This is a genomic window from Rathayibacter sp. VKM Ac-2762, assembly GCF_009866585.1.
Taxonomy (GTDB): domain Bacteria; phylum Actinomycetota; class Actinomycetes; order Actinomycetales; family Microbacteriaceae; genus Rathayibacter.
This window is the reverse complement of record NZ_CP047419.1, coordinates 391,769-447,861: the sequence shown is the minus strand read 5'-3', so window position 1 is coordinate 447,861 and position 56,093 is coordinate 391,769. Positions and strand designations below refer to the sequence as shown.

The window sequence follows — 56,093 nt, the reverse complement described above, 5'->3', positions numbered from 1 at the left end:
CGTGCACGTCGTCGCAGGACCCGCGGAGCGGATCCCCATCCCTGTCCGAAGCCTAGTCCAGGGCCCTCCACGGGCGGAGGGACCGCGGAGGGGCGCCTCGCTAGACTCGTCCGCGACGCGGGCCTCGCCCGACCCCCCTTCGTTCATCCGTCAAAGGAGATGCCATGCCCGTCGCTACCCCGGACCAGTACGCAGAGATGCTCGACAAGGCGAAGGCGGGCGGCTTCGCCTACCCGGCGTTCAACGTCTCGTCGTCGCAGACGATCAACGCGGTCCTCCAGGGCCTCACCGAGGCGGGCTCGGACGGCATCATCCAGGTCACCACCGGAGGCGCGGACTACTTCGCCGGCCACACCGTGAAGAACCGCGCGGCAGGCGCGATCGCCTTCGCGAGGTTCGCGACCGAGGTCGCCAAGAACTACCCGGTCACGGTCGCGCTCCACACCGACCACTGCCCGCAGAACGCGCTCGAGGGCTTCGTCTACCCGCTGATCGCCGCCTCCGAGGAGGAGGTCAAGGCCGGTCGCGAGCCGCTCTTCCAGTCGCACATGTGGGACGGCTCCGCGATCCCGCTCGACGAGAACCTCGCCATCGCGAAGGAGATCCTCCCGCGCGTCAAGAACATCAACGCCATCCTCGAGGTCGAGATCGGCGTCGTCGGCGGCGAGGAGGACGGCGTCTCGCACGACATCAACGAGCACCTCTACACCACGCTCGACGACGCGATCGCGACCGTCGAGGCCCTCGGCTTCGGCGAGCAGGGCCGCTACATGGCCGCCCTCACCTTCGGCAACGTCCACGGCGTCTACAAGCCGGGCAACGTCCGACTGCGCCCGGAGCTGCTCCGCGAGATCCAGGACGGCCTGCAGGCGAAGTACGGCATCGGCGCGCTCCCCCTCGATCTCGTCTTCCACGGCGGCTCGGGCTCGACCGACGAGGAGATCGCCGAGGCGGTCCGCAACGGCGTCGTCAAGATGAACATCGACACCGACACGCAGTACGCGTTCAGCCGCTCCGTCGCGGACACCGTGCTGAAGAACTACGACGGCTTCCTCAAGGTCGACGGCGAGGTCGGCAACAAGAAGGTCTACGACCCGCGCTCGTGGGGCAAGATCGCCGAGACCGCGATGGCCGCGCGCGTCGCCGAGGCGACCCGTCAGCTCGGCTCGGCCGGGAACTCCGGGAAGTAGGGCACCGCTCCGTGACGAACGCACACGATCAGCCGGGCGACAGGCGTCCGGAGCCGCAGTACGGCGAGTACGCGCCGCCCGGCTGGTCGTGGCAGCCGCCGGAGGACGCCGTGGTCGTCCCCGACCCGCGGGGGTCGGAGACCGATCCGAGGTCCGCGACCGCTCCGGCCGCGAAGCCGGTCGCGCATCCCGTCGACCGCCTGCTCACGATCGTGCTGCTCGCGCTCGGCGTGTTCTTCGCCGTGCCGACGCTGCTCGACCCCTCGAGCTTCGCGACGACCCTCCAGGAGCTCTACCGCTCCCAGGGCATCGGCACCTACGCGTCGCCGGAGCTCGCGCGGATCCTCGGCGTCGTGGTGGCGCTCGCGCAGTCGCTGATCGTCGCCTTCGCGGTGTGGATCTCGATCCGGCGGCTCCGCGCCGGCAAGCGCGCCGTGCTCGTCCCGATCCTCGGGATCGCGGCGACCGTGCTGCTCTCCCTGATCGTCGCGGCGATCGCCATCCTGGGCGACCCGACGTTCGCGGAGTACGTCACGCGCATGTCGGGCTCGCAGGGCGGCGCCGGCACCGACGTCTAGCGTCGATCCCCGTTCCACCGCACACGGAAGAGGCCGCCGCTCCCGAGGGAGGGCGGCCTCTTCCGTGTCCGGGCCGGAACGCTCTAGGCGCCCGCTCCCGCGCTGATGCGTCCACCGACGCCGCGGGCGTCGCGCTTGCCGGCGACGTCCTTGCGCAGCTCCTTGGGGAGCGAGAACATCAGGTCCTCCTCCGCGGTCTTGACCTCCTCGACATCGCCGTACCCGGCGGCGGCGAGGTCGTCGAGGACCTCCTGGACGAGCACCTCGGGCACCGAGGCGCCGCTGGTGACGCCGACGGTGCGGATGCCCTCGAGCCACTCCTGCTTGATCTCACTCGCGTAGTCGACCCGGTAGGCGGCCTTCGCGCCGTACTCGAGGGCGACCTCGACGAGGCGCACGGAGTTGGAGGAGTTCGCGGAGCCGACGACGATGACCAGCTCGGCGCCCGCGGCGACCTTCTTGATCGCGACCTGGCGGTTCTGCGTGGCGTAGCAGATGTCGTCGCTCGGCGGGTCCTGCAGGTTGGGGAAGCGCTCGCGGAGACGGCGCACCGTCTCCATCGTCTCGTCGACCGAGAGCGTCGTCTGCGAGAGCCAGACGACCTTGTCCGGGTCCTTCACGACGATGTTCGGCACGTCGTCGGGGCTGCCGACGAGGGTGACGTGATCGGGGGCCTCGCCCGCGGTGCCCTCGACCTCCTCGTGGCCCTCGTGGCCGATGAGGAGGATCTCGAAGTCGTCGCGCGCGAAGCGGACGGCCTCGCGGTGCACCTTCGTCACCAGGGGGCAGGTCGCGTCGATCGCCTGGAGACCGCGGTCGGCCGCGCCCTGGACGACGGCCGGTGAGACGCCGTGCGCGCTGAAGACGATGTGCGATCCCTCGGGCACCTCGTCGACCTCGTCGACGAAGATGGCGCCCTGGCTCTCGAGCGTGGAGACGACGTGCACGTTGTGCACGATCTGCTTGCGCACGTAGACCGGGGCACCGTAGTGCTCGATGGCCTTCTCGACGGCGACGACCGCGCGGTCGACTCCGGCGCAGTAGCCGCGGGGCGCGGCGAGGAGAACGCGCTTGCGGCCCTCGACGGGGACGTCGCGCAGACGCCCTGTGGCGCGGGGCATGCGCGGCATGGGCAGGCTGATCGGGACTTGGCTCACCCCCTGATTCTACGTGGTGCATCCTGTGCCCGGGCCGTCCCGGTGTCGGACCCGTCCCGTACCGTTGTCGTCGCGGGAGGGCACTCCCGCTCCCCCGTCCCTCCGAGCAGAGGCAGCGATGACCGACGCCCCACCCACCGCCGACGCACCCTGGCCGGTCGGCCTGCTCGCCAGCAAGATCAAGGGCTGGATCGAGCGCCTCGGCACCGCGTGGGTCGAGGGCGAGATCACCCAGTGGGGCGCGTCCGGCGGCAACGTCTACGGGAAGCTGAAGGACCTGTCCGGAGACGCGACGGTCGGCTTCACCGTCTGGTCGTCGGTGCGGAGCCGCCTCCCGGCCGACCTCAAGCAGGGCGATCGGGTCATCGCGCTGGTGAAGCCCAACTACTGGGTCAAGGGCGGCACGCTCTCGATGCAGGTCTTCGAGATGCGCCACGTCGGCCTGGGCGATCTGCTCGAGAAGCTCGAGCGGCTCCGCCGGCAGCTCGCGTCGGAGGGGCTGTTCGACGCCTCCCGCAAGAAGCCGCTGCCGTTCCTCCCGCACGGCGTGGGCCTCATCACCGGCAAGGACTCGGACGCCGAGAAGGACGTGCTGCGGAACGCGCAGCTGCGCTGGCCGGCCGTGCGCTTCCGGGTGGTCCACTCGGCCGTGCAGGGCGACCGAACGGTCCCGGAGGTGCTCTCGGCCCTGCGGACCCTCGAGGCCGACGACAGCATCGACGTGATCGTGATCGCCCGCGGAGGCGGCGACTTCCAGAACCTGCTCGGCTTCAGCGACGAGGCGCTCGTGCGCGCCGTCGCCGCCTGCTCCACTCCGGTCGTCAGCGCGATCGGCCACGAGGCCGACCGCCCGCTGCTCGACGACGTCGCCGACCTGCGCGCCTCCACTCCCACCGACGCCGCGAAGAGGGTCGTGCCCGACGTCTCCGACGAGCTGCTGCGCGTGCAGCAGGCCCGGCTGCGGATGACCGGCCGCGTGAGCGGGCTCGTCTCGCACGAGATCGACCGGCTCTCGCAGCTGCGCTCGCGGCCGGTGCTCGCCCAGCCGCACGTGCTGGTCGACCGGCACTCCGAAGAGCTGACCCGCTGGGTCGCGCGCGGCGCCGAGCTGGTGGACCGCCGCCTCGAGCGCGCGCACCTCGAGGTCGAGCGCCTGCACGGCCACCTGCGCGCCCTCTCCCCCCAGCACACCCTCGACCGCGGCTACGCGATCGTCCAGAACGCGGCCGGGCACGTCGTCCGGGCACCCGGCGACGCGCCGGCCGGCGGCGCACTCGTCCTCACGCTCGCGGAGGGGGCCGTCGGCGCCCGCTCCGAGGGGCCCACCGGCGATCCCGCCGGCCGGTCCTGAGCCCGCCGCGCCACCCGTCCCCCCTCAGCCCCGATCGATAGGATCAGACCCATGCCCGACTCCCCCGACGCCCCGGCGACCGACTCCGACGTCTCGGGATTCTCCTACGAGCAGGCGCGCGACGAGCTCGTCCGCGTCGTGTCCGAGCTCGAGCAGGGCAGCTCCACCCTCGAGCGCTCGCTCGCCCTGTGGGAGCGCGGCGAGGCCCTCGCCGCCCGCTGCGAGGAGTGGCTGATCGGAGCACGCGCCCGGCTGGACGCGGCCCGCTCCGGAGGGGCGGCCGCCGGATGAGCCGCGCGAAGCCCGCGCGGGTCGTCGCCGAGCTCGGGCGCCCGGAGACGGCCGCCGAGACGGCCGCACGCAAGGCCGAGAACTCTCGGCTCTACCGTCAGCGCAAGACGGTCAACAATCTCGTCTTCTCGCTGCTCGCGACCGTCGGCGCGGTAGCGCTCATCGTCCTGCTCGTCCCCCGCGGCGACACCGTGGAGCTCTCCTCGGTCGACGTCCCCCGCGTCGCCGCGCAGGTCCAGCTGGGCGAGGAGCAGACGCTCGCCGTGCCCTCCCTGCCCGAGGGCTGGAAGGCCAACGCGGCCGAGCTCCGCCGCGAGAACGGCACCGACTACTGGTACGTCGGCCTGATCACGCCGAAGGCGGGCTACATCGGCCTGAGCCAGGGGCTCGACGCGGACGCGGCCTGGGTCGCGACGCAGCTCGACCGCCGGGCGGCGACCGGCGTCGAGACGATCGACGGCCGCGACTGGACCGTCTACGACCACCGCGACTCCGGCGACGACACCGGCAACACGCCCTACGCACTCGAGACGACGGAGGGCTCCAGCACCTACCTCGTCTACGGCACGGCCCCGACGGACGAGATCCGCCTGGTCGTCGACGCCATCACCCCGCAGATCGGCCAGGAGGAGTCCCGATGAGCCTCGGAACCAGCAGCACCGTCCCCCGCGAGTCCCGCCCGCCGGCGTGGGTCTGGAAGGAGATGCTCCGCGGCAACCAGCGCTTCGTCGCCGGCGAGCCCCGCCACCCCCGCCAGGACGTCGAGCGCCGCGCCGAGCTCGCCGCCGCGCAGGCCCCGCTCGCCGCGCTCTTCGGCTGCAGCGACTCCCGCCTCGCGGCCGAGATCATCTTCGACCTGGGGCTCGGCGACCTCTTCGTCGTCCGCAACGCCGGCCAGGTGATCGCGGACTCCATCATCGGCTCGCTGGAGTACGGTGTCGCCGTCCTCGGCGTGAAGGTGCTGCTCGTGCTCGGCCACGACGAGTGCGGAGCGGTCCGGGCGGCGATCCAGTCGCAGGCGCCCGGCGCCGAGCGGCTCCCCCCGCACATCGAGCACCTGATCGAGCCGATCATCCCCGCGGTGCGCCGCCTCGTGGGCGCTCAGCCGGACGGCCGCGTGCTCGTCGACCCGTCGGCGACCGACGCGCTGGCCGTCGGCCGCGAGCACCTGCGCGACACGGTCGCCGAGCTGCTCCAGCGCTCCCCGCTGATCGCCGACGCTGTCGCGACCGGGCGGCTCGCCCTCGTGGGCGCCAACTACCGGCTCTCGGACGGCACCGTGATGTCCGATGTCGTGCTCGGCATCGATCCGCCCGAGCTCAGCCCCTACGTCTCCGAGCTGGAGCGCGACTCCGGCTCGGCCTCCTCCGCCGCCGCTCCGAGCGCGGTGGGATCGGATCCCGCGTGAGCGGCTCCGGACAGCACAGCACCAACCGATCAGACAAGGACGAACACAGCGTGGTGGATCACTCCCCGACCGACGACTCCGGCGACTTCCGCATCGAGCACGACACGATGGGCGAGGTGCGGGTCCCCCGCGACGCCCTCTACGCCGCGCAGACCCAGCGGGCGGTCGAGAACTTCCCGATCTCCGGTGCGGGCCTCGAGCCTGCCCAGATCGCGGCCCTCGCCCGCATCAAGAAGGCGGCGGCGCTGGCCAACGCCGAGCTGGGCGTGCTCGACGCCGACATCGCCACGGCGATCGCCGACGCGGCCGACCTCGTCGTCGGGGGCGGCTACGACGCGCACTTCCCGATCGACGTGTACCAGACCGGCTCGGGCACGTCCTCGAACATGAACATGAACGAGGTGCTGGGCTCGCTGGCGACCACGGCCCTCGGACGCACCGTGCACCCGAACGACCACGTCAACGCCTCGCAGTCCTCCAACGACGTGTTCCCCACCTCGGTCCACGTCGCCGTCACCGGCGCGCTCATCGAGTCGCTGATCCCCTCGCTCGAGCAGCTCGCCGAGTCGCTCGAGGTCAAGGCGGAGCAGTGGGCCGAGGTCGTCAAGGCCGGCCGCACCCACCTGATGGACGCCACCCCGGTCACGCTCGGCCAGGAGTTCGGCGGCTACGCCGCGCAGATCCGCCTCGGCATCGAGCGCGTGCAGTCGGCGCTCCCCCGCGTCGCCGAGGTCCCGCTCGGCGGCACCGCGGTCGGCACCGGGATCAACACCCCCGCCGGCTTCCCGCAGAAGGTCATCGCGCGCCTCGCGGAGGAGACGGGCCTTCCCGTCACCGAGGCCCGCAACCACTTCGAGGCCCAGGGCGCGCGGGACTCGCTGGTCGAGGCCTCCGGAGCGCTGCGCGTGCTCGCGGTGAGCCTGACCAAGATCAACAACGACCTCCGCTGGATGGGCTCCGGCCCCAACACCGGCCTCGGAGAGCTGCGGATCCCCGACCTCCAGCCCGGATCCTCGATCATGCCCGGCAAGGTGAACCCGGTGATCCCGGAGGCCGTCCTCATGGTCTGCGCGCGCGTGATCGGCAACGACGCCACCATCGCCTGGGCCGGCGCCTCGGGTGCCTTCGAGCTCAACGTCGCGATCCCCGTCATGGGGACGGCGCTGCTGGAGTCGATCCGCCTGCTCGCGAACTCCGCCGTGCTGCTCGCCGACAAGACCGTCGACGGCCTCGAGGCCGACGTCGAGCACGCCCGCGCCCTCGCCGAGTCCTCCCCCTCGATCGTCACCCCGCTCAACAAGGTGATCGGCTACGAGGCCGCCGCCAAGGTCGCGAAGAACTCGGTCGCCAAGGGGATCACCATCCGCGAGTCGGTCGTGGACCTCGGCTTCGTCGAGCGCGGCGAGGTGACGGAGGAGCAGCTCGACAGCGCCCTCGACGTCATGTCGATGACCCACCCCGGCTGAGCCCGGCCCTCCGACGGCCCGTCCCTGCGCTCGGCGCGGAGGCGGGCCGTCAGAGCACCAGCCAGAACCCCGTGAGCAGGAACGGTCCGAACGCGACCCGTCCGCGGGCGCGCAGCACGAGCACCCACAGCCCTGCCACCGCGAAGCCGACAGCGGGCGCGGCGACGACCTGCTCGGGTCCGAGAGCCGCGAGCGGCGGTGCGAGGGCCGCCTGGAGCTTCACGTCGCCGAGACCCAGCCCGCCCGCCGCATGCAGCACGCCCAGGCACAGCACCGTCGCGAGGACGGCGAGAAGCGTCCCCGCCGTGGGCGCGAGGACGGCTCCGACCACCAGCAGCGGGAGCGTGACCGCGTTCGGGAGCCGGTGCCCGCGCACGTCCGCCAGCACCAGCGGCACGCTCACGAGCGCCACCGGGACGAGGCCGGGCGCCCGACCGAGGTGCGGGCCCCCGATCAGGAGGAGCGCCAGGGCGCCCAGGAGCAGGGCGGCCCGGTCGAGTAGAGATCCGCGGAGCATCCGCCGAGACTAGGGGGCACCGCCCTCGGGGCGTCGGAGTTCTCCACAGGGCGGCCCGCCGGCGTGCTCGGGCGGCGGCGGGTCCCAGCCCGGCCTCAGTCGCGCGGTGGCAGCGGTCCCAGCAGGAGCGACGCCCAGGCGCCGTGCGCCGACGCGTCGTCGGAGGGGTGGAACTGCCCGGCGAGCACGTCGCGGTAGAGGCGGCCGAGCTCCGACCTGCGCTGGTACGCCGACCCGCCCGCGATCCGGACGGCGCTCTCGACCACGCGGAGTGCTCCCTCCGTGGTGCGGATCTTCACCCCCACCAGCGACGGGAACCAGCGCGCGCCCCGGTCGACGAGCGCGTCCACGTCGGCCGCCGCCGAGCGCAGGGGCGCCTCGAGCCCGTCGAGCAGCATCCCGGTCTCAGCCACCCGGTGCCGCACCTCGGGGTCCTCCGCCAGTGGCCGCCCTCCCGCCCGGAGGGAGGTCCGTCGGCGGACGGAGGCGACGGCGAGCTCGAGCGCGCGCTGCGCGACACCGAGGTAGACCGAGGAGATCAGCAGCTCGAAGGCCGCGAAGACGGCGAAGACGAAGGGGTCGGCGGTCGGTCCGACGGGCAGCGAGCGGATCATCCGCTCGGCCGGGACGACGACGCCGTCGAGCACCGTCGTGCGGCTCTGGGTCGCCCGCATGCCGAGCGTGTCCCAGTCGTCGCGGACCTCGAGCCCGGCGACCGGCGAGTCCGGCCTCCCGCGGTCGACGAAGCCGTGCACGAGCCGCGGCTCCGACCCGCTGTCGTCGCGGCCGAACACGCCGAGCCGCGTCCAGGCGGGCGCGAGGGAGGTGAAGACCTTCGTGCCGGTGAAGCGGTAGCCGCCGTCCCCGAGCGGCTCCGCCCGCGTCAGCGAGTCCGAGAGCACCAGGTCGTTGCCCGCCTCGCTGTTGCCGAAGGCGAAGACGTGACCCGCCGCGGCGTCGACGAGGACCGAGCGGAGGGAGTCGTCGCCCCGCTCGAGCAGGAGTCGCGCGATCCCGGTCCAGACCAGGTGCATGTTGACGGCGAGCGCGGTCGCGGGCGCGGCCGTCGCGAGGCGCGTCTGCTCGGCGGCCGCCTGCTCCAGGCCGAGGCCGGCACCGCCGAGCTCCTCGGGGACGAGCAGCGCCAGGTACCCGATCGAGCGCAGCTCCTCCAGGTCGTCCGCGCAGAACGCGTTGCGCTCGTCGTAGTCGGCCGCGCGGGTGCGGAAGCGCTCGAGGAGCGCGTCGTCGAGGATGCTCACCCGTCCACGCTACGCCCCGGTGCCCTGCAGGGACGCGCCCGGCCCGGGGATCCTCGGATCCCACGGACCGGACGCACAGCGATCCCGTCAGGCGAGCTCGTTCGATTCCAGCATCTCGGTGACCAGAGCGGCGATCGCCGAGCGCTCGGAGCGGGTCAGCGTGACGTGCGCGAACAGCGGGTGGCCCTTCAGCGTCTCGATCACGGAGGCGACCCCGTCGTGCCGGCCGACCCGGAGGTTGTCGCGCTGCGCCACGTCGTGGGTCAGCACCACCCGGGAGTTCTGCCCGACCCGCGAGAGCACCGTGAGCAGGACGTTCCGCTCCAGCGACTGCGCCTCGTCGACGATCACGAACGCGTCGTGCAGCGAGCGCCCGCGGATGTGCGTGAGCGGCAGCACCTCGAGCATCCCGCGCTCGATCACCTCGTCGAGCACGTTCTGCGACACCAGCGCCCCGAGCGTGTCGAAGACCGCCTGCGCCCAGGGGTTCATCTTCTCGGCCGCGTCGCCGGGCAGGAAGCCGAGGTCCTGGCCGCCCACCGCGTAGAGCGGCCGGAAGACCATGATCTTCTTGTGCTGGCGCTTCTCCAGCACCGCCTCCAGGCCCGCGCAGAGCGCCAGCGCCGACTTGCCGGTGCCGGCCCGGCCGCCGAGCGAGACGATGCCGACCTCCGGGTCGAGCAGCAGGTCGATCGCGAGCCGCTGCTCCGCCGACCGCCCGTGCAGGCCGAACACGTCCTTGTCGCCGCGGACCAGCGTGATCTGCCGCTTGCCGGCGACCCTCGCGAGAGCGGAGCCGCGGTCGGAGTGGACGACGAGCCCGGTGTTGACCGGGATGTCGGCCACGACGTCCGTGAAGAGCCGCTCGCGGTCGTAGAGCTCGCTCATCGCGTCGCCGCCGAGCGTCACGTCGTCCATGCCGGTCCAACCGGACTCGGGGGCCTGCTCGGCCAGGTACTCCTCCGCAGCGAGGCCGATGGAGGCGGCCTTCACGCGCATCGGCATGTCCTTGGACACGACGGTGACCACGGCGCCCTCGCTCTGCAGGTTGAGCGCGACGGCGAGGATCCTCGCGTCGTTGTCGCCCATCTGGAGCCCGCTCGGCAGCACCGACATGTTCGAGTGGTTGAGCTCGACGCGGAGCGTGCCGCCGCGGCCGACGGCGATGGGGAAGTCGAGGCGCTCGTGCTGCACGCGCAGCTCGTCGAGGCGGCGCAGGGCCTGCCGGGCGAAGTAGCCGATCTCGGGATCGTTGCGCTTGCCCTCGAGCTCGCTGATGACGACGATCGGCAGCACGACGGCGTGCTCCGCGAACCGGAACATCGAGGACGGATCCGACAGCAGCACCGAGGTGTCCAGGACGTAGGTGCGGAGGAGCTGATCAGCCGGATCCGAGGAGCCGTGCTGGACACGGCGGTGGACGCCGCCCTGCGTCCCGGTCTGCGGATCCATGCCCTGGGGAACTGTCACGACGACTCTCCACACTCCGGGGGCCGGAGCCCCCGGCTCATGTCCTCGAGCCGGTCTCATCGGTGCGTGTCGTGCACCGCGCAGTGTCCCTTCGGCGTCTGCGCGATGTCGAGCCGTACTTCTGTGGCCGTCTCGACCAGGCGCTGTACCTGATGACTCGAACCTAACGCGGCGAATGACATCCGTGTGCTTCTCACCGCTACGAATGTGTAACCAGTGTGTGAACGCGCGGAATCCGGCCTAGTAGTCGATGCTCGTGGCCGACGAGATCAAGGCGGCGCGGAGCAGCGCGAGGGTCGCGTCGGTGGTGCCGGCGTGCGCGCTGAAGCGGACGGTGCTCGGACGCAGGCGCGCGGTGACGCCGTGCGCGGCGAGGGAGGCCGCCAGCGGGGCCAGCTCCTCCGGCTCCGGCTCGACGACCACGATGCCGGCGCGCTCGTGCTCGCCGCGGGAGCCCACGACCGCCAGTCCGAACTCGTCCGCGAGGTCGACGATCGCGCTGACCCGCTCCGCCACGAGCGCGGCGATCGTCGACTGCCCGACCGCGGCGACCTCCTCCAGCGCCGACGCGAGCCGGGCCTGGGCGATCGGGTCCGGGTTGCTGATGCTGAAGGCGCGGGCGTCGCCGCGCGGCGGAGCCACCTCGTCCCACGGCTCCGCCTGCTCCGATCCCGTCCAGCCGGAGAGCACCGGGGTCAGCCGCGACAGCGCCCGCTCGCTGAGCGCGAGGAAGCCCGTCCCCCAGCCGGCGCGGAGCCACTTCTGGCCGCCGGTGACGACCACGTCCGCCAGCTCGTAGGGCGCGTCGACGACGCCGAAGCCCTGGATCGCGTCGAGGACGAGCATCCGGTCGCCGATCACGTCCCGGATCGCCGCGACGTCCGCGAGGTAGCCCGTGCGGGAGTCGACCAGGCTCACCGCGACGGTCGTCACGTCGCCCGTGAGCTGCTCGCGGACCGCCTCCGGCGTCACCCGTCCCTGCTCGGTCCGCAGCCAGCGGGGCTCCACCGAGCCGAGAGCCTGCGCCGAGCGCACCGCCGCGAACGGCAGGCTCGGGAACTCCGCGGCCGACAGCAGCACCGCGCCCGAGGCGCCGAACAGCGCGTGCAGGAGGCCGGTCGAGGTGTTGGGCTGGAAGACGACGCGGTCGGCGGGGACGCGCACGAGCGCCGCCGCCGCCTCCCGGACGCGCTCGTCCTGCCGGAACAGCTCGTCGAGGGTGCCGCTGCGCGCGCGCACCAGCAGCTCGACGGCCGCCTCCTGCTCGGCGGCGACGGTCGCCGAGAGCGGGCCCACCCGGCCGAAGTCGAGGTACCCGGTCTCCTCGCCGAAACCGGCGAGGTAGTCCTCGGTCGTGGTGGAGGTGGCCTCGTTCGAGCTCATGCCGGCCCTTCCGGTCGGTGGTGCGGCAGGAGCCGCGAGGTCAGCTGCCGAAGCGGCGGTGCCGTCCGGCGTAGTCGCGGAGCGCGCGGAGGAAGTCGACCTCGCGGATGTCGGGGCCGAGCGCCTCCATGAAGTAGAACTCGCTGTGCGCGCTCTGCCAGAGCATGAAGTCGGAGAGGCGCTGCTCCCCCGAGGTGCGGATGACCAGATCGGGGTCGGGCTGCCCGCTGGTGTACAGGTGCTCGCCGATGAGCTCCGGGGTCAGCAGGCCCGCGACGTCCTCGATGGAGGAGCCGCGCTTGCCGTGCTCCTCCAGGATGCTCCGCACGGCCTGGGCGATCTCGTGCCGCCCGCCGTAGCCGACCGCGAGATTGACGTGCAGGCCCGTGTGGGAGGCGGTGCGCGCCTCCGCCGTGTCGAGCGCGGCCACGAGCGAGGGCGGGAGGCCCTCGTCGGAGCCGACGTGCTGCACGCGCCAGTCGGGCTGCTGGGAGACCTCCTCGGCGAGGTCGGCGATGATCGCGATCAGCTCGGTCAGCTCGCTGCTGTCGCGGCCGACGAGGTTGTCCTGCGAGAGCAGGTAGAGGGTGACGTGGCGCACACCGAGCTCGTCGCACCACTGCAGGAACTCGTGCACCTTGGCGGCTCCGGCCCGGTGGCCGTGCGCGGCGGTCTCGAGGGCCCGCTGCCGCGCCCAGCGCCGGTTGCCGTCGATGATCATCGCGACGTGGTTCGGCAGGGAGTCGGGGGGAAGGCTCGAGCGGAGGCGCTTCTTGTAGACGCCGTAGAGGAGGTCCCTTCCCACAGGCAGTCTCGGCTTCGGCACAGTGACACGGTAGTCGACCCGGGGCGCTCCTCGAAGCCCGGCGGCGCTCGGCGTCGGCCCGGGACGGCGTCGTAGTCTGTCCGGCATGAGCCAGCGGCCGACGCCTCCCCCGTCCGATCCCCGCGCCCGCACCGACCGCGGCGGAGACGCCGTCGGAGCGGACGGCCCGGACCTGCCCGCCCTCCCCCTCGTCGAGGACGCGATCGAGCACGACTCCTCGGCGGAGGTCCGGCCCACCTGGCGCGGCTGGATCCACGCCGGCCTCTTCCCGCTCGCGATCGTCGCCGGAGTGGTGCTGATCGTGGTCGCGGAGGGGACCGCGGCGAAGTGGGCGGCCGCGGTGTTCGCGACCACGTCGCTCCTGCTCTTCGGGAACTCCGCTCTGTACCACCGCTTCGACTGGAAGCCGCGGACGAAGATGATCCTCAAGCGGATCGACCACGCCAACATCTTCCTGCTGATCGCCGGCACCTACACGCCGCTGGCCGTGCTCGCCCTGCCGCCCGCGCAGGGCACGCTCCTGCTGGTCCTGGTCTGGGCGGGGGCGCTGCTCGGGATCGGCTTCCGCGTCTTCTGGATCGGGGCGCCGCGCTGGCTCTACGTGCCGCTCTACCTGCTGCTGGGCTGGGCGGCCGTGATGTACCTCGGTCCGCTCTTCGAGGCCAGCGCGACGATGATGGTGCTCGTCCTCGTCGGCGGGCTCTGCTACTCCGCGGGCGCCGTGATCTACGGGATCAAGAAGCCCAACCCGGTCCCGGGCGTCTTCGGCTTCCACGAGATCTTCCACGCGCTCACGGCCGTGGCGTTCCTCTGCCACTGGACGGCGGCGCTGATCGTCTCGCTCCACCCCGCCTACAACGCCTAGAGACGCCCGGGCCCACCGCTGCGGGCCGGGCTCAGCCACCGGTGCGGGCCGGGCTCAGCCCTCGCTGCGCTCCGCCTCCTCGGCGTCGAGCCGCTCCTTCACCTGGGCGGTGTAGGTGGTGCGCCGCACGCGCCGGACCATGTCGAGCGCGAGGAGGACGGCCGCCAGAGCGATCACGAGCATCGTGATGAAGCCGAAGAGGCCCGGCGTGACCGTGTCCTCGTTGAACTCGGGACCCGGGGTCGGCACCGTCGTGGAGGCGAGGACGACGGCGCGCTGGGCGCCCTCGAGCAGCCCGGCGATCACGCGCGCACCTCGTCGGCGACGACGACGCCGGAGCCGTCGGGCTCCGGGGACACCGGGGCGTCCCCCGAGGGCTCGGGGTCGGGCGCGATCGGCGGGACGACCGCGGTCGGGCCCGGGGCGAGCTCGGCCAGGTCGAGACCGGCGAAGAGATCCGTCTCGGGCGTCGGCGCGTCGACCCGGCTCTCGACGAGCTGGAAGTCGTCGGTCGGCCAGGCGGCGTCGATCGCCTCGTGCGGGAGGAAGAAGAAGGCGTTGTCCGGAGCGACCTGGCTGGCGTGGGCGAGCAGGGCCGCATCGCGCCGATCGTGGAAGCCGGAGATCACGACCCGCGTGGTCGCGAGGTACGGGGTGTCCTCGTTCCAGCGCTTCATCTCCTCGAAGACCGACAGGCGCGGGTCCTCCGGGTCGATCGAGCGCAGGTGCTCGGCGATCGCCCGCAGCTTCTGGCCGCTGAAGACGCGGTCGTAGTACAGCTTCGAGATCGACCACGGAGCGCCCGCGCCCCGGTACTCCTCGGCGAGGCCCGCCGCGCGGTACGCCTCGACGGCGACCTGGTGGGCGCGGATGTGGTCGGGGTGCGGGTAGCCGCCGTTCTCGTCGTAGCTGATGATCACGTGCGGCCGGAACCGGCGGACCAGGCGCACGAGCGGAGCGGCGGCCGTGGCGAGCGGCAGGCCCGCGAACGAGGCGGCGTCGACCTTCCCGTCCTCGGGCATGCCGGAGTCAACGAAGCCGAGCCAGGCGTGCTCGACGCCGAGCGCCTCGCGAGCGGCCGCCATCTCGTACCGGCGGAGGCCGCCGATGTCGCGCTCGGCGTGCGCGCGGGCCTCGAGGCCCTCGTTCAGCACGGAGCCGGCCTCGCCTCCGGTGCAGGAGACGACCATGACCTCGGCGCCCCGCGAGGCGTAGGCGGCCAGCGTCGCCGCGCCCTTGCTCGACTCGTCGTCAGGATGGGCGTGCACGGCGAGAAGGCGCGGAGTGTCCCGCACCTCCGAATCGACGGAGACCTCGACGGCCTGGGACACGATCGCTCGATTCCTCGGGGTTTAATGGGATCGGCGCTCCCGTCCGCGAAGGACGCGCGCCACCCGTCCAGAGTAGACGCATCACCCAGGGAGTTCCGTGGCCGCCCGCACGTCCGAGAGCGTCGAGGGAGCCGCCGCGCCCGCGCTCGATCCGGACGCCGTCCGCGCCGCCGGACCCCTCGCCACCCGCTACGGCCGCACGACGCGCACCCGCCGCGGCAACCGCTGGCTCTTCGGCGGCGTCGCGCTCGCCTTCGTCGCCGTCTTCGCCGCCTGGGTCGTCTGGGCCGGACTCGACGGAGCACGCGGCGGGGTGGACGTCCAGGACACCGCGCACCAGGTCGTGGACGACCGCACCGTCACCGTCTCCTTCGACCTCACCGCGCCCGTCGGCCGCGAGGTCGCCTGCGCGGTCCAGGCCCTCAACGAGCAGTCCGCCGTGGTCGGCTGGCTGGTCGTGGAGTACCCCGCCTCGACGGAGCGCTTCCGCTCCTACACGGAGACGGTCCGCACCACCGAGCTCGCGAACACAGGTTTGATCTCCTCCTGCTGGCTCCCGTAGGCTTGCCCGAAGCCCTGACGGACTCGTCGGGGCCTCGCCATTCCCACCGCCGCCTGACGCCGGCCGTCCCCACCGCCGGACGCGGACACCTCCGCACGGTGCTGCCGGGCGCCGCGAGCGCGGCCCGCAGAGCAGGAGCCCACCATGGCCGACCAGTCACAGGTGACCTGGATGACCCAGGAGTCGTACGACCGCCTCGAGGCGGAGCTCACCGAGCTGTCCACCAACGGACGCGAGGAGATCGCCAAGCGCATCGAGGTCGCCCGCGAGGAGGGCGACCTGAAGGAGAACGGCGGCTACCACGCCGCGAAGGACGAGCAGGGCAAGATCGAGGCCCGCATCCGCCAGCTGACCTCGCTCCTCCGCGAAGCCGAGATCGGCACGCCCCCCGAGAGCCACGGAGTCGTCGAGGCCGGCACCATCATCACCGCCGAGATCGCCGGCGACGAGTCCCGCTTCCTCCTCGGCAACCGCGAGATGGCGGGCGAGAGCGACCTCGACGTCTACAGCCCCCAGAGCCCCCTCGGATCGGCGATCATGGGCCTGAACGTCGGCGACACCGCCCGCTTCACAGCACCCAACGGGCGGGAGATCGAGGTCCGCGTCGCCAACGTCGAGACCTGGTCCGGCCACTGATCGCACGTCGCGGCGCTCTCCGCGACGTTGTCGTCGGGCGCGATACCGCCGGTATCGCTTCCTCCTCCGCCTTGCGGAGAACGCCGCGACGCACGATCAGCCCTCTCTGAAGGGGAGCGGGGCGCCGGCTTCGCGGCGACAGCGTCGGGCGCGATGCCGCCGGTACCGCTTCCTCCTCCGCCTTGCGGAGAACGCCGCGACGCACGATCTGCCCTCTCCAGACGGGGGGGGGCGCCGGCTTCGCGGCGACAGCGTCGGGCGCGATGCCGCCGGTACCGCTTCCTCCTCCGCCTTGCGGAGAACGCCGCGACGCACGATCAGCCCTCTCCAGACGGGGGGCGCCGGCTTCGCGGCGACGGCGGAGGACGCGAGATTGCCGTGATCGCCGTGATCGGCTTCTTCCCCGCTGTACCGGGAACGCCGCGACGGACGAACCGCCTTCCCCGGACCGTGGGCGCCGGAATCGCGACGGGATCGCGGACGCGGCGCCCTCGAGCGGTCAGTTGCGGGAGATCCGGGGGGCGTAGCCGGCGTCGGTGAGGACCTGGATGACGCGGTCGGCGTGCTCGGGGCCGCGGGTCTCGACGCTGATCTCGATCTCGACCTCGCTGATCTGCAGGCCCCGGCCGTGCCGGGTGTGCAGCACCTCGACCACGTTCGCGTTCGCCTCCGAGATGAGCTCCGCGATGCGCGACAGCTGCCCCGGACGATCCGGCAGCCCGATGCTCATCTTGAGGTAGCGCTCCGACGCGGCCAGGCCCCGGCTGATCACCCGCTCCATCATCAGCGGATCGATGTTGCCGCCCGACAGGATGACCGCGGTCGCTCCGGCGTCGCGGATCTTCCCCGTCAGGATCGCCGCGATGCCCACCGCGCCCGCGGGCTCCACCACGAGCTTCGCCCGCTCCAGCAGCACCAGCAGGGCCCGGGCGATGTCGTCGTCCTCGACGGTGACGACCTCGTCCACCATCTCGCGGACGATCGCGAAGTTCAGCTGCCCCGGCTTCGCCACGGCGATGCCGTCGGCGATCGTCGGAGAGATCGTGATCGCGGTCGGCTCGCCGCTCGCGAGCGAGAGCGGGTACGGCGCCGCGTTGGCCGCCTGCACGCCGATGACGCGGAGCGTGCGCCCCTCCTCGGCCGCCTTCTGCTTGGCCGCCGATGCGACCCCGGCGATGAGGCCGCCGCCGCCGATGGGCACCACGATGGTCTCGACGGCGGGGGCCTGCTCGAGGATCTCGAGGCCGACCGTGCCCTGGCCGGTGATCACGTCGGGGTGGTCGTAGGGAGGAACGAAGACCGCGCCCGTGCGCTCGGCGAACTCCGCCGCCGCCGCGAGCGCCTCGTTGAAGATGTGGCCGCTCAGCACCACGTCCGCGCCGTAGTCGCGGGTGGCTGCGAGCTTGGGCAGCGCGACGCCGATCGGCATGAAGATCGTGGCCTTGATCCCCAGCTCCCGCGCCGCGTAGGCGACGCCCTGCGCGTGGTTGCCGGCCGAGGCCGCCACGACTCCGCGGGCCCGCTCCTCCGGGGTGAGCCGCGACATCCGGAACACCGCTCCGCGGATCTTGTAGGAGCCGGTGCGCTGGAGGTTCTCGCACTTGAGGAACACGGGCGAGCCGAGGACCTGCGCGAGGAAGGTGCTCGTCTCCATGGGGGTGGTGGCGATGACGGGGGCGAGGACGGCGCGGGCCGCCTCGAACTCGTGGAGGGCGGGTCCGACGACGCGGCTAGTCTGCATGCTCTGCGGCAACTCTCTCGGGGGTTCGGGTCGGCGAGCGCCAGGCTCCGCTCGCGACGTACTTGACCATGACGTTGAGCGTGGCCACGACGGGCACCGCGAAGAAGGCGCCGGCGATGCCGCCGATGATCGAGCCTCCGGCCACAGCGAGCACGACGGCCAACGGGTGGACCTTGACCGCCGACCCCATGATCAGCGGCTGGAGGATGTGGCCCTCGAGCTGCTGCACCGCGAGGACGACGATCAGCAGGAAGAGCGCGATCAGCGGTCCGTTGTAGACCAGTGCGATGAAGACGGCCAGCGCCCCCGTCACCACGGCGCCGATGACCGGCACGAAGGAGCCGAGGAAGACGAGCACGCCGATCGGGATGGCCAGCGGGACGCCGAGGAGGAAGGAGCCGAGGCCGATGCCGACCGCGTCGACGAAGGCGACCAGGATCTGCACCTTCACGAAGTTGGTCAGCGTCACCCACCCTGCGCGACCGGCGCCGTCGACGGCTCCGCGGGCGCGGCGCGGGAAGAGGCGGACGACCCAGCTCCAGATGTTCGGCCCGTCGATCAGGATGAACAGCGTCGAGAAGAGGGTGAGCAGCACGCCGGTCAGCAGGTGGCCGACGGTCGAGCCGACGCTGAGCGCGCCGCTGACCAGCATCCCCGAGTCCTGCTGCAGGGCCGTGAGGGCCTGCTGCGCGTACTGGTTGATGTCGGTCTCGGTGAGGTGGAGCGGCGACTCGAGGAGGAAGGCCTTGAAGTCGTCGTAGGACTGCACCGTCTGCCGGCTGAGATCGTCGAAGCCGGAGTAGACCTGGGTGACGACGAGGAAGAGGAGCCCGCCGATCACCACGACGATCCCCAGCTCCGCCAGGACGACGGCGGCCCACTTGGGCCAGCGGTGGCGCTGGAGGAAGCTCGAGAACGGCACGAGCAGGGCGGCGATCACGATCGCGAGCAGGAGCGGGATGACGATCAGCCGCAGCTCGATGACGAGCAGCACCAGCACCGCGAGCGCCGCGACCACGACGAGGACGCGCCAGGCCCAGGCGCCGGCGATGCGCATCCCGTCGCTCACGAAGGCCGAATCGGCGACGGGAGCGGGCCGGTAGGGGGCGGCCGGGGCGACGGGCGCGACGGGCGCGGCGGGCTGGACGGCGCGCGGGCCGGAGGTGCGGCGGGACCTGCCGAGTCTCATCTGCCCAGACTAGGCCCCGGCGCATACCCCGCGCGGTATCCCCGGGGAGTGCTCATGCGGCGGCGCCGACCGCCGCCTGCTCCGGTGCCGGACCGACCGCGACCGGGCGCCGCGCGGGCAGCACGCCGACCCGCTCCCCCGGCTCGAGGCGGTGCCCCGACGCGTGCTGGACGGTGACCTCCTCGCCCGTCGACAGCCGGACGGTCGAGCGCCGCACCGGCCCCAGGAAGCTCGAGGCGAGGACGACTCCGGGCAGGGAGTCGGGAGCGCCGTCGGCCACGACGGCGAGGTCCTCGGGGCGGAGGAACACCGACACAGGCCCGTCCGCTACCGCCGCGTCGACGAGCGGCAGGCGCACGCCGAGCGCGAGGACCGATCCCGACGAGACCGTCCCCGCGACCACCGTCGAGAGGCCGACGAAGCGGGCCGTGAAGGCGGTCGCCGGGCGCGCGTAGAGGTCCTCCGGTGCACCCAGCTGCTCGATCCGCCCGGCGTTCATCACCGCGACGCGGTCGGCGACGGCGAGCGCCTCCTCCTGGTCGTGCGTGACGAAGAACGTGGTGATGCCGATCTCGGACTGCAGGCGCTTGATCTCGTCGCGCAGCTGGACGCGGACCTTCGCGTCCAGTGCCGACAGAGGCTCGTCCAGCAGCAGCACCCGCGGCCGCGTGACGAGGGCGCGCGCGAGCGCCAACCGCTGCTGCTGGCCGCCGGAGAGCTCGTGCGCGTAGCGGTCGCCGAGGGCGCCGAGGCCCACGACCTCCAGCGCCTCCCCCGCGGCCGCTCGGCGCTCGCGCGCCCCGACTCCCCGGGTGCGCAACCCGAACTCGACGTTCTCGCGCGCCCGCAGGTGCGGGAAGAGCGAGTACGACTGGAAGACCATGCCCATGTCGCGCTTCGCGACGGGGACGTGGGCGACGTCCTCCTCGTCGACGAGGATCCGCCCCGCGTCGATCCGCTCGAGACCGCTGAGGGCGCGCAGGGCTGTGGTCTTGCCGCAGCCGGAGGGGCCGAGCAGCGCGATGAACTCACCCGGGGCCACGTCGAACGAGACGCCGTCGAGCGCTCGCGCGGAGCCGTAGTGCCGCTCCACGTCGACGAAGCGCACGCGGGCGCCGGGGAGGGTGGAAGCGGTCACGAGGAGCCTTTCGAGGAGTGCGCCCGGCCCGTCGGCAGGCCGATCCGCGCGAGGCGGCCGATCCCGAGCAGGAGGGCGAAGGCGAAGAGGAGGGAGAGCAGCGAGAAGATCACGGCGACGTAGGCGTCGGACTTCGACACCTGCACCAGGCCGGTCTGGAGAGTGGTGCGGCTGAGGAGCGAGGCGATCGTGTACTCGCCGAGAACGACTGCGACGGTGATCAGCGCGGCCGCGACCAGGCCCCGGCGCAGGTTCGGCAGGAGGATCCTCCCGAGCACCGCGAGCGGGCCCGCGCCGAGCGAGCGGGCCGCCTCCGAGAGCGTCACGGCGTCGAGACCGGCGAGGTCCGCCGCCACTGCGCGGTAGGCGTAGGGCAGTACCAGCACCCCGTAGGCGAGAGCGAGCGTCCATGGCGCGGAGCCGGCGAGCTCGGTGACCACGGAGTAGACCGGCGCGAGGCCGACGACGAGGACGATGGCGGGCACGGTCAGCGGGAGCAGGCAGACCAGCTCCAGAGCCCGGCGCAGGCGCGGGAGCCGAATCTCGACGAGCAGCATCGTCGGCACCAGCAGGACCAGGACGATGAGGGCGGTGACGACGGCGAGGACCAGCGAGTTGCCGATCCCCTGGAACAGCGAGCGGTAGGCGCGCTCGTTCTCCGGGTCGAGGATCGCCGTCCAGTGCGAGAGGTCGTGGCCGTCGGCGCCGCGGAGCGTGAACTCCGCCATCGCGACGATCGGGACGGCGAACACCAGCCCGGTGATCACGAGCACCGCCCCGGACAGGAGCCGCGCGGGCCTCATCGCTGCCACCGCCGGGCCCGGCGCTGCAGCAGCGCGTACCCGGACATCAGGACCACCATCACCGCGAGCATCCCGAGCGCGAGGGCGCCCGCGAGGTTCTCGCGGCCCAGCACCGTCTCGCTGACCAGCGCGGCGCGGATCTGCAGCGGGACGATCTGCGCGCCCTGGCTGATGAGCGCCGCCGCGGTGGCGAAGGAGGAGAACGCGTTCGCGAACAGCAGCAGGACGCAGCCGAGGAACGACGGCGCCAGCACCGGGAGTGCCACGTGCAGCCAGTAGCCGAGCCGACCCCCGCCGAGCACCGCGTTCGCCTCGGCCCACTCCGGACGCAGGCCCTCGAGCGCGGGCAGGAACGTGAGCACCATCAGGGGCACCTGGAAGTAGAGGTAGGGGAGGACGAGCCCGGGCAGCTGGTAGAGCCACACGCCGTCGGCGTAGAGGTCGACGCCCGCTCCCGCGAGGAGGGTGGTCACCAGCCCCTGCACGCCGATCGTCGCGATGAACGCGAACGCGAGCATCACGCCGCCGAACTGCGCGAGGACGCTCGCCGCTGCATCGACGACGGTCCGGAGCGCCCCGCGCGGATCGGAGCCGAGCAGGGCCAGGCACACGACCGCGCCCAGCATCGCGCCGACGACGGCGGTGACGGCCGAGAGCCCGAGCGACGCGCCGAAGGCGGACAGCACGACGGGATCCCCGAGCGCCAGCACGTTCGCCGTGGTGAAGCGGCCGTCTCCGTCCGTGAATCCGGTCGCCACCGCGAGGACCGTGGGGACGGCCAGGAACAGCAGGACGTAGAGCGCGAAGGGGGCGACGCCCAGCACGGCCGGGGTGCCGCGCCGTCCCCGGAGCGCGGACGCCCCGGAGACGGCCTCGGCGGGAGCGGTGGTCACTGGATCGCCGCGGCCCACTTCTCGGCGAGGAGCGACGAGGCCGCCTCGGTCTGCTCCTCCGTGAACTGGACGAGGTCGGAGGGAGCGGCGCCGACGGCGTCGAGCGCGTCCTGGTCGACCGTGCCGGCCTCGGTCATCGCGGCCAGGCGCACCGGGTAGGCGCCGGCGGCGAGGTAGAGGTTCTGTGCGGCGTCGGAGTAGAGGTACTCCTGCCAGAGCCGCGCGGCCGCGGGGTGCGGAGCGTCGGCGTTGACCGCCTGGTTGTAGTAGCTGCCGACGGCGGAGCCCGGGAGGACCGTCGTCGTCCACTCGCGGGTGCCCTCGTTCGCCTTCCCGGCGGCGAGGTTGTTGTAGCTCCAGTCGAAGACGACCGGGGTCTCGCCCGAGGCGATGGTGGCGTCGGTCGGGTCCAGCGGCAGGAAGTTGCCGGCGTCGTTCAGCCTCTCGAAGAAGTCGATCCCCGCCTGGACGTCGTCGGCGGAGCCGCCGGACTGGAGAGCCGCGAGCTGCACTGCGGCCGCGGCGGCTCCCGCCTGGGTCGGGTCGCCGTTGATCGCGACCGAACCGCGGTAGTCGGCGCCGAGGAGGTCCTCGAGCGACGTGGGCGCAGGCACCGCGGCCGCGTCGAATCCGATCGACATCAGGCCGGTGTAGTCGTTGACCCAGAGGCCCGACTCCTCCTTGTTCCCCTCGGGGATGTCGTCCCAGGACTCGACCTTGTACGGCGCGAACATGTCCGTATTCGCCAGAGCGACGGCCGGCCCCAGGTCGAACACGTCGGGAGCGGTGTCCTGCCCGGCGAGGTTCTCCGCCGTGCTGATCTCCTCCGCGGAGGAGACGTCGGGGTCGGCGGAGTTCACGGTGATGCCGTACTCGTCCTCGAAGCCGCTGATCAGCTCGCCGTAGTTCGCCCAGGTGTCGGGCAGGGCGATGACGTTGAGCTCGCCCTCGGCCTTCGCCGCCTCGACCAGGGCGTCCAGCCCGCCGAGGTCCGCGGCGGATGTGGCGGACGCCGCGTCCGCGCCGCCGCCGTCGGACGAGGCGGTGGCGCCGCCGGAGCAGGCCGAGAGCGTGAAGACGAGGGCGGTGCCGGCGGCGGCGACCGCGGCGGTGCGCGACAGGCGCTGAATGGTCAAGGGTCCTCCAGGAGTCGGGTGGGCCGCCCCGGTGGGACGGCCTCGGGAACGGTAGGAGCGCCGCGAGACGGCGAGGGAGCGCGGCGGTGAATGCCGGGCGAACGCCGGGGGCCGAATCGGGGACGGCGATGTCGGGGGCGTTCGCTAGCGTGGGCGGACCATGACCGAGCATCTCACCCCCGCGCTCGCGCGCCGCATCGCCCTGGCGGCGCAGGGGTTCGGCGTCCCCCGTCCCTCCCGGGTCGACGCGCGCCGGGTGCGCGCCGCCGTGGACCGGATCCGCCCGCTCCAGCTCGACTCGGTGAACGTCTTCGAGCGGAGCCACTACCTGCCGCTGCTCGCGCGGCTCGGCCCGTACGATCGCTCCCTCCTCGACGCAGCGGCCTTCTCCCCCGACGGCCCCTACGTCGAGTACTGGGCCCACGAGGCCGCCCTCGTCCGCCGCGAGGACCTCCCGCTCTACCGCTGGCGGATGGAGCACTACCGCCGGGTCCGCCTGCCCGAGCACGAGGGCTGGGCCCACGAGAACCGCGCCACCCTCGACTGGCTCCGCGCCGCGCTCGCCGACGGTCCCCTCCGCGCCTCCGAGATCGAGCACGAGGCCAACGTCCGCACGGGGCCCTGGTGGGGCTGGTCCGACATCAAGCGCGGCCTCGAGGTCCTGTTCCGCTGGGGCGAGGTGGTGACGGCGGGGCGCACGCGCTTCGAGCGCTCCTACGGTCTCGCCGAGCGGCTCCTCCCGAGCGCGGTGCTCGATGCCGACGTGCCCCTCCCCGACGCCGTCCGCGAGCTCGTGCGCCGGGCGGCCCGGGCCCATGGGATCGGCACCCTCGGCGACCTGGCCGATTACCACCGGCTGCTCCAGTCCCCCACGCGCGTCGCGATCGACGAGCTGGTCGAGGCGGGCGAGCTCGAGCGCGTCGAGGTGCGCGGCTGGGAGCGGGGCGGGCGACCCGTGCCGCTCTGGCGGCACGTCGATGCCCGACGCCCCCGCACGCTCCGGGCGGACGCGCTCCTCTCGCCGTTCGACCCCGTGGTCTGGCACCGGCCGAGAGCCGAGCTGTTCTTCGGCTTCCACTACCGGATCGAGATCTACACCCCGGCCGAGCAGCGGGTCCACGGCTACTACGTCCTCCCCGTGCTCCTCGACGACGTGATCGCTGCACGGGTCGACCTCAAGAGCGAGCGCAAGCGCCGGGTCCTCCTCGTGCAGGCCGCCTGGCTCGAGCCGGGGGCCCCGGCCGACACGCCGGAGCGGCTCGCCGCATTGCTGGTCGAGGCGGCGGACTGGCAGGGCCTCGACGCCGTCGAGGTCGTCGGTCGCGGCGACCTCGCGGCCGCCCTCGCCGCAGCACTGCGGAGGATCGCGTGAGCGCGCCCGGCGGCGTCCTGGCGCTGGCGCTGTCGGAGCGCTGCGTCGCCCGTCTGCTCGAGCGCGGGAGCGTCGTCGGGGTCGGCACGGGCGAGCTCGCCCACGCGGCCGGCGTCTCCCTCCGGACCTTCCACCGGTACCTCGGCGGGAAGGAGGACTGCGTGCGTCCGGTGCTCGCCGCCGCGATCGCCGCGATGGGACGCGCACTCCTCGAGCGCCCGGCCGCCGAGCCGCTGAACGCGGCGCTCGGTCACGCCTTCGCCGCGGCGGCCTCCGGTCCCCAGCTCGACCGCACCCTCCGGCTGATCCCCCTGCTCACCGAGACCTCGGCGATGCGCGCGGTCTGGGCGCAGTCGCTGCACGACGGCGAGGAGGCGCTGACGCCGTTCCTCGCGGAGCGGATGGGGCTCGGCCGCACGTCCCCGCACCGGGCGGCCGTCCTGGCCACCGTCGTCCTCGCCCTGGTCCGGCGGGCGCTGGTCGACGCGGCCGCGAGCGGCATCGACCCGGCGCCGGTCTTCGCCGAGTACCTGACGACCGTCGACGGCGGTCCGCTGGCGGCTCCGACCGGATGACGTCCCGTCCGGCGCGGTGGCGCGTGCCCCGCTGCCAGGGGCGGGATCCGGGCGGGCGGCGATCGTCGACGGGGCGTCGGCCGGATCGGCCTGCTAGAAGCGCGATCCCATCTCGGAGAGGCGGGCGACGCGGTCCGCGATCGGCGGGTGGGTCGCGAAGAGGCGCGCGACCACTCCCGGCTTCGACGGGTCGGCGATCCAGAGGTGCGCCATCGAGCTGTTCTGCCGCTGCATCGGCCGGCCCGCGGACTCGAGCTTGAGCAGGGCGCGGGCGAGGGCGTCGGGGTGGCGGGTCGTCAGCGCACCGGTGGCATCGGCGAGGTACTCGCGCTGGCGGGAGATCGAGAGCTGCACGACCGAGGCGACGATCGGCGCGAGGACCATCGACACCAGCCCGACGATCAGGAGCGCCGGGTTGCCCCCGCCGTTGCCGTTGCCGCCCCGCCCGAAGAAGGCCAGGCGGAGGAAGGCGTCCGAGAGGAAGCCCACCGCGACGACGAGACCGAAGACCATCATCGAGACGCGGATGTCGTAGTTGCGGACGTGGCCCAGCTCGTGGGCCATCACGCCCTCCAGCTCGGCGTCGTCCATGATCGCGAGCAGGCCCGTCGTCGCAGCCACGACGGCGTGCTCGGGGTCACGGCCGGTCGCGAACGCGTTCGGCGCCGGGTCGTCGATCAGGTACACCTTCGGCATCGGCGTGCCCGTCGCGATCGAGAGGTTCTCGACGATGCGGTAGAGCCTCGGCTCGTCCGCCTTCTCCACCGCCACGCCGCCGCTGAGCGCGACCGCCTGGCGAGCGGCGAAGAAGTACTGGAAGAACGCGTAAGCGGCGGCGATCACGAGCACCACCACGACGATCGTCGTGCTGCGGTAGACCGCTGCCGCCAGGGCGCCCAGGCCGCCGATGATCGCCAGGAACAGGACGAGGATCAGGACCGTGTTGCGCTTGTTGCGGGCGATCGCGCTGTACACGGCGGCTGCCTAGAACTGGACGCGCGGGGGCTCCGAGATCGCGGCGAGATCGCCGACCTCGAAGAACTCGCGCTCCGAGAAGCCGAGCCGACGCGAGAAGAGCGTGTTCGGGAAGACCTTCACCTTGGTGTTCATCTCGCGCACGCCGCCGTTGTAGAAGCGCCGGGCCGACTGGATCTTGTCCTCGGTGTCGACCAGCTCGCCCTGCAGCTGGAGGAAGTTCTGGCTCGCCTGCAGCTGGGGGTACGCCTCCGCGACCGCGAAGATCGACTTCAGCGCGCTCTGCATGTGGTCCTCGGCGACCGACGCCTCCGCCGGGCCCTGGGCCTGCAGCGTCTCGGCGCGAGCCTGCGTCACCGACTCGAAGACCTGGCGCTCGTGCGAGGCGTAGCCCTTCACGGAGTCGATCACGTTGGGGATCAGATCCGCGCGGCGCTTCAGCTGGACGGTGATGTCGCTCCACGCCTCGTCCACGCGGACGTTGAGGGTGACCAGCGAGTTGTACGTCGCCCAGAGGTAGACCCCGAGGATGACGACGAGCGCGACGACGACGATGAGCGGGACGAGCCATTCCATGCCGTCCAGTGTAGGGACGGCGCGCTCCCCGGCACCTGTCGATGAGGCGCATTCGCAGGGGCGGGTCGGCCCTACTTGAGGGTCTTCTGCAGCAGGACGGTGCTGAGCCAGCGCTCGAACTTGAAGCCGACGCGGCCCATCCGGCCGACCTCGACGAATCCGAACTGCGCGTGCATCGCCAGCGACGCCTCCGCGCCCTTGTCAGCGATGACGGCCATGATCTGACGGATCCCCACGGCCTTCGCGCGCTCGAGGAGCTCGGCCATCAGCGCCCGGCCGAGGCCCTTGCCGGTGGAGGCCGCCCGCAGGTAGATCGAGTTCTCCACGGTGAAGCGGTACGCCCGCTTGGAGGACCACGGCGACACCATCGCGTAGCCGAGGATCTGGCCCGACGGCGAGACGGCCACGATGAAGGGCAGCCCGAGCTTCTGGTTGCGGGAGAACTTCGTCCGCCACTCCTTCAGCGTCGAGTCGTCCTCGTCGAAGGTCACCACCGTGTTGCGCACGTAGTGGTTGTAGATCTCGCGGATGTCCGGGAGGTCGGCGTCGCGGGCGTCGCGGATCTCGAACGAGAAGCCGGGCTCGGGAGGCGGCGCCTTCCGCAGGTGCGGCGGCAGGACGCGCCGGCTCTCGTACTCTTCCTCAAGCATCCGGCTCCCCTTCGGCTCCGCCCATCGATCCGGGCCAGCGTAGCCGCCCCGCGGGCGAGCGCCCGGTCACGCGAGAGCGCTCCAGTCGACCGGCTCCGCGCCGCGCTCCTCCAGGAGGGCGTTGGCGCGGCTGAACGGCCGGGAGCCGAAGAAGCCGCGCGAGGCCGACAGCGGGCTGGGGTGCGCGCTCTCGATCACTCCGGCCTCCCCCAGCATCGGGCGGAGCGACGCGGCGTCGCGGCCCCAGAGGATCGCGACGAGAGGCGCGTCCCGGGCGGCCAGCGTGCGGATCGCGTGCTCGGTGACCGCCTCCCAGCCCTTCCCGCGGTGCGAGGCGGGAGAGCCGGGGGCGACGGTGAGGACCCGGTTGAGCAGCATCACGCCGCTCGAGGTCCAGCCGCTGAGGTCGCCGTGCTCGGGCGGCTCGACGCCGAGGTCGTCCCGGAGCTCGCGGTGGATGTTCTGCAGGCTCCTCGGCAGCGGGCGCACGTGGCGCTCGACCGCGAAGGACAGCCCGATCGGGTGCCCGGGCGTCGGGTACGGGTCCTGTCCGACGATGAGGACGCGCACGTCCGCGAGGGGTGCGGCGAAGGCGCGGAGCACGTCGCGGCCCGCGGGGAGGTAGGGCCGGCCGGCCGCGACCTCGCCGCGGAGGAAGTCGCCCATCGCGGCGATGTCCCCGGCGACGGGGGTGAGCGCCTCCGCCCAGCCCCTGTCGATCAGTCCCGAGGCCGCGAGCTCCGCGAGGTCCACCGGGTCAGCCCGCCGCGAGCGTCGCGACGACGACTCCGGCGTCGCTGCCGCTGACGCGCCACACCGAGCCGGCGCCGCCGACGCGGAGCGCGCCGGTGCCGACGATCAGCACGGTGGACTCGTCGAGCGCGACGCCGCCGTCGACCAGGCCCGCCTCGACGGCCGCGACCAGGCGGCCGAGGGTCCCCCACTGCGCCGCGTGCACGTCGACCGTCACGTCGATGAGACCGATGCCCTCGAGCACCGTGACCTCGTCGAGCTCCTCCGCCGCGCCCTCCGGGACGACGGCGACGCCGCCGATCCGGTGGCCGCCGACGAGGGCGCGGTCGGCCGCGACGGCGGCTCCCGCCGAGTAGCCGGCGTACGGCACTCCGGAGGAGACGAGATCGCGCAGCCGCGGGAAGCAGGCCTCGAGCGCGTCGCGGTAGGCCGGGGTCAGCCCTCCGCCGACGAAGATCCCGTCGACGTCGTCGAAGACCGCGGGATCGATCCGGCCGCCCTCCGGCTTCATCACGGCGAACGCGTCGAGCGGGCCGACCGTCGCGAGCAGTGCCGCGTAGCCGGCGTAGGCCTCCGGGCCGAGCCCGTCGTGGACGACGACGATCGCGATGTGCGGGCCCTCGATCCGGCCGGCGTCGACCGCGTGGGCGCGCGCCTCCGCGAGGAACGCCCCGTACAGCTGCTGGTCGTGCTCGACGCCGCCTCCGCCGCCGATCAGGTGGACGCTCACTCGTCGTCCTCGGCGAGGGCTCCGTCCACCGGGGGCAGAGCCGACCAGGGGAAGACGATCCAGCGCGGGGTGCGGCGCCAGAAGAAATCGGGCTCGAGCACCGTGCGCGGCTTCGTGTAGAGGGTCACGGTGCGCACCTCGGCACCCATCGCGCGGATGAGCTTCACCGAGAGGGCGAGGGTGTGGCCGGAGTCGGAGACGTCGTCGACCAGGAGGATGCGCTTGCCGCGCACGGACGCCTCGTCGAGCAGCGGCGGCAGCACCACGGGCTCCGCCAGGCGCGCCTCGACGCCGGTGTAGAACTCGACGTTCAGCGCGCCGCAGCTCTTGATGCCGAGCGCGTAGGCCACGGCGCCCGCGAGGAGCAGACCGCCGCGCGCGATGGCGACGACCAGCTCCGGCCGGTAGCCCGACGCGACCACGTCGTCGGCCAGGTGCCGAGCGGCGTCGCCGAACTCGAGCCAGCCGAGCACCTCCTTCTCCGTGGCGGCGAGGAGGGCGGCGGAGTCGTCGGCGTCGGAAACCATGAGGGACAGGCTAGGCCGTCGCGGGCCTCCGCGTCACATCGGTCAGGCGCGCGGGGCCAGGGGTCCCTTCGCGACCTTGTGCGGGGCCGCCTGCGCGACCGGCTTGATGGTCACCAGGTCGAGGTTGACGTGGGCGGGGAGCTCCACCGAGGAGACGATCGCAGCGGCGACGTCCTCCGCGACGAGCGGGTCGGGGACCTCGGCGTAGACCGCGTCGGCGCGCTCCCGGTCGCCGCCGAAGCGGACCAGCGAGAACTCGTCCGTGTGCACCATCCCCGGCGCGATCTCGATCACGCGGATCGGCTCGCCGGCCAGCTCGAGCCGCAGCACGGCGACCAGCGCGTGCGCGGCGTGCTTGGCGGCGTTGTACCCGCCTCCGCCCTCGTAGGCGACGTGGCCGGCGATCGAGGTGACCGTCACGATGTCCGCGGAGGTGCCGCTCCCCCGGATCCCGGCGCGCAGCAGCGGGAGCAGCGCGCTGGTCACGAGCTTCACCGAGAGCACGTTGATCTCGAACATGCGGCGCCAGTCCTCGGGGTCGGACCTCTCGACCGAGTCGAGTCCGAGCGCGCCGCCCGCGTTGTTCACGAGGGCGTGCACGGGCCCGGAGGAGGCGAGGTGGTCGCGCAGAGCGTCGACCTGGGCGGCGTCGGTGAGGTCGGCGGCGAAGTACCCGGCGCCGGTCTCCGCGGCGAGCGCCTCCAGCCGGTCGCGCCGGCGCGCGACGGCGACGACCTCCCAGCCGTGCTCGCGGAACAGGCGGACCGTGGCCGCCCCGATCCCTGAACTCGCTCCTGTCACGACAACGCGTCGATCCACGCCCGTCCCCTTCCGTCAAGCCTCGGACACCCTCGACTCCGTCGTCGCAGCCCAACGCTAGTCTGGCCGCGTGCCGCCCGCCGACCCGGTTCCCGCGACCGCCGGGACAGCCGTCACCCCGAAGCGCCGCGTACCCCTCTGGGACAACGCGCGCTTCGTCTGCGTGACCCTCGTCGTGATCGGGCACGGCGTCCAGCGGCTGACGGCCAACTCCGACACCTCGCTCATCGTCTACCTGACGATCTACGCCTTCCACATGCCGGCGTTCGCGATCATCTCGGGCTACTTCTCCAAGAGCGGCGCACCGAGCGGGCGCGCGATGCGGCGGGTGCTGACCGACATCCTCCTGCCCTACCTGATCATGGAGACGATCTGGACCCTGGTGCAGTTCCTGGTCGAGGGGAAGCAGGAGTTCAACCCGACGAAGCCGAGCTGGACGCTGTGGTTCCTGCTCGCGCTGGGCATCTTCCGCCTCGTCCTCCCCTACCTGGCGCTGCTGCGCTGGCCGCTGCTGATCAGCGTGGTGCTCGCGGTCGGGGTCAGCTACTACGACAACATCGACTCGACCTTCTCGCTCGCGCGCGCGATCGGGATCCTGCCGTTCTTCGTGTTCGGCTGGCGCCTGCGCGGCTTCGCCCCCGGCGGCCGCTCCGCCGTCGACCGCTGGCTCGATCAGCCGCCGTCGCGGGTGCTCCTCGCCCGGATCCTCGCCGTCGTCCTCTTCGCGGTCACGGCGGTCGTCATGACCGTCAACATCGAGGCGTTCCGAGCGGCGGACCTGCGCTACTGGTTCTTCTACGACCGCCCCTACGACGCCCTCGGCGAGACCCAGTGGTGGGCCGGGCTGGTGCGGCTGGCCCTGATGGCCGGAGCGGTCGTGCTCTCGCTCGCGCTCTTCGCGCTGGTTCCGCGCCGCCGCACCCCGCTCACCGCCTGGGGGCAGTCGACGATGTACGTCTACCTCCTCCACAGCTTCGTCCTCTATCCGCTGCGGGAGTCCGGGATCCTCTCGCGGACGGAGAGCACGCTCGCCCTCGTGCTGATGATCGTGTTCTGCATCGCGGTCTCGGTCGCGCTCTCACTGGGCTGGACCCGCACCGTCTTCCACCGGATGGTCGAGCCCCGCGCGGCCTGGCTCTTCGCCCCGGCGGCCGACGAGAGGCCCCGGCGCCCGGACCGCGCCGACCCCACGGGCGCCAAGCGCGACCGGCAGCCCGAGCGGCGCTGACGGCCGTTACCCCGTGTGTCGGCGGTCCTGGCCGCCCGGCGGGCCCCCGCGTACGCTCGTCGCGACGGAGAACGGCCCCGTCCCCGACCCCGACGATCCGATGGGAAGCACCATGACCGACTCCGAGAAGTGGCAGTTCGAGACCAAGCAGATCCACTCGGGCGCCGCGCCGGACCCGGTGACCAAGGCCCGCGCGACGCCGATCTACCAGACCACCTCCTACGTCTTCGACAACGCGGAGCACGCCCAGAACCTGTTCGCGCTGGCCGAGTTCGGGAACATCTACACCCGTATCCAGAACCCGACGCAGGCGGTCGTGGAGGAGCGGCTCACCGCCCTCGAGGGCGGCTCCGGCGCCCTGCTGCTCGCCTCGGGCCAGGCCGCCGAGACCGCGGCAGTGCTGAACATCGCCCAGGCCGGCGACCACATCGTCTCGTCGTCCTCGATCTACGGCGGCACCTACAACCTCTTCAAGTACACCCTCGCCAAGCTCGGCATCGAGACGACCTTCGTCGAGAACCAGGACGACCGCGAGGAGTGGCGCCGCGCCGTCCGCCCGAACACGAAGCTGTTCTTCGCCGAGACCGTCGGCAACCCCAAGATCAACATCCTCGACATCCGCACCGTGGCCGATGTCGCGCACGACGCCGGCGTGCCCCTGATCGTGGACAACACCATCGCGACGCCCTACCTGATCCGCCCCTTCGAGCACGGCGCGGACATCATCGTGCACTCGGCGACGAAGTTCCTCGGCGGCCACGGCACGGTCATCGGCGGAGCGATCGTCGACGGCGGCCGCTTCTCGTGGACCGCGAACGCCGAGCGCTTCCCCGGCCTCACCACGCCGGACGAGTCGTACCACGGCGCCGTCTACACCGCCGCGGTCGGCGACTCCCTCGCCTACATCATCAAGGCCCGCGTGCAGCTCCTGCGCGACCTCGGCGCCTCGATCGCCCCGGCGAGCGCCTGGCAGCTCATCCAGGGCATCGAGACCCTCTCGCTCCGGATCGAGCGCCACGTGCAGAACGCGCAGGAGATCGCGGAGTACCTCGAGAACCACTCCGACATCGCCTCGGTGAACTACTCGGGCCTGCCGACCTCGCCCTGGTACGCCGCGGCCAACCGCTACGCGCCGAAGGGCGTGGGCGCGGTGCTCTCATTCGAGCTCAAGGGCGGAGTGGACGCCGGCCGGGCCTTCGTCGACTCGCTGGAGCTGTTCTCGCACCTGGCCAACATCGGCGACGTCCGCTCGCTCGTCATCCACCCCGCGTCGACCACGCACTCGCAGCTCTCGCCCGAGCAGCAGCTGACCGCCGGCGTCACTCCGGGCCTGGTGCGCCTGTCGGTGGGACTCGAGAACGTCGACGACCTCCGCGCCGACCTCGACCAGGCCCTCCGCGCCGCGCGCGCCGTCGTCGAGGCCTCCCGCGCGAACGCCTGAGGCCCCTCGGCGCCCTGACGGGGTCCCCGTCCGCGGGGATCGCGTCGGGGCGCTCCGCGCGCGGGCGGAGGAGCGCGGGAGCAGGGCGTAACAAACGGCTCCGCCCCGCGGCGCTCTGACACGATGGACAGCGCTATGGACTGGCAGCAGACACTCGAGGACACGGTCCCGTCGGCGTTCGTCACCGAGCGCCAGCTCCTCTCGGTCATCGGCAAGCCGCCCGCCACCGGAGCCTGGCGCGACGGCGACCACCCTGGCGGACGCCGCTTCGTCGACCTCGGCCCGTTCGACTTCGAGGCGGGCGGCCGCCTCCCCCACGCCCGCATCGCCTACGAGAGCTGGGGCGCTCTGAACGAGCGCCGCGACAACGCCGTCCTCGTCCTGCACGCGCTGACCGGCGACTCCCACCTGCTCGGCCGCGGCGATCCCGGCCACGCGACGGACGGCTGGTGGTCGGGACTCGTCGGCCCCGGCCTCGTGATCGACACCGACCGCTTCTTCGTGGTCGCCCCGAACATGCTCGGCGGCTGCCAGGGCTCCAGCGGTCCCGCGTCCCTCGCCCCCGACGGCCACGAGTGGGGCGCACGGTTCCCGTACACGAGCATCCGCGACCAGGTGCGGGCACAGGTGCAGTTCAGCGACCTGCTCGGCGTCGAGCGCTGGCACACCGTCATCGGCGGCTCGATGGGCGGGATGCAGGCGCTGGAGTGGGGGATCGACCACGCGGAGCGGGTCGCGCGCCTCGCGGTTCTGGCCGCTCCCCCGCGGGCCACGGCCGACCAGATCGCCCTCAACTTCGTGCAGCTCGAGGCGATCCGCAACGACGCGGCCTTCGCGGGCGGCTCCTACTACGACGCCGGCGACGGCCAGGGCCCGTACCACGGCCTCGCGCTCGCCCGCCGGATGGCACTGCTCAACTACCGCAGCCCCTCCGAGCTCAACGACCGCTTCGAGCGCAGCTGGCAGTCGGGGCTCAGCCCGCTCGGCGGCGGCGGCCGCTTCGCCGTGGAGTCGTACCTCGACTTCCACGGCAACAAGTTCACGCGCCGCTTCGACGCGAACAGCTACATCACGCTCGTCGAGGCGATGAACTCGCACGACGTCGGCCGCGGCCGGGGCGGCGAGGCGGCCGCCCTCTCCCGGATCACCAGCCCGACCCTCGTCCTCGGCATCGACAGCGACCGGCTCTTCCCGGTCGAGGGCCAGCGGATCATCGCGGCGCACGCTCCCGGCGCCCTCGACGGCGGAGAGGTCGCGGTGATCACCTCGACGTTCGGCCACGACGGGTTCCTCATCGAGGACGACGCGGTCGGCGCGCACCTCGCCCGGCTGCTGGCGCATCCCGCGACGGCCTGACCCGCCCGACCCCGGCGCGGTTCGACGCCCCGAACCGCTCCGACCGGCCCGGGCAGTGGCTATCGTGAGACGGGGGCCAGCCCCGCGCCACGACCGGAGGGGGCCAGAGCGTGCCGATGATCCGCAGCGCCCGCGAGCGCGACCGGCTGCTGCGCCACTCCGCCTGCGGGATCGGCCTGCTCACGGAAGCGGGGGCGCTCGGCATGGCCCTCATCCCCGGAACGCTCCAGCCCGCCGCCGTGCCGTTCGCCGTCGCGCTGCTCCTGGGCATGATGGCCGCCCACGTCGAGCTCGCCCGGACGGGGCGCCGCAGCCGCGTGATCACGGTCGCCGTCGGCGGCCTGCTGCTGGGCTGGGGCCTCGCCCTGGGGCTCGCTCCGGGCGCCGACTTCGCCGGGTTCGTCCTGGTCAACACCGCGAACGCCGTGACCGCGAGCATCGCCGTGGTCGTGACGACGTCCGCGCGCCGCCTGCTCCTGCTGCTGCCGGTGCTCCTCCCGAGCCTGATCCCGTCGGTGCTCGTCTCGAGCGGCACCATGATCCCCACCGTGGTCGTCCAGAGCCTGCTGCCCTGGGGCACGCTCTGCGGCTTCGCCCTCTGGATCGGCACAGCGGTCCCGCGGGTGGTGCGGCGGATCGACAGCATCGGCAACGCGCACCGTGTGGAGCGCCTCGCCAGCGAGACGGAGGCGCAGCGCCGGCAGGGCGCGCGGCTCCTGCACGACACGGTGCTGGCCACCCTCACGCTCCTCGCGCACTCGGGCCGCGGAGTGTCGGTCGACGCGCTCCGGCAGCAGGCGGCGCAGGACGCGCAGCTCCTGCGCCAGCTCCGGCTCGGCGGGACCCCCACCCCGAGCGCGTCCGGCTCCTACCAGCTGACCAGCGTCACCTCCGCCCCCGCGGCCAACACCCTCGAGACCGTCCGCAACCGCTTCGGCCGGATGGGGCTCGACGTGATCTGGCACGGCTCCGGCCAGGTGGCGCTCACCGGCGCGGCCCTCGACTCCTTCGTGCTCGCCCTGGCGGAGTGCCTCGAGAACGTGCGCCGCCACTCCGGCGTCGCCTCGGCCGACGTGACGATCACCGAGGACGAGACGACCGTCCGCGCGATGGTCACGGACGCGGGCGCGGGCTTCGACATCGCGACCGTCCCCGACACGAAGCTCGGCTTCAAGGAGTCGGTGATCGCCCGGCTCGGCGACGTCGGCGGCCGCACCAGACTGTTCAGCGCCCCCGGATCGGGGACGACCGTGGTGCTGGAGGTCCCCAAGTGAGCCCCGGGCCGGAGTCGCGGGCCCCGCTGCTGGGACGCGTGCCCGCGACGCACGGCCGCTCCTCCCGGTCCGCCCGCTCGGTCCGCCGCCAGCAGGAGGGGCTCGGCACCAACTACCTCGGCAGCGGCCTCAACGGCATCGCCGCCGCGATCCTCGCCTACGAGCTGCTGATCTTCCTCTCGACCTCCGCCCGCTACAGCGACCTCGCACCCGCGGCGATCGCCTGGGTCCTCGTCGTCCTGGCCTTCGGGTCCACCGTCCTCGCGATCCACCTCGGCGGACGCCGCCTGCCGCTCCCGGTCTACCTCTGCTTCCTCGTCGCCCTCGGAGCCGCCGTCGTGCTCGACCTGGTGGCCGTGACCGACTCCGGCGCGGCCCGCACCGTCCCCACCGCCGCGGTCGCGGGCGCCGTCGCGCACGCCGCGCTGATCGTCCACCGGCGCGGGGTCGAGATCCTCGCGGTGAGCGCCCTCGTCGCGATCGCCGAGGTGATCGCGTTCCTCTCGATGGAGTCGGGCGGCGCGGGCGCGCTCTCGGTGCGCATCAGCGCCCTCGTGGTGACGATCGCGCCGGCCGTCGTCGTGGTCGTGATGATGCGCGGGTTCCGCCGGATGGTCCAGCTCGAGATCGACCGCGCCCTCGTGCAGAGCACCACGCTCGGCCCGCGCTACGCGGTCGGGATGCTCGCCTCGGAGGAGCTCGCACGGCTCGACCTCGCCGCCGAGCGCCTCCTCGCCGAGGTGGGCGACGGCTCGGTCCGCCTGCCCCTCGACGCTCAGCGCGCCGCGCACGCGACCTCACTCGCCACCCAGCTCCGCCTCCACCTCATCGAGGGGCGGCGCGAGACCTGGCTGCACCACGCCGTGCTCGAGTCCGAGCTGCTCGCGCCGCTCGTCGAGCTCGACGACCCGGACGGCACCGCCGGACTCCTCGGGCACCAGCAGCGCGACGGGCTCCTCTCGGCGATCTGGCTGATCGCCGACAGCGCGACCGGGCTCGCCGTGGTCCTCCACGTCGAGTCGGGCAGCCCCCGCGATCCCGGAGCCGGGACGGCCGCCCGAGGACTGCTCGTGCCGATCACGCTCCGCTCCTCAGGCGCGCCCTTGCGCGGCGTCGATCCTGCGACGTGGGAGGCTATCGCTCAGGTCGGCGTCTTCCGCGACATCTCGCGCGACGGGGAGCTCCGGATCGAGATCGACTGCCTGGTCGAGAATCCCGCCGACCGGTGAGCAGCCGCCGAGAGACCGCCGACGACCGCCGACCGAAGGACACCGATGACACCCACCGCTGACGCGAAGATCACTCTCGCGGTCGTGGACGACCACAAGATGCTCCTCGGGGCGCTCACGGAGTGGATCCGCGGAGCCGCCTCCGACATCCAGCTGGTGGCCGCGGTCGCCTCCTGGCCCGAGCTGCTCACGCACCCCGAGTTCCCCGTCGACGTCGTCCTCCTCGACCTCGACCTCAAGGACAACATCCCGATCTCGGTGAAGCTCTCGACCCTCAAGACCACCGGGGTGAAGACCGTGCTGATGAGCACCTACTCCGAGCCCGCCGTGGTCCGCGAGGCGCTCGCCTCCGGAGCCCTCGGCTACCTGGTGAAGACCGAGGACGCGGACATGATCGTCGAGGCGATCCGCGCGGCCAAGGACGGCCACTCCTACATCTCGCACGAGCTCGACATGGCGCTCTCCACCGGCGACTCCGACGGAGCGCCGAAGCTCAGCGCGCAGGAGCGCCGAGTGATGGCCCTCTACGGCGGCGGCGAGCCGGTGAAGTCGGTCGCGTTCGAGCTGGGCATCTCGGAGGAGACGGCGAAGTCGTACCTCAAGCGGATCCGCGAGAAGTACCGCGTCGTCGGCATCGACGTCGGCACGAAGGTGGCGCTCCGCAAGCGCGCCATCCACGACGGGATCCTCATCGAGACGGACTGAGTCCTCTTCCGCGGCGGTCCCCGCCCGCCGCGGCGCGGTCGGCTTCACGACGGGGTGCGTTCCCCAGAGCGGGGTGCGTCGCCCGGCATCGATCCGCTGGCACGCGGATCGCTGTCGGCGGGCTCCACGAAGGCGCGGCGGTCCCCGCCCGCCGCGGCGCGGTCGGCTTCACGACGTGGTGCGTTCCGCAGAGCGGGGTGCGTCGCCCGGCATCGATCCGCCGGCACGCAGATCGCTGTCGGCGGGCTCCACCTCGTCGAGCGGCGGCCACCTGCTCCTGCGATCGAGCAGGGCGGGCGTGCCCGAGTCGTGCCGGTCGAGTCGCCGTGGGACGCGGCGCATCGAGACCCACCAGGCACGGACAACGGGTCGATGCTGGTCGAGATGCCGCGGGACGCGGGGCATCGAGAACCACCGGACCGGACTACCCGTGCTCCTGCGGGCCAGCGTCAGGGGGCCAGGACGGCGACCGTCATGCCGGGCGTGGCGGCGGGGGCGTCCATCGCGACGAGGGCGGCGGGCAGGTCCTCGAAGGCGATGATGCGGCCGACGGAGTCGGCGGGGCGCAGACGGCCGGCGACGACGTCGTCGAGGAGGGCCGTGTAGCCGCTCCGGGCGATGCCGTGGCTGCCCAGCAGCTCCAGCTCCTGGGCGATGACCCGGCCGAGCGGGATCGCCGGTGCCGCGTCGGGCCCGAGGAGCAGACCCACCTGCACGTGCCGGCCCCGCGGACGCAGGGCGGCGATCGACGCCTCCGCCGTGACGCTGCTTCCGACGGCGTCGATCGCCAGATGCGCCCCTCCTCCGGTCGCCGCCCGGATCGCCTCGGCGGCACCCTCGCCTCCGGGGACGGTCACCGCCCCGAGCGCGGCCGCGGCCTCCCGCGCCGGGGCGGAGACGTCCGACGCCACCACGCGGGCCCCGGCCGCGAGCGCGACGATCACCGCGGAGAGGCCGACTCCGCCGCAGCCCAGCACCGCGACCCACTCCCCCGGGGCGACCCGGCCGCGCTCGTGCAGGGCGTGGTACGCGGTCCCGAAGCGGCAGCCGAGACCGGCCGCCTCGACGAAGCCGACGGAGTCGGGCAGGCGCACCAGGTTCAGATCCGCACCCGGCACGGCCACCGCCTCGGCGAACGACCCGTCGAGGGTGAATCCCGGCTGCTGCTGCCGGAGGCACACCTGCGTCGCCCCCTCCCGGCACTGCTCGCAGTCGCCGCAGGCGAACACGAACGGCGCTGTGACCCGGTCACCGACCGCGAAGAGCGACACCTGGGCTCCCGTCGCGATCACCGTCCCGGCGAACTCGTGCCCGGGGATCTGCGGCAGGACGACCGAGTCGTCGTGCCCCTTCCACGCGTGCCAGTCGCTCCGGCACACCCCGGTCGCCGCGACGCGGACGACGACGCCGTCGACGGGGCAGACGGGCTCCGGGACCTCGACGATCGCGGGGAGGGCGGAGAAGGACGAGTAGCTCACGGCGCGCATGCCGAGAGTCTTCCAGAGGCCCGGGCCGCGCTCTGCTTACAGCGCGTCGACCGGGATGCCGCCGGTGCCCGGCTGGGCGGGCTCGCGGTGGACCGGGTAGACCGTGCCTCGGGCGCGGTCGATCGCGATACTGCCGAAGGCGAGCACGATTCCGGCCGCGGTCAGGCCCACGCCGACCCAGATGGGCGACAGGTAGCCCAGTCCGGCGGCGATCGTCAGGCCGCCGAGCGCGGCACCCACCGAGTTGCCGATGTTGAGGGCGGAGTGGTTGAGCGCGGCCGCGATCGTCTGGCTGTCGCGCGCCACGTCCATCAGCCGGGTCTGGATCGCGGGCGACGCGGCCGCCGAGAAGCCCGCCGAGAGGAACGCGAACACCACCAGCCCGACGACCGACGAGGCCGACAGCGCGAGTCCGATCAGCGAGACGCCGACGCCGGCGAAGAACACCACCAGCGCCCGCCGCACGTCGCGGTCGGCGGCCCACCCGCCGACGAGGTTGCCGACGGTCATCCCGAGGCCGATGACGACCAGGATCCACGGGACCGCGCCGAGCGGCAGGCCCGTCACCTCGGTCGCGAGCGGCGAGATGTAGCTGTACATCGCGAAGAGTCCGCCGAAGCCGATGGCGCCGACGAGGAGGGTCATCCAGACCTGCAGGCGCCCGAACGCCCGCAGCTCGTTGCGGACGGTCGCCGCCGGATTCCCGGGCTGCGCGGGCACCAGCAGCTGGACGGCCACGACGGTCAGCGCGAAGAGCACCGCGACCACGAGGTAGGCGCTGCGCCAGCCGGCCACCTGCCCGACCCAGGTGATCGCGGGCACGCCGACGACGTTCGCGATCGTGAGCCCGGAGAGGACGAACGCGACTCCCTTGCCGCGCTTGCCGGGACCCATCAGGTCGGCGGCGACCAGGGAGGCGATGCCGAAGTAGGCGCCGTGCGGGAGCGCGGCGACGAAGCGCGCGGCGAGGACGAGCGGGAAGCTCGGGAGCAGCGCCGAGCCGATCGTCCCGACGGTGAAGGCGACGAGGAGGGTCAGGAGGAGCCTCTTGCGCGGCCAGCGCGCCGCTGCGGCGGCGATGGTGGGGGCGCCGACCACGACACCGAGCGCGTAGGCCGAGATCAGCATCCCCGCCTGCGAGACGGCCTGCTCCTGGCTCGCGGCCCAGACCCCGGGGAGGAGGTCGGCGGCGAGCTGCGGGAGGAGCCCCATCGCGACGAACTCGGTCGAGCCGATGCCGAAGCCCCCCATCGCGAGGGCGAGCAGGGCGAGGCGGGTCCGAGCGGGCGAGAGCGTCACCGGTCAAGGCTACTCAGGATCGGGCGGATGTCGAATCGATTCGAGAAAGCCCGGACACGAGAGGTCTCGGCGCGGACCCGCTACTCCCCCAGCGCGTCGTTCAGCCGGGCGATCTTGCCGTCGATCTCGCCCGAGTAGCCGGAGCGGATGTCCGCCTTCAGGACGAGCGACACGCGCGTCCCGAACGCTCCGACGGCCTCCGTCGCGCGCTTGACGACGTCGAAGACCTCGTCCCACTCCCCCTCGATCTCGGTGAACATCGAGGTCGTCCGCGACGGCAGGCCGCTCTCGCGGACGATGCGGACGGCGGCGGCGACGGCGTCGTGGACGGACGCGTCGGGCGCCTCGCCCCCGGACGGTGCGACCGAGAATGCGACGAGCATGGGAGCCTCCTTGACTGCGCGCACCGCGTGCCGGCCCCGCGCCCTCCGAGCCTACGAGCCCTGGGGCGCCAGGCGGGTCTCGCCGGTCAGCGACGACGCGGAAGTCGTGGCGCCGGGTGCGACGACCCGCGCCGTCCCCATCCTCCACAGCTCGCGCAGCAGCCAGCCGAGCAGCACCACGAGGAGGATGTTCCGCACGGTCAGCACGAGCACCATCCACCAGTGCGACCAGAGGAGGAAGAGGTAGAGGTACGGGTAGACCACCTGGGTCAGAGCCGCAGTGACGAGGGTCAGCTTCGCGGGCCGGTCGAACGCGCCGTCGCGGCACGCGATCAGCCCGGCGATCACCGGCGGCGCGAGCCAGACGATGTACTGCGGCGAGAGCACCTTGTTGGTGTCGATGAACACGACCACGAAGGTCAGCGCGAGCAGCGGGAACAGCCTCGCGGGGTCCGCCCGGCGGGCGAGAGCACGGGCACCCAGCAGGGCCACGCCGAGCATGGCCAGAGCGAGCAGCGGGGTCATCAGGCTCGCCGCGAACTCGGTGCCGGGCCCGTGCATCTCGAAGGTGTTGATGTCGGCGGCGTAGTAGACGTAGCTCCCCGATCCCGGGAGGACCGACAGCCACATCCAGGGAGTGCTCACGACGGCCTCGATCTGGAGGCCCCGATCGGTCTGGTCGGTGACGAAGCTGAAGACCTGGTCCCCGCCGCCGACGAGGACGACCGCGAGCACGATGAGCACGGAGGCGACCGCGGGGACGAGGATCATCCGCAGCCGTCCGCGCAGGACCAGCACGGCAGCGGCGAGGATCGCGGCCGGCCACACCTTGATCCAGGTGGCCACGGTCAGCAGCAGCGCCGCGACGCCCGGACGGGTCGCCGCCCAGAGCATCCCGGCGATGGCCGGCGGCGCGGTGAAGGCGTCGATGCGGCCGATCGCGATCGGCCCGAGGAGGACGAGGAACAGCAGCCACCAGCGCGCCCCGGCGAGGCGCGGTGCCGACCGGCCGCGCAGCAGCAGGGCGAAGGCGGCGGCGTCGGCGAGCGCGACGAGGACGAGCCACATCAGGTCGTAGCCCGCCGAGCCGAAGAGCCAGGAGGCGGCGATCGGGCCCCAGGCGAGGATCGGGTAGACCCAGCCCGTGTCGATCCCGGCGATGCCGCCGCCCTCGACGGCGGTCCTCATCCACTCCTTGTAGACGATGCTGACGTCGCCCATCGGCAGACCCGGAGCGAACAGCGCCAGGAGGGAGAGCACCACGTGCACCAGCGCGAAGGCGCCCCAGAGCACGGCGACGGAGTCGCGGTTCTCGCGCAGCCGGGCGAGGGGGCGGGAGGACGCTCGAGGAGGGGAGGACGGCACCGCGTCATTGTAGAGGGGCCGCTGAACGGGACCCTGGCAGCACCTGAGCCCGCCTGGGAGCGCCGCTCCCGCCGGGCATCGGTTGCCCGGCGGCGTCGGTCGCCGCCGGGCGTCAGCAGACGGCGTCGCGACCCGATGAACTCAGTAGCCGGCGAACGCGTCGGTGCGGACCCGCTTCGCCCCGGCACCGCGCAGGGCGCCGCGGACCGAGTCGACGAACGACGGCGACCCGGAGACGTAGCCCACGCGGCGGCCGGCGTCCGGCACCGCGTCCGCGAGCAGCTCGGCGGTCAGTCGGCCTGTGACGTGCGACCACCGTGCGGGCAGGTCGGTCGGCGCCTCCTTCGAGCAGAGCACGACCCGGGCCCCCGACTCCTGCAGCAGGTCGCGGTACGCGACCTCGGCGAGGCTCGGCGCGGCGACCACGACGACGACGTCGCGCCGCGGACCGTCCGCGAGCGAGCGGAGCTGACTGGCGAACGGGGTGATCCCGATGCCGCCCGCCACAAGCAGCAGCGGCACGGCGGGATCGGCCGGCAGGACGAAGTCACCGCCGACGCTCGTCGCCCGGAGCGAGTCGCCGGGCTCCAGCGCGGCGAGGGCGCGCTTGAAGCTGCTCGCCTTCTCCGGCATCCGCAGGGCGATCGCGATCTCGCCGTCGGACGGAGCGGAGGAGACCGAGAAGGTGCGCCGGCTGCCCCGGCTGTCGGCGCGGTGCGGCAGGTCGAGCTCGAGCCACTGGCCCGGCTCGAAGGTCAGCGGCGAGCGGGAGCGGAAGCGGTACTCCGCGATGCCCGGCGCCAGCACGCGGGTCGAGGCGAGCTCGAGCGTGTGCCGCCGACGCTGGCGGAACGCGAAGGCGAACGCGAGGGCGTTGCCGACCACGAGGCCCAGCTCCGGAGTGGCGGAGACGACGCCGATGTGGAAGGGGACGCTCGCCACGAGCGCTGCGACGACCGCGATGATCAGCTGCTGCGAGCGGCGCGGCGCGAGCGTGAGCGGCTCCGTCAGCATGAAGGCGCCGGCGAAGACGAAGGGGTAGGCCGTGAGGACCAGAGCCGCCGCGGCGCCGAGGTCCTGGCCGTTCTGCACCGCCTGCTGCACGGACACCCCGCCGGCGACGACGACGAAGACGGCGAAGACGGCCCAGCGGCGGACCCGCGCGACGATCAGGAGGGAACCCACGACGACGAACGGCCAGATCGCGCCACTGGCGATCCACCAGGCTCCGGCGTTGAGCCCGGTGAAGCCGATGATCAGCACGGCGACCGCGGCCGGGTTGAAGAGGTGGCGGCCCCGCCAGGCCAGGACGTACTTGGACGCGGCGGCGATCGCGCCGACGAGCGCGATCACGGCGAGCCCGCGAGGATCGGCCGTCGGGAAGAGCAGGCAGGCGATCAGCAGACCGGTGACGAGCGAGGACTCCAGGTGCGCGCGGCTGCGGAACAGCCGCGCGAGGACCGCGCTGACCAGGGCCGTCGAGGCGACGGCGACGAGCGTCGTGCCGAGGATCTCGAGCGGCGTCGAGAAGATCAGGCCGGCTGCGGCGTAGCCGACGGCGACGAGCAGGAGCGCGGCGAGCGTCATCCAGACCAGCCGGTAGGTGGTGACGCGGCCGAGGGCGCGGTCGAGGGTGCCGATCATCGGAAGACCTCTCCGGGGAAGGAAGGCGAGTAGTGGAGGGTGCCGTCGCTGCGGACGCGGACGAACTCGAAGTCGAAGCGCTCGGCGAGGGCCTCGGGCGGACAGACGAACAGCGCGGTCGCGAGCCCGTCGGCGACGAGGGCCGTGTCGGCCACCGCCCAGGCGGCGACGATGCTCTCGACCGGAGCTCCGGTCCGCCCGTCGAGGACGTGGTGGAGGCCGCTGCCCCAGGCGCGGCGGTTGCTCGCCGAGCCGCAGAGCGCGCGGTCGCCGGGCACCGCCACTCCCAGTGCGCTGCTCGGGTCCCACGGGTGCTCGAGGCCGACCCGGACGGGTCCGGCTCCGATGCCCCGGAGGTCGCCGCTCGCGTCGACGACGGCGGGCCCGACTCCGTCGAGCTCCTCGAGGACGAGGTCGACGAGCTGGCCCTTGCCCGCGGCGCCGACGTCGACGACGGTCCCGGGCTCGACCCGCAGTCCCGCCGCCCCGCGTCGGGCGGCGGCCCAGGAGGGAGCGGGGACGGCGGGTCCGCGCGGGACGAGGGTGTACGCGGAGTCGTAGCCGAGCTGCTCGAGAGAGCCGCCGACGAAGGGGGTGACCGCCCCGCCGGTCAGCTCGTCGAGCACGTCGTACAGTGCGAAGAGGTCGGCCGCCTCGTCGGGGAAGACGTGCTCGCCTCCGACCCGCAGCTGCGAGACGGCGGAGTCGTCACGGAACCGCGACCAGGTGCGGTCGTACTCCGCGATGCGCGCCTCGACCCGCGAGCGGTGGGAGGGCTCGAGCGGCTCGGCGGTGTCGATCTGCCAGCCGGTGCCGATCGCGTCGAACCGCCACGCGTGGCCGAGGACCGTCGAGGCGTCAGGCCGTGGCATCGGCCTTGATGGTCTCGACGGCGTCGTTGAAGCCGCCGGAGGTGAGGGAGGACCCCGACACCTTGGAGACCTTCAGCTCGTCGAGCTGCTTGCCGACGACCTCGCCCGCGATGCCGCCCGCGAAGCGCGACTGGTACTGCTGGCCGGTGGGGTTCTCCGACTCCGGGGTCACGGTCACGTCGGTGACGACGCCGTCGGCGAGGGTCAGCGAGACGCCCACCTTCTCGTTCCCTCCGGGCGAGGTGTAGGCGCCCTCGGCCTCGTAGGTGCCGTCGGCGTAGCTGCTGCCGCTCGCGGCGGAGGACGCGGCGCCGGTGGCCTCGGGGGCGGAGCTGGTGGCGGTGCTCGGAGCGGTGGTGGTCGCCGCGTCGGCGGCGTCGCTCCCGGTCGTGGTGGTGCTGGAGCAGGCGGCGAGCGCGGCGAGGGTGCCGGCGCCGGCGAGGAGGGTCAGGGCGTAGCGGGCGGGAGTCGTGGTCTTCGCGGTCATGTCTGTTCTCCTGGTCAAGGCGGACGCGGCGGATCCGACGGTAGAGGTGCTCACTTCGAGCACCCGATGAGGCGGCGGTGCGGAGCCGGTGAGCCGGGCCGCGGGCGTCGCTTCCTCCAGGACAACGGCGGCGGTCCCGGTTCGGTTCAGCGCTCGTCCGACGGGCGTGTCAGCGCAGGAGTGCGGCGACCACTCCGGGCAGGTGCTCCGCGATGTCGAGCGCGGCGATCGGGCCGCCGGCGGAGGCGCTCCGTCCGGCCTCCGCGTGCAGGACGGCGGCCGCGGCGGCCACGGGGGCGAGGTCCTCCGCGGTCAGAGTCGCCCCGGCCGCCTCGGCGTCCGCGGCCCGACCGGCGAGGAGTGCGCCGAGCACGCCGCCGAGGACGTCGCCGCTGCCCGCGGTCGCCAGCCAGGGCGTGGATCCGGAGACCTCGAGCTCGACGCCGCCCGCGACGACGTGGGTGGTGCCGCCCTTGAGGAGCACGCAGACCCCGAGGCGGTCCGCCGCCCGGCGCGCCCACTCCCCCGGGGCCTCGGCGATCGTCGCGGCGTCCGCGTCCAGGCCCGCTCGATCGAGCACTCCGGCGAGCTCGCGGTAGTGCGGCGTGATGACGACCGGGCCTGCGGCCTCGTCGATCAGGTCGAGCGCGCCCGCGTCGAGCACCACCGGGACTCCCGAGTGCAGCTGCTCGATCAGGGTGCGCCGCTCCTCGTCGCTGCGGTCCTCGGCGCTGGTGCCGGAGCCGACGAGCCAGGCCTGCACGCGTCCCACCGCGGTCACGACCTCCGGCCGCCGGGCGAGCACCAGTCCCGCGGGCCGCTCCGGTCCGAGGTAGCGGACCATGCCGACTCCCGTCCGCACCGCCGCCTCGACGCCGAGCACCGCCGCTCCCGGGTACCGCTCCGACCCGGTCGCGATCCCCAGCACCCCGCGCGTGTACTTGTCGTCGTCCTCCCGCGGCACCCTGATGCTCCGCGCCGCCTCCGCCGTCCCGACCCGCTCACCCATCCCGCCACCCTACGTCGCCCTGCGACGGAGCCGCCCGGTGCCGCCGCAGCCGCACTGGTGCCGGCGCAGCGCACTGGTGCCGGCGCAGCCGCACCCCTCTCCCCTTGCTCCAGAGGGGCGCGGGTGCTGGAGGGGGCAGTCGCAAGGCGGAGGAGGAAGCGATACCGGCGGTACCGCGCCCGACGACAACGCCCCCTTCAGCACCCGCGGGCGCGGGCCGCGGAGGGGTCGGATGCAAGGCGGAGGAGGAAGCGATACCGGCGGTATCGCGCCCGACGACAACGCCCCCTCCAGCACCCGCGGGCGCGGGCCGAGGAGGGGTCGGATGCAAGGCGGAGGAGGAAGCGATACCGGCGGTATCGCGCCCGACGACAACGCCGCAGACGGCCCCTCCACGGCCCGCGCCTAGCGGCGGGTGGCGTCGTCGACTTCGCCGACGAGCTCCTCGATGATGTCCTCGAGGAACAGCACTCCGGTGGCGCGGCCCTGCTCGTCGAACGCGCGGGCGAGGTGGGCGCCGGTGCGCCGCATGATCGCGAGGGCGTCCTCGAGGTCGGTGGCCTCGAAGATCGAGGCGAGCTGGCGGATGCGCTTGGCGGGGACGGGGAGGCGGAACTTGGCGCCCTCCGTGTCGCCGTCGAGGTCGAGGACGTCCTTGAGGTGGATGTAGCCCTCGGGGGTGCCGTCCTCGCCGAGGATCACGTAGCGCGAGAAGCCGTGCTTGGCGACGGCGCGCTCGACGTCGGCGGGGGTCGCTCCGCTGGGGAGGCTGACGATCCCGTCGAGGGGCAGGGCGACGTCGTGGACCTTCTTCTCGGTGAACTCGAACGCGGCGAGGAGGGTCCCGGTCGAGTCGCGGAGTGTGCCCTCGCGGGTGGACTGGTCGACGATCGTCTGCACCTCCTCGAGCGTGAAGGTGCTGTTCGCCTCGTCCTTGGGCTCCACCTTGAAGAGGCGGAGCACTCCGTTCGAGACCGCGTTGAGGGCGACGATGATCGGGCGGAGGACCCGGGCGATGGCGACGAGCGGCGGCGCCAGGAGGAGCACGGCGCGGTCGGGCATCGAGAACGAGATGTTCTTGGGGACCATCTCGCCGAGCACCACGTGCAGGAACGACACGATCAGCAGCGTGATGACGAAGGCGACGGTGCCGGAGAGCTCGTCGGGGATGCCGACGGCGTGCAGCGGCACCTCGAGCAGGTGGTGGATCGCCGGCTCGCTCACGTTGAGGATCAGCAGCGAGCAGACGGTGATGCCCAGCTGCGTGGTCGCGAGCATCAGTGTGGCGTGCTCCATCGCGGCGAGCGCGGTGATCGCGCTGCGGCGTCCGCTCTCCGCGAGGGGCTCGATCTGGGAGCGGCGCGCGGAGATGACCGCGAACTCCGCTCCGACGAAGAAGGCGTTCGCGGCGAGGAGCACCACGAGCCAGGCGATTCCGGCCCAGTCACTCATCGTCGGACTCCTTCCGTCCGCGGTGTCCGCGGGCGACGTCGGCGAGCGGATCGGGGATCCCGTCGGGATCCGCGTCGGGGTCGGGCGTGAAGCGGAGGCGGTCGATGCGGCGGCCGTCCAGGCGCTCGACGCGCAGCGAGCCGCCCTCGACGTCGACCCGGTCGCCGACGGCGGGGAGGCGGCCGAGCTCGCTCATCACGAATCCGGCGACCGTCTCGTAGGGCCCCTCCTCGGGGATGTGCACGCCGGCGCGGTCGAGGACCTCGTCGGGGCGGAGCATGCCGGGGAAGGTGGTGGAGCCGGGGAGCTTGACCACGTCGGCCCGGGAGCGGTCGTGCTCGTCGGCGACCTCGCCGACCAGCTCCTCGACCAGGTCCTCGAGCGTGGCGACGCCCGCCGTCCCGCCGTACTCGTCGACGACGACCGCGAGCTGGAAGCCGCGTCCGCGCAGCTCCGTGAGCAGCACGTCGAGCTTCATGGTCTCGGGGACGCGGAGCGGCTCGGAGCGCAGCGCCGTGACCGGCACGTCGGACCTCTTGCCGCGGGGCACGGCGACGGCCTGCTTGACGTGCACGACTCCGACGATGTCGTCGATGTCGTCGTCCGTGATCGGGAAGCGCGAGAACCCGGTGGTGCGGGCGAGGTCGAGCACGTCCTGCGCGGTGCTCGCGCGCTCGACCGTCGACAGGCGCAGGCGCGGCGTCATCACGTCGCCCGCGGTGAGGGCGGAGAAGCGGAGGGTGCGCCCGAGCAGGTCGGCCGTGTCCTCCTCGAGCAGTCCGGCGCTGGCGGAGTGGCGCACGAGGCTCGAGAGCTCCTCGGCGCTGCGGGCGCCCGAGAGCTCCTCCTTCGGCTCGATGCCGACCAGGCGCAGCAGGGCGTTCGCGCTGCCGTTCAGCAGGGCGACGGCCGGGCGGAACACCGTCGTGAACGCGGTCTGCAGCGGCACGACGAGCTTCGCGGTCGCCCGCGGCAGAGCGAGGGCGAAGTTCTTGGGGACCAGCTCGCCGAGGATCATCGACAGCAGGGTCGCGATGACGATGGCGACCACCGTCATGACCGGCGCGAGCGCCTCCTCCGGGATGCCGAGTCCGCTGAACGGCTCCTGGAGCAGCGTCGAGAGGGCGGGCTCCATCGTGTAGCCGGTGAGCAGCGTCGTGAGGGTGATGCCCAGCTGCGCGCTCGAGAGGTGCGTGGAGGTGACGCGCAGGGCCGCGATGGTCATGCCCAGGCGCGTCTCGCCGCGGTCGCGACGGGCCTCGAGGTCGGCCCGGTCGAGGTTCACCAGCGCGAACTCGCTGGCGACGAAGACGCCGGTGCCCAGGGTCAGCAGCAGGCCGACGCCGAGGAGGAGCCACTCAGTTCCCACGGTGGTCGCCCCCGGTCACGAGAGGGAGGTGCGAGGAGGGCCGGACGGTGCGGGCCGGCGGAGCGGCGGCACCGGAGCGTCGAGCGGGAGTCCGAGGAGCACGGCAGTGAGCGGAACAGGCCGGATGCGCAGAGGGAGGGTCGTCCATTGTGGCGCCGAGTCTACCCGCCGCGGAGCGCCGCCGGGCGTGCTCCGACGCGGCGGCTCAGAGCCACTTCTTCCGCTTGAACACCGCGTAGAGCGCGAAGCCGAACAGCACCATCAGGCCCAGCGCCCAGGGGTAGCCGAGCCGCCAGTGCAGCTCCGGCATGTCGTCGAAGTTCATCCCGTAGATGCCGGCCACCAGGGTCGGGGCGAAGAGGATCGCCGCCCACGAGGAGATCTTGCGGACCACGTCGTTCTGGGCGAGCCCGGTCTCGGTCTGCCGGCGCGAGACGAGCGTCGAGTGCACCGTGAGCGCCTTGTCGAGGATCGCGCGCAGGGAGTCGACCGCCTCCGTCACGCGGATGGTGTGGTCGAGCACGTCGCGGAGGGAGCGGCGCAGCTCGATCCGCTCCGGCGAGGGCGAGGGCTCCCCCTCCACGGGCGTCGACTCCTGCAGCAGCTCGTGCAGCAGGGCGGTCAGCGGCTGCACCGAGCGCTGGAAGTGGATGACCTCGCGCGAGAGCCGGTAGATGCGCTCCGAGAGCCCGTCGTCCGAGTCGTCGCCGAAGAGCTGGTCCTCGATCTCGTCCACGTCGCCCTGGACGCCGAACACCACCGGCGCGTACTCGTCGACGACCTGGTCGAGGATCGCGTAGAGCACCGCTTCGGGCCCGCGGGCGAGGAGGGCCGGATCCTCCTCCAGGCGGCGGCGCACGCGGGCGAGGTCCGGGGAGTCGGCGTGCCGGATGGTGACCACGAAGTCGGGGCCGACGAAGACGTGCAGCTCGCCGAAGACGACCGTCTCGGCGGCGTCCGCGTAGCGCGCCGGCCGCAGCACGACGAAGAGCCCGTCGTCGTAGCGCTCGAGCTTGGCCCGCTGGTGCCCGCTCAGCGCGTCCTCGACGGCGAGCGGGTGCAGCCCGAACTCCTCGGCGACCGCCTCGACCTCCTCGCGCGTCGGGCGGTAGAGACCGATCCAGGCCATGCCGTGCTCGTCGCGCATCAGCTCGAAGGTGTCCTCGAGCGAGTCGGGGTTCCGGATGCGGCGGCCGTCGACGTACACGGCGTTGTCGACGATGGTCATGGGCTCGGTTCTAGCACGCGGCGCCCGCTCACCAGCTGACCGGCAGCGCCTTGCCCTCCTCGTAGCCCGCGGCCGACTGCAGGCCCACGTGCGCCCGCTCGTGGAAGTCGGCCACGCTCCGGGCGCCGGCGTAGGTGAAGGACGAGCGGACCCCCGAGGTGATCATGTCGAGCAGGTCCTCGACCGAGGGCCGCAACGGGTCGAGGTAGATGGTGGAGGAGGAGATGCCCTCGGCGAAGAGGCGCTTGCGGGCGAGCTCGTAGGCGTCGAGGCGGTCGAAGCGCTCCTGCACCGCCTTGGCCGAGGCCATGCCCCAGCTCTCCTTGTAGACCCGGCCGGCCGCGTCACTGCGCAGCTCCCCCGGCGCCTCGATCGTGCCGGCGAACCAGGAGCCGATCATCACGGAGGCGGCGCCCGCGGCCAGCGCGAGGGCGACGTCGCGCGGGTAGCGCACCCCGCCGTCCGCCCAGACGTGAGCGCCCAGCTCATGCGCGCGCTCGGCCGTCTCGAGGACGGCCGAGAACTGCGGTCGGCCGACCGCGGTCATCATCCGCGTGGTGCACATCGCGCCGGGGCCGACGCCGACCTTGAGGATGTCCGCTCCCGCGTCGACGAGGTCGTGCACCGCGTCGGCCGTGACGACGTTGCCCGCCGCGATCGGCACTCCGAGATCGAGCGCGGAGACCGTCCGGAGCGCCCGGAGCATCCCCTCCTGGTGGCCGTGCGCGGTGTCGAGGACGAGGACGTCGACGCCCGCGGAGACGAGCGCGCGCGCCTTCGCCTCGACGTCGCCGTTGATGCCGATCGCCGCCGCGACGCGCAGACGCCCGTCCGCGTCGAGCGCCGGGTCGTAGACGGTGGAGCGGAGGGCGCCGGTGCGCGACAGCGTGCCGACCAGGGCGCCGTGGTGCAGCACGGGGGCGAAGTCGAGGTCGGCGGCCACCATGAGGTCGAAGGCGGCCCGCGCGGTGGGCACGTCGTCGGCGTCGATCGAGGGGGTGGCGGAGTGCACCAGGTCGCCCAGGCGCGCGTCCGGCAGCGCGGTCGCCAGGCGCGCGGCCGGAACGCAGCCGAGGATCGCGCCGCCCTCCTCCTGCACCACGAAGCCGTGGCCGGCGACGGCCGGCAGGATGCGCAGCGCCTCCTCCACGGTCGTCGCCGGCGAGGCGGTGAGGGCGCCGGAGAAGGCGACCGGCTGGCGCTTCACCCAGCGGATCGCGGCGTCCAGCGCCTGCAGGGGCATGTCCTGCGGGAGGACGCCGAGCCCGCCCCGGCGCGCGAGCGTCGCTGCGAGGCGCTGACCGGTGACCGAGTTCATGTTGGAGGAGACGACGGGGATCGTCGCCCCGGTGCCGTCGCCCGGGGCGAGCGAGACGTCGAGGCGGCTCGTCACCGACGAGCGGCCGGGGACGAGGAAGACGTCCGAGTAGGTGAGGTCGCCTGAGGGTGTTCCGCCGGAGAAACGCATGGGGGAAACGCTACTCCGGCGCGGCCCCGGGTCGGCCGTGCAGGGAACGGGGCTAGGCTTGGCGACCGGGACGGGACCAGGCGACGGCACCGGTTCCCGCTGGTGCGAGGACGACCTCCTCCGCCGCGGTGGCAGGCGCCGAGGGATGCGACGGGCCCGTCCGGATGATCGAGGACGAATCAACGGAGAGAGTGGGCGATCGGCTGTGTCGAGCCAGTTGACCGGAGCAGGAACAGAGCAGGGCGCGGAGGACTTCGGAGCCAACGAGTGGCTCGTGGAGGAGCTGTACGAGCAGTACAGCGCCGACCGCGCCTCGGTGGACGAGTCCTGGTGGCCCATCCTGGAGCGCTACGGCGCCCAGCTCGCGAACTCCGGCAAGGACGCTCCGGCTCCGGCTCCCGCCGCGGCCCCCGCGCCCGCCGCCTCGAAGCCCGCCGCTGCCGCCGAGCGCGTCTCGTCGAGCGGCGGAGGCGCCGTGACCCATCCCGCCGCGGCCTCCTCCTCCGAGTCGACCCCCGCCTCCCGCACCACGTCGAAGCAGCCGAAGGCGCAGCCGATCCCGGCCGACGCTCCGGTGAGCAAGCCCTCCGCCGAGGACTCGACGCCGGACGAGGACGTCGTCACCCCGCTCCGCGGCATGGCGAAGAGCCTCGCGACCAACATGGACGCCAGCCTCAGCATCCCCACCGCGACGAGCGTCCGCACGATCCCGGCGAAGCTGATGATCGACAACCGCATCGTCATCAACAACCACCTGCGCCGCACCCGCGGCGGCAAGGTCTCGTTCACCCACCTGATCGGCTGGGCGCTCATCCGCGCGCTCAAGGACTTCCCGAGCCAGAACGTGTTCTACGACGAGGTCGACGGCAAGCCCGCGGTCGTCGCCCCGGCGCACGTCAACCTCGGCATCGCGATCGACATGCCCAAGCCCGACGGCACGCGCGCCCTGCTCGTGCCGAGCATCAAGCGCGCCGACACGCTGAGCTTCACGGCCTACCTCTCGGCCTACCAGGACCTGGTCAAGCGCGCGCGCGGCAACAAGCTCGTCGCCGGCGACTTCGCGGGCACCACGCTCTCGCTGACGAACCCCGGCGGCATCGGCACGGTCCACTCCGTCCCCCGCCTGATGAAGGGCCAGGGCTGCATCATCGGAGCCGGCGCCCTCGAGTACCCGGCGGAGTTCCAGGGCGCGTCCGAGAAGACGCTGGTCGAGCTGGGCATCGGCAAGACCATCACCCTGACCTCGACCTACGACCACCGCGTCATCCAGGGCGCCGGCTCGGGCGAGTTCCTCAAGATCGTGCACGAGCTCCTGCTCGGCGGCCGCGGCTTCTACGAGGACATCTTCGCCGCGCTGCGCATCCCCTACGACCCGATCCACTGGTCCACGGACATCGCCGTCGACCTCGCCGAGCGCGTCTCCAAGACCGCCCGCGTGCAGGAGCTCATCAACTCGTTCCGCGTCCGCGGGCACCTGATGGCCGACGTCGACCCGCTGGAGTACGTGCAGCGCTCGCACCCCGACCTCGCCATCGAGAGCCACGGCCTCACCTTCTGGGACCTCGATCGCGAGTTCGTCACGGACGGCTTCGGCGGCAAGCGCCAGCTCAAGCTGCGCGACATCCTCGGGATCCTCCGCGACTCGTACTGCCGCACCGTCGGCGTCGAGTACATGCACATCCAGGACCCGGAGCAGCGCGCCTGGATGCAGCAGAAGCTCGAGCGCGGCTACGAGAAGCCGGGCCACGACGAGCAGCTGCGCATCCTGGGCAAGCTCAACGAGGCCGAGGCCTTCGAGACCTTCCTGCAGACCAAGTACGTGGGCCAGAAGCGCTTCTCGCTCGAGGGCGGGGAGTCGCTCATCGCGCTGCTCGACGCCGTCCTGCAGGGCGCGGCCGACGAGCACCTCGACGAGGTCGCGATCGGCATGGCCCACCGCGGCCGCCTGAACGTGCTGACCAACATCGCCGGCAAGACCTACGGCCAGATCTTCCGCGAGTTCGAGGGCACCCAGGACCCGCGCACGGTCCAGGGCTCCGGAGACGTGAAGTACCACCTCGGCACCGAGGGCACCTTCCGCGGCGCGGCGGGCGAGGAGATCCCGGTCTACCTGGCGGCGAACCCCTCGCACCTCGAGGCCGTGAACGGCGTGCTCGAGGGCATCGTCCGCGCCAAGCAGGACCGCAAGCCCATCGGCACCTTCACCACGCTGCCGATCCTCGTGCACGGCGACGCCGCGATGGCGGGCCAGGGCGTGGTGGTCGAGACCCTGCAGATGTCGCAGCTGCGCGCGTACCGCACCGGCGGCACGATCCACATCAACATCAACAACCAGGTCGGGTTCACGACTCCCCCTCACGAGGCCCGCACCTCGATCTACTCGACCGACGGCGCGAAGACGATCCAGGCGCCGATCTTCCACGTGAACGGCGACGACCCCGAGGCGGTCGTCCATGTCGGGCAGCTCGCGTTCGAGTACCGCCAGCGATTCCACCGCGACGTGGTCATCGACCTGATCTGCTATCGCCGGCGCGGGCACAACGAGGGCGACGACCCCTCGATGACCCAGCCGCTGATGTACAGCCTGATCGAGGCCAAGCGCTCGGTCCGCAAGCTATACACCGAGGCGCTCGTCGGCCGCGGCGACATCACCGAGGAGGAGTACGACCGCGCCCACCAGGACTTCCAGGACCGCCTGGAGCGCGCGTTCGCCGAGACCCACGCCGCGCAGACCGGCGCGATCCCCGTGATCACCGCCGACGGCGACTCCGTGGCCGACCTCGAGCTGCCCGACGCGCAGCAGGGCGAGGACTACCCGGGCGAGCCCGAGGTGACCGGCGTGAAGACCGAGGTCGTCACCCGCATCGGCGACGCGTTCACGACGCCGCCCGAGGGCTTCACCGTGCACCCCAAGCTCCAGCAGCTGCTGGCGAAGCGCCAGGAGATGAGCCGCTCCGGCTCCATCGACTGGGCCTTCGGCGAGCTGCTCGCGCTCGGCTCGCTGCTGCTCGAGGACACCCCGGTGCGCCTCGTCGGCCAGGACACGCGCCGCGGGACCTTCGTCCAGCGCCACGCGGTCCTCCACGACCGCGAGAACGGCCAGGAGTGGCTGCCGCTGATGAACCTGTCCGAGCAGCAGGCCCGGCTCTGGATCTACGACTCGCTGCTCTCGGAGTACGCGGCGATGGCGTTCGAGTACGGCTACTCGGTGGAGCGGCCCGACTCGCTCGTGCTGTGGGAGGCGCAGTTCGGCGACTTCGCGAACGGCGCCCAGATCGTGATCGACGAGTTCATCTCCTCCGCCGAGCAGAAGTGGGGGCAGCGCTCGTCGCTCGTTCTCCTGCTCCCGCACGGCTACGAGGGCCAGGGCCCCGACCACTCGTCGGCGCGGATCGAGCGCTACCTGCAGATGTGCGCGGAGCGGAACATGACCGTCGCGCGACCGTCGACGCCGGCGTCCTACTTCCACCTGCTGCGCCGCCAGGCCTACTCCCGGCCCCGCCGACCGCTGATCGTCTTCACCCCGAAGGCGATGCTGCGGCTGCGCGGAGCCTCGAGCCCGGTCGAGGACTTCACCTCGGGCCGCTTCCAGCCGGTGATCGACGACGCGCGGATCCAGGACGCCTCCGCCGTGAAGCGCGTCCTGCTCCACGCCGGCAAGGTCCACTACGACCTCAAGGCGGAGCTCGAGAAGAAGCCCGACGACGGCATCGCGCTGGTCCGGGTCGAGCAGTACTACCCGGCGCCGATCGAGGAGCTGCGCGGCATCGCCGAGCGCTACCCGGACGCGGAGCTCGTCTGGGTGCAGGACGAGCCCGAGAACCAGGGCGCCTGGCCGTTCATGGCCCTCGAGGTCGCTCCGAAGCTGGGCCGGTCGATGCGCGTGGTCTCGCGCCCGTCCGCGGCCTCCCCCGCGGCCGGCTCGGCCAAGCGGCACGCCTCCGAGCAGGCCGACCTGCTGTCGCGGGCGCTCACCCGCTGACCCGCGGTCCGCACGACGCGGTCGGGCCCGTCGGAACCTCGTGTTCCGGCGGGCCCGTCGCGTTGCGGGCGGACCGTGCCTGACCGCAGGCCCGCAGGTCCAGCGGCGACCGGAGGCCGCCGGACACGACGGAGCCCCGGCCCCTCGAGGGCCCGCGGTGCGCGGGAGGTCTCGAACGGCCGGGGCTCCCCGGGTCGTGCGGCGCCTAGAGGCGGGCGGGCGCCTGCGAGTGCGCGGCGTGCTCGTCGCGGAGCATGCCGAGCACCTGGGCGCGGAGGTCCTCCGGCGCCGTCTCCTTGCACGCACGCTGCACGGCGACCGTGAGCACCACGCCGACCTTCGCCTCGTCGGCGCAGTCGACGCATCCCGCCATGTGCTCGCGGATGTCGGCGGCGTCCTCCTTGCACAGCTCGTTGTGGAGGTACTCCTCGAGCTCGGCCTTCGCCTTCGTGCAGCCGCTGTCGGTCATTTCGTGCTCCCGGAAGTGAATGCGGCGCGGAATCCGCGCTCGCGTGCGTAGTCGGTGAGTCGTTCGCGCAGCATGCGCCGGCCGCGGTGCAGCCGGCTCATGACGGTCCCGACGGGGGTCTTCATGATGTCCGCGATCTCCTGGTAGGAGAAGCCTTCGACATCGGCGAAGTAGAC

Annotated in this window: 54 protein-coding genes (1 of these 54 cut by a window edge); 19 read left to right on the top strand and 35 right to left on the bottom strand. The window is 72.8% G+C overall.

All coding sequences use genetic code 11. The features are described 5' to 3' along the window. The first annotated feature begins 164 nt into the window (after positions 1 to 164). Complete coding sequence (gene fbaA, locus GTU71_RS02180; RefSeq protein ID WP_159939206.1) at positions 165 to 1,190, top strand: class II fructose-bisphosphate aldolase; 1,026 nt, start codon at positions 165 to 167, stop codon at positions 1,188 to 1,190. A gap of 11 nt (positions 1,191 to 1,201) precedes the next feature. Further along, entirely contained in the window at positions 1,202 to 1,768 is a 567-nt protein-coding gene (locus GTU71_RS02175; protein WP_159939205.1) for a DUF6264 family protein, read from the top strand. A gap of 83 nt (positions 1,769 to 1,851) precedes the next feature. Here GTU71_RS02175 and GTU71_RS02170 read toward each other — a convergent pair whose 3' ends face one another. Continuing rightward, positions 1,852 to 2,898 (bottom strand): 4-hydroxy-3-methylbut-2-enyl diphosphate reductase, encoded by a 1,047-nt coding sequence (locus GTU71_RS02170; protein ID WP_104225527.1) that lies wholly within the window; start codon positions 2,896 to 2,898, stop codon positions 1,852 to 1,854. Positions 2,899 to 3,043: 145 nt separating this feature from the next. Between GTU71_RS02170 and xseA the strand changes: the two genes are divergently transcribed. The 5 genes from xseA to GTU71_RS02145 are packed head-to-tail and all read left to right on the top strand — an operon-like array spanning position 3,044 to position 7,441. After that, positions 3,044 to 4,276, top strand: a complete 1,233-nt coding sequence (gene xseA / locus GTU71_RS02165; protein ID WP_104224417.1) for an exodeoxyribonuclease VII large subunit — start codon at positions 3,044 to 3,046, stop codon at positions 4,274 to 4,276. 51 nt (positions 4,277 to 4,327) lie between these two features. After that, positions 4,328 to 4,567 (top strand): exodeoxyribonuclease VII small subunit, encoded by a 240-nt coding sequence (locus GTU71_RS02160; protein WP_104224418.1) that lies wholly within the window; start codon positions 4,328 to 4,330, stop codon positions 4,565 to 4,567. After that, entirely contained in the window at positions 4,564 to 5,208 is a 645-nt protein-coding gene (locus GTU71_RS02155) for a DUF4245 domain-containing protein (protein WP_104225525.1), read from the top strand. The genes GTU71_RS02160 and GTU71_RS02155 overlap by 4 nt, the downstream gene beginning before the upstream one ends. Next, positions 5,205 to 5,975 (top strand): carbonic anhydrase, encoded by a 771-nt coding sequence (locus GTU71_RS02150; RefSeq protein WP_208543312.1) that lies wholly within the window; start codon positions 5,205 to 5,207, stop codon positions 5,973 to 5,975. Before GTU71_RS02155 ends, GTU71_RS02150 begins: the two co-directional genes overlap by 4 nt. Positions 5,976 to 6,025: 50 nt before the next feature. After that, a complete protein-coding gene (locus GTU71_RS02145) occupies positions 6,026 to 7,441 on the top strand; it encodes a class II fumarate hydratase (protein WP_159939204.1) in 1,416 nt (471 codons plus the stop codon). Positions 7,442 to 7,490: 49 nt separating this feature from the next. Here the strand turns inward: GTU71_RS02145 and GTU71_RS02140 are convergent, their stop codons facing one another. The 5 genes from GTU71_RS02140 to GTU71_RS02120 form a co-directional block, all read right to left on the bottom strand. Further along, positions 7,491 to 7,958, bottom strand: coding sequence for a prepilin peptidase (locus tag GTU71_RS02140; RefSeq protein WP_159939203.1), 468 nt, complete (start codon positions 7,956 to 7,958; stop codon positions 7,491 to 7,493). A 95-nt stretch (positions 7,959 to 8,053) separates the two neighbouring features. Beyond that, entirely contained in the window at positions 8,054 to 9,220 is a 1,167-nt protein-coding gene (locus tag GTU71_RS02135; protein ID WP_159939202.1) for an acyl-CoA dehydrogenase family protein, read from the bottom strand. 87 nt (positions 9,221 to 9,307) lie between these two features. Further along, positions 9,308 to 10,672, bottom strand: coding sequence for a PhoH family protein (locus tag GTU71_RS02130; RefSeq protein ID WP_159939201.1), 1,365 nt, complete (start codon positions 10,670 to 10,672; stop codon positions 9,308 to 9,310). Between the two features lie 258 nt (positions 10,673 to 10,930). Beyond that, positions 10,931 to 12,073 carry an aminotransferase class V-fold PLP-dependent enzyme gene (locus GTU71_RS02125; protein ID WP_159939200.1) on the bottom strand — a complete coding sequence of 381 codons (1,143 nt, stop codon included), beginning with the start codon at positions 12,071 to 12,073 and terminating at the stop codon, positions 10,931 to 10,933. 40 nt (positions 12,074 to 12,113) lie between these two features. Continuing rightward, positions 12,114 to 12,899 (bottom strand): isoprenyl transferase, encoded by a 786-nt coding sequence (locus tag GTU71_RS02120; protein ID WP_244230612.1) that lies wholly within the window; start codon positions 12,897 to 12,899, stop codon positions 12,114 to 12,116. Positions 12,900 to 12,984: 85 nt separating this feature from the next. Here GTU71_RS02120 and GTU71_RS02115 point away from each other — a divergent pair, with 85 nt between their 5' ends. Then, positions 12,985 to 13,764 carry a hemolysin III family protein gene (locus GTU71_RS02115; protein ID WP_104268443.1) on the top strand — a complete coding sequence of 260 codons (780 nt, stop codon included), beginning with the start codon at positions 12,985 to 12,987 and terminating at the stop codon, positions 13,762 to 13,764. Between the two features lie 54 nt (positions 13,765 to 13,818). Here GTU71_RS02115 and GTU71_RS02110 read toward each other — a convergent pair whose 3' ends face one another. Both GTU71_RS02110 and mca read right to left on the bottom strand, forming a co-directional pair. Further along, the gene (locus GTU71_RS02110; RefSeq protein WP_244230611.1) at positions 13,819 to 14,070 is read right to left on the bottom strand and encodes a hypothetical protein; all 252 of its coding nucleotides are present in this window, start codon (positions 14,068 to 14,070) and stop codon (positions 13,819 to 13,821) included. Next, positions 14,067 to 15,095, bottom strand: a complete 1,029-nt coding sequence (gene mca / locus GTU71_RS02105; protein WP_244230610.1) for a mycothiol conjugate amidase Mca — start codon at positions 15,093 to 15,095, stop codon at positions 14,067 to 14,069. Before mca ends, GTU71_RS02110 begins: the two co-directional genes overlap by 4 nt. A 97-nt stretch (positions 15,096 to 15,192) precedes the next feature. Here mca and GTU71_RS02100 point away from each other — a divergent pair, with 97 nt between their 5' ends. Together GTU71_RS02100 and greA are read left to right on the top strand one after the other, a co-directional pair. Then, positions 15,193 to 15,657: a DUF4307 domain-containing protein gene (locus GTU71_RS02100; RefSeq protein WP_104224427.1), complete on the top strand. Its 465-nt coding sequence runs from the start codon at positions 15,193 to 15,195 to the stop codon at positions 15,655 to 15,657. A 144-nt stretch (positions 15,658 to 15,801) separates the two neighbouring features. Further along, the gene (gene greA, locus GTU71_RS02095; RefSeq protein WP_104225519.1) at positions 15,802 to 16,293 is read left to right on the top strand and encodes a transcription elongation factor GreA; all 492 of its coding nucleotides are present in this window, start codon (positions 15,802 to 15,804) and stop codon (positions 16,291 to 16,293) included. Between the two features lie 499 nt (positions 16,294 to 16,792). On the opposite strand, the gene ilvA is transcribed toward greA, so the two are convergent. From ilvA to GTU71_RS02070, 6 genes are read right to left on the bottom strand one after another with little or no spacing between them, the layout of a single operon-like run. Next, the gene (gene ilvA, locus GTU71_RS02090; protein WP_159939199.1) at positions 16,793 to 18,034 is read right to left on the bottom strand and encodes a threonine ammonia-lyase; all 1,242 of its coding nucleotides are present in this window, start codon (positions 18,032 to 18,034) and stop codon (positions 16,793 to 16,795) included. Then, positions 18,024 to 19,223, bottom strand: a complete 1,200-nt coding sequence (locus tag GTU71_RS02085) for an AI-2E family transporter (protein ID WP_159939198.1) — start codon at positions 19,221 to 19,223, stop codon at positions 18,024 to 18,026. The genes ilvA and GTU71_RS02085 overlap by 11 nt, the downstream gene beginning before the upstream one ends. Before the next feature lie 52 nt (positions 19,224 to 19,275). Further along, positions 19,276 to 20,361 (bottom strand): ABC transporter ATP-binding protein, encoded by a 1,086-nt coding sequence (locus GTU71_RS02080; RefSeq protein WP_244230609.1) that lies wholly within the window; start codon positions 20,359 to 20,361, stop codon positions 19,276 to 19,278. Then, entirely contained in the window at positions 20,358 to 21,164 is an 807-nt protein-coding gene (locus GTU71_RS16370; RefSeq protein ID WP_244230608.1) for an ABC transporter permease subunit, read from the bottom strand. The genes GTU71_RS02080 and GTU71_RS16370 overlap by 4 nt, the downstream gene beginning before the upstream one ends. Next, the gene (locus GTU71_RS02075) at positions 21,161 to 22,057 is read right to left on the bottom strand and encodes an ABC transporter permease (protein WP_159939196.1); all 897 of its coding nucleotides are present in this window, start codon (positions 22,055 to 22,057) and stop codon (positions 21,161 to 21,163) included. Before GTU71_RS02075 ends, GTU71_RS16370 begins: the two co-directional genes overlap by 4 nt. Continuing rightward, positions 22,054 to 23,187 carry an ABC transporter substrate-binding protein gene (locus tag GTU71_RS02070; protein ID WP_208543625.1) on the bottom strand — a complete coding sequence of 378 codons (1,134 nt, stop codon included), beginning with the start codon at positions 23,185 to 23,187 and terminating at the stop codon, positions 22,054 to 22,056. The genes GTU71_RS02075 and GTU71_RS02070 overlap by 4 nt, the downstream gene beginning before the upstream one ends. Positions 23,188 to 23,353: 166 nt before the next feature. On the opposite strand from GTU71_RS02070, the gene GTU71_RS02065 reads away from it, so the two are divergent. Further along, positions 23,354 to 24,565, top strand: coding sequence for a crosslink repair DNA glycosylase YcaQ family protein (locus GTU71_RS02065; protein WP_159939194.1), 1,212 nt, complete (start codon positions 23,354 to 23,356; stop codon positions 24,563 to 24,565). Next, positions 24,562 to 25,140 carry a TetR/AcrR family transcriptional regulator gene (locus GTU71_RS02060; RefSeq protein ID WP_104224435.1) on the top strand — a complete coding sequence of 193 codons (579 nt, stop codon included), beginning with the start codon at positions 24,562 to 24,564 and terminating at the stop codon, positions 25,138 to 25,140. Before GTU71_RS02065 ends, GTU71_RS02060 begins: the two co-directional genes overlap by 4 nt. A gap of 93 nt (positions 25,141 to 25,233) precedes the next feature. On the opposite strand, the gene GTU71_RS02055 is transcribed toward GTU71_RS02060, so the two are convergent. The 7 genes from GTU71_RS02055 to GTU71_RS02025 all read right to left on the bottom strand — a co-directional run bounded on the left by GTU71_RS02055 (position 25,234) and on the right by GTU71_RS02025 (position 30,170). Next, entirely contained in the window at positions 25,234 to 26,115 is an 882-nt protein-coding gene (locus GTU71_RS02055; protein WP_159939193.1) for a M48 family metallopeptidase, read from the bottom strand. A 9-nt stretch (positions 26,116 to 26,124) separates the two neighbouring features. Beyond that, entirely contained in the window at positions 26,125 to 26,691 is a 567-nt protein-coding gene (locus tag GTU71_RS02050) for a LemA family protein (protein WP_104225511.1), read from the bottom strand. Between the two features lie 71 nt (positions 26,692 to 26,762). After that, positions 26,763 to 27,341, bottom strand: coding sequence for a GNAT family N-acetyltransferase (locus tag GTU71_RS02045; RefSeq protein ID WP_104224438.1), 579 nt, complete (start codon positions 27,339 to 27,341; stop codon positions 26,763 to 26,765). Positions 27,342 to 27,407: 66 nt separating this feature from the next. After that, a complete protein-coding gene (locus GTU71_RS02040) occupies positions 27,408 to 28,094 on the bottom strand; it encodes a uracil-DNA glycosylase (protein WP_104225510.1) in 687 nt (228 codons plus the stop codon). A gap of 4 nt (positions 28,095 to 28,098) precedes the next feature. Further along, a complete protein-coding gene (locus GTU71_RS02035; protein WP_159939192.1) occupies positions 28,099 to 28,824 on the bottom strand; it encodes a peptidase S51 in 726 nt (241 codons plus the stop codon). Further along, a complete protein-coding gene (locus GTU71_RS02030; protein WP_104224441.1) occupies positions 28,821 to 29,351 on the bottom strand; it encodes a phosphoribosyltransferase in 531 nt (176 codons plus the stop codon). Before GTU71_RS02030 ends, GTU71_RS02035 begins: the two co-directional genes overlap by 4 nt. A gap of 42 nt (positions 29,352 to 29,393) precedes the next feature. Further along, positions 29,394 to 30,170 (bottom strand): SDR family NAD(P)-dependent oxidoreductase, encoded by a 777-nt coding sequence (locus GTU71_RS02025; protein ID WP_244230607.1) that lies wholly within the window; start codon positions 30,168 to 30,170, stop codon positions 29,394 to 29,396. A 70-nt stretch (positions 30,171 to 30,240) separates the two neighbouring features. Between GTU71_RS02025 and GTU71_RS02020 the strand changes: the two genes are divergently transcribed. The 6 genes from GTU71_RS02020 (at position 30,241) to GTU71_RS01995 (ending at position 37,403) form a co-directional block, all read left to right on the top strand. Next, on the top strand, positions 30,241 to 31,398 hold the full coding sequence (locus GTU71_RS02020) for an acyltransferase family protein (protein WP_159939191.1): 1,158 nt from the start codon (positions 30,241 to 30,243) through the stop codon (positions 31,396 to 31,398). A gap of 112 nt (positions 31,399 to 31,510) precedes the next feature. Next, a complete protein-coding gene (locus GTU71_RS02015) occupies positions 31,511 to 32,839 on the top strand; it encodes a bifunctional o-acetylhomoserine/o-acetylserine sulfhydrylase (RefSeq protein WP_104225507.1) in 1,329 nt (442 codons plus the stop codon). A 135-nt stretch (positions 32,840 to 32,974) separates the two neighbouring features. Further along, complete coding sequence (locus GTU71_RS02010) at positions 32,975 to 34,195, top strand: homoserine O-acetyltransferase (RefSeq protein WP_104232776.1); 1,221 nt, start codon at positions 32,975 to 32,977, stop codon at positions 34,193 to 34,195. A 116-nt stretch (positions 34,196 to 34,311) separates the two neighbouring features. Then, positions 34,312 to 35,469 carry a histidine kinase gene (locus GTU71_RS02005; RefSeq protein ID WP_104339645.1) on the top strand — a complete coding sequence of 386 codons (1,158 nt, stop codon included), beginning with the start codon at positions 34,312 to 34,314 and terminating at the stop codon, positions 35,467 to 35,469. A gap of 38 nt (positions 35,470 to 35,507) precedes the next feature. Beyond that, the gene (locus tag GTU71_RS02000; protein WP_159939190.1) at positions 35,508 to 36,698 is read left to right on the top strand and encodes a hypothetical protein; all 1,191 of its coding nucleotides are present in this window, start codon (positions 35,508 to 35,510) and stop codon (positions 36,696 to 36,698) included. 45 nt (positions 36,699 to 36,743) lie between these two features. Then, on the top strand, positions 36,744 to 37,403 hold the full coding sequence (locus GTU71_RS01995) for a response regulator (protein WP_104224447.1): 660 nt from the start codon (positions 36,744 to 36,746) through the stop codon (positions 37,401 to 37,403). A gap of 449 nt (positions 37,404 to 37,852) precedes the next feature. On the opposite strand, the gene GTU71_RS01990 is transcribed toward GTU71_RS01995, so the two are convergent. From GTU71_RS01990 to GTU71_RS01935, 12 genes are all read right to left on the bottom strand, one after another. Next, positions 37,853 to 38,890 carry an alcohol dehydrogenase catalytic domain-containing protein gene (locus GTU71_RS01990; protein WP_159939189.1) on the bottom strand — a complete coding sequence of 346 codons (1,038 nt, stop codon included), beginning with the start codon at positions 38,888 to 38,890 and terminating at the stop codon, positions 37,853 to 37,855. 36 nt (positions 38,891 to 38,926) lie between these two features. Continuing rightward, the gene (locus GTU71_RS01985) at positions 38,927 to 40,141 is read right to left on the bottom strand and encodes an MFS transporter (protein ID WP_104246745.1); all 1,215 of its coding nucleotides are present in this window, start codon (positions 40,139 to 40,141) and stop codon (positions 38,927 to 38,929) included. A gap of 128 nt (positions 40,142 to 40,269) precedes the next feature. Further along, positions 40,270 to 40,572: a thiamine-binding protein gene (locus tag GTU71_RS01980; RefSeq protein WP_159939188.1), complete on the bottom strand. Its 303-nt coding sequence runs from the start codon at positions 40,570 to 40,572 to the stop codon at positions 40,270 to 40,272. A gap of 51 nt (positions 40,573 to 40,623) precedes the next feature. Beyond that, on the bottom strand, positions 40,624 to 41,937 hold the full coding sequence (locus GTU71_RS01975; RefSeq protein ID WP_159939187.1) for a glycosyltransferase 87 family protein: 1,314 nt from the start codon (positions 41,935 to 41,937) through the stop codon (positions 40,624 to 40,626). Positions 41,938 to 42,078: 141 nt separating this feature from the next. After that, on the bottom strand, positions 42,079 to 43,581 hold the full coding sequence (locus GTU71_RS01970) for an oxidoreductase (RefSeq protein ID WP_159939186.1): 1,503 nt from the start codon (positions 43,579 to 43,581) through the stop codon (positions 42,079 to 42,081). Further along, positions 43,578 to 44,453 (bottom strand): FAD:protein FMN transferase, encoded by an 876-nt coding sequence (locus GTU71_RS01965; protein ID WP_159939185.1) that lies wholly within the window; start codon positions 44,451 to 44,453, stop codon positions 43,578 to 43,580. Before GTU71_RS01965 ends, GTU71_RS01970 begins: the two co-directional genes overlap by 4 nt. Then, positions 44,440 to 44,940, bottom strand: a complete 501-nt coding sequence (locus tag GTU71_RS01960; protein ID WP_104224453.1) for an FMN-binding protein — start codon at positions 44,938 to 44,940, stop codon at positions 44,440 to 44,442. Before GTU71_RS01960 ends, GTU71_RS01965 begins: the two co-directional genes overlap by 14 nt. 169 nt (positions 44,941 to 45,109) lie before the next feature. Further along, complete coding sequence (locus GTU71_RS01955; RefSeq protein WP_159939184.1) at positions 45,110 to 45,949, bottom strand: ADP/ATP-dependent (S)-NAD(P)H-hydrate dehydratase; 840 nt, start codon at positions 45,947 to 45,949, stop codon at positions 45,110 to 45,112. A 405-nt stretch (positions 45,950 to 46,354) separates the two neighbouring features. Continuing rightward, positions 46,355 to 47,401: a hemolysin family protein gene (locus GTU71_RS01950; protein WP_104224111.1), complete on the bottom strand. Its 1,047-nt coding sequence runs from the start codon at positions 47,399 to 47,401 to the stop codon at positions 46,355 to 46,357. Then, complete coding sequence (locus GTU71_RS01945; protein ID WP_104225499.1) at positions 47,394 to 48,770, bottom strand: hemolysin family protein; 1,377 nt, start codon at positions 48,768 to 48,770, stop codon at positions 47,394 to 47,396. Before GTU71_RS01945 ends, GTU71_RS01950 begins: the two co-directional genes overlap by 8 nt. Before the next feature lie 205 nt (positions 48,771 to 48,975). Beyond that, a complete protein-coding gene (gene corA, locus GTU71_RS01940; protein ID WP_104224113.1) occupies positions 48,976 to 49,998 on the bottom strand; it encodes a magnesium/cobalt transporter CorA in 1,023 nt (340 codons plus the stop codon). A 28-nt stretch (positions 49,999 to 50,026) separates the two neighbouring features. Further along, positions 50,027 to 51,466, bottom strand: a complete 1,440-nt coding sequence (locus tag GTU71_RS01935; RefSeq protein WP_104246650.1) for a GuaB1 family IMP dehydrogenase-related protein — start codon at positions 51,464 to 51,466, stop codon at positions 50,027 to 50,029. A 205-nt stretch (positions 51,467 to 51,671) separates the two neighbouring features. Here GTU71_RS01935 and GTU71_RS01930 point away from each other — a divergent pair, with 205 nt between their 5' ends. Further along, on the top strand, positions 51,672 to 55,448 hold the full coding sequence (locus tag GTU71_RS01930; protein ID WP_208543605.1) for a multifunctional oxoglutarate decarboxylase/oxoglutarate dehydrogenase thiamine pyrophosphate-binding subunit/dihydrolipoyllysine-residue succinyltransferase subunit: 3,777 nt from the start codon (positions 51,672 to 51,674) through the stop codon (positions 55,446 to 55,448). A gap of 205 nt (positions 55,449 to 55,653) precedes the next feature. On the opposite strand, the gene GTU71_RS01925 is transcribed toward GTU71_RS01930, so the two are convergent. Together GTU71_RS01925 and GTU71_RS01920 are read right to left on the bottom strand one after the other, a co-directional pair. Continuing rightward, positions 55,654 to 55,917, bottom strand: a complete 264-nt coding sequence (locus tag GTU71_RS01925; RefSeq protein WP_104224116.1) for a zf-HC2 domain-containing protein — start codon at positions 55,915 to 55,917, stop codon at positions 55,654 to 55,656. Further along, positions 55,914 to 56,093, bottom strand: the 3' portion of a protein-coding gene (locus GTU71_RS01920; protein ID WP_104224117.1) for a sigma-70 family RNA polymerase sigma factor. Its footprint extends 522 nt past the window's final position; only the last 180 of its 702 coding nucleotides appear in the window; its start codon lies beyond the right edge, outside the window — the gene reads right to left on this strand; it ends in the stop codon at positions 55,914 to 55,916. Before GTU71_RS01920 ends, GTU71_RS01925 begins: the two co-directional genes overlap by 4 nt.

What these genes read in the sequence shown, in the direction of transcription:
- GTU71_RS01985 (WP_104246745.1), bottom strand. Translation starts at nt 40,141, where the DNA reads ATGGGGGGCTTCGGCATCGGCTCGACCGAGTTCGTCGCGATGGGGCTC.
- GTU71_RS02130 (WP_159939201.1), bottom strand. Translation starts at nt 10,672, where the DNA reads ATGGATCCGCAGACCGGGACGCAGGGCGGCGTCCACCGCCGTGTCCAG.
- GTU71_RS02065 (WP_159939194.1), top strand. Translation starts at nt 23,354, where the DNA reads ATGACCGAGCATCTCACCCCCGCGCTCGCGCGCCGCATCGCCCTGGCG.
- greA (WP_104225519.1), top strand. Translation starts at nt 15,802, where the DNA reads ATGGCCGACCAGTCACAGGTGACCTGGATGACCCAGGAGTCGTACGAC.
- GTU71_RS02125 (WP_159939200.1), bottom strand. Translation starts at nt 12,073, where the DNA reads ATGAGCTCGAACGAGGCCACCTCCACCACGACCGAGGACTACCTCGCC.
- GTU71_RS02170 (WP_104225527.1), bottom strand. Translation starts at nt 2,898, where the DNA reads ATGCCGCGCATGCCCCGCGCCACAGGGCGTCTGCGCGACGTCCCCGTC.
- GTU71_RS02050 (WP_104225511.1), bottom strand. Translation starts at nt 26,691, where the DNA reads ATGGAATGGCTCGTCCCGCTCATCGTCGTCGTCGCGCTCGTCGTCATC.
- ilvA (WP_159939199.1), bottom strand. Translation starts at nt 18,034, where the DNA reads ATGCAGACTAGCCGCGTCGTCGGACCCGCCCTCCACGAGTTCGAGGCG.
- GTU71_RS01970 (WP_159939186.1), bottom strand. Translation starts at nt 43,581, where the DNA reads ATGATCGGCACCCTCGACCGCGCCCTCGGCCGCGTCACCACCTACCGG.
- GTU71_RS02010 (WP_104232776.1), top strand. Translation starts at nt 32,975, where the DNA reads ATGGACTGGCAGCAGACACTCGAGGACACGGTCCCGTCGGCGTTCGTC.
- GTU71_RS02115 (WP_104268443.1), top strand. Translation starts at nt 12,985, where the DNA reads ATGAGCCAGCGGCCGACGCCTCCCCCGTCCGATCCCCGCGCCCGCACC.
- GTU71_RS02045 (WP_104224438.1), bottom strand. Translation starts at nt 27,341, where the DNA reads ATGCTTGAGGAAGAGTACGAGAGCCGGCGCGTCCTGCCGCCGCACCTG.
- GTU71_RS02015 (WP_104225507.1), top strand. Translation starts at nt 31,511, where the DNA reads ATGACCGACTCCGAGAAGTGGCAGTTCGAGACCAAGCAGATCCACTCG.
- GTU71_RS02030 (WP_104224441.1), bottom strand. Translation starts at nt 29,351, where the DNA reads ATGGTTTCCGACGCCGACGACTCCGCCGCCCTCCTCGCCGCCACGGAG.
- GTU71_RS01925 (WP_104224116.1), bottom strand. Translation starts at nt 55,917, where the DNA reads ATGACCGACAGCGGCTGCACGAAGGCGAAGGCCGAGCTCGAGGAGTAC.
- GTU71_RS02160 (WP_104224418.1), top strand. Translation starts at nt 4,328, where the DNA reads ATGCCCGACTCCCCCGACGCCCCGGCGACCGACTCCGACGTCTCGGGA.
- GTU71_RS01955 (WP_159939184.1), bottom strand. Translation starts at nt 45,949, where the DNA reads ATGGGTGAGCGGGTCGGGACGGCGGAGGCGGCGCGGAGCATCAGGGTG.
- fbaA (WP_159939206.1), top strand. Translation starts at nt 165, where the DNA reads ATGCCCGTCGCTACCCCGGACCAGTACGCAGAGATGCTCGACAAGGCG.
- GTU71_RS02155 (WP_104225525.1), top strand. Translation starts at nt 4,564, where the DNA reads ATGAGCCGCGCGAAGCCCGCGCGGGTCGTCGCCGAGCTCGGGCGCCCG.
- GTU71_RS01950 (WP_104224111.1), bottom strand. Translation starts at nt 47,401, where the DNA reads ATGAGTGACTGGGCCGGAATCGCCTGGCTCGTGGTGCTCCTCGCCGCG.
- GTU71_RS01990 (WP_159939189.1), bottom strand. Translation starts at nt 38,890, where the DNA reads ATGCGCGCCGTGAGCTACTCGTCCTTCTCCGCCCTCCCCGCGATCGTC.
- GTU71_RS02005 (WP_104339645.1), top strand. Translation starts at nt 34,312, where the DNA reads ATGATCCGCAGCGCCCGCGAGCGCGACCGGCTGCTGCGCCACTCCGCC.
- GTU71_RS02140 (WP_159939203.1), bottom strand. Translation starts at nt 7,958, where the DNA reads ATGCTCCGCGGATCTCTACTCGACCGGGCCGCCCTGCTCCTGGGCGCC.
- GTU71_RS01980 (WP_159939188.1), bottom strand. Translation starts at nt 40,572, where the DNA reads ATGCTCGTCGCATTCTCGGTCGCACCGTCCGGGGGCGAGGCGCCCGAC.
- GTU71_RS01960 (WP_104224453.1), bottom strand. Translation starts at nt 44,940, where the DNA reads ATGACCGCGAAGACCACGACTCCCGCCCGCTACGCCCTGACCCTCCTC.
- GTU71_RS01995 (WP_104224447.1), top strand. Translation starts at nt 36,744, where the DNA reads ATGACACCCACCGCTGACGCGAAGATCACTCTCGCGGTCGTGGACGAC.
- GTU71_RS01965 (WP_159939185.1), bottom strand. Translation starts at nt 44,453, where the DNA reads ATGCCACGGCCTGACGCCTCGACGGTCCTCGGCCACGCGTGGCGGTTC.
- corA (WP_104224113.1), bottom strand. Translation starts at nt 49,998, where the DNA reads ATGACCATCGTCGACAACGCCGTGTACGTCGACGGCCGCCGCATCCGG.
- xseA (WP_104224417.1), top strand. Translation starts at nt 3,044, where the DNA reads ATGACCGACGCCCCACCCACCGCCGACGCACCCTGGCCGGTCGGCCTG.
- GTU71_RS02085 (WP_159939198.1), bottom strand. Translation starts at nt 19,223, where the DNA reads ATGAGACTCGGCAGGTCCCGCCGCACCTCCGGCCCGCGCGCCGTCCAG.
- GTU71_RS16370 (WP_244230608.1), bottom strand. Translation starts at nt 21,164, where the DNA reads ATGAGGCCCGCGCGGCTCCTGTCCGGGGCGGTGCTCGTGATCACCGGG.
- GTU71_RS01935 (WP_104246650.1), bottom strand. Translation starts at nt 51,466, where the DNA reads ATGCGTTTCTCCGGCGGAACACCCTCAGGCGACCTCACCTACTCGGAC.
- GTU71_RS02150 (WP_208543312.1), top strand. Translation starts at nt 5,205, where the DNA reads ATGAGCCTCGGAACCAGCAGCACCGTCCCCCGCGAGTCCCGCCCGCCG.